The following is a 57,054-nucleotide window of genomic DNA, read 5'->3' on the forward strand; positions in this document are numbered from 1 at the left end:
GTTCACGCGGACGGGCACGCCGAAGTTCGCGCTGTGGGCGCCGACGGCTCAGGACGTCGACCTGCTGGTCTGGCCGTCCGGGAGCACGTCGTCGGCGCCCGTCGTCCGGCAGGCGACGCTGTGGTCCGACGGCCGGTGGACGGTCAAGGGTGCGGCGTCGTGGAAGGGCGCGCCCTACCGGTGGCGGGTCAAGGTCTACGCCCCCAGCGTGGACCAGGTGGTGGTCAACGAGGTGACCGACCCGATGTCCACCGCGCTGACCACGAACTCGACGCACTCGGTGGTGCTGGACCTCGCCGACCCGGCGTACCGGCCCGCGTCCTGGACCCGTGCCCCGCAGCCCGTGGTGAAGCCCGTCGAGCAGACCATCTACGAGCTGCACGTGCGGGACTTCTCGATCGGCGACACGACCGTCCCGGCCGCGCGCCGCGGGACCTATCTCGCGTTCGCCCAGGCCGCGAGCGCGGGCATGACGCACCTGCGGCAGCTCGCCGCCGCCGGCATGACGACCGTCCATCTGCTGCCGACGTTCGACATCGCGACGATCGAGGAGGACCGCCGCCGGCAGGAGACGCCCGACTGCGACCTCGCGTCGTACGCGCCCGACTCCGACGCGCAGCAGGCGTGCGTCGGACAGGTCGCCGACTCCGACGGCTTCAACTGGGGTTACGACCCGCTGCACTGGGGCGTGCCCGAGGGGTCCTACGCGACCGTCGCCACGGGCGGCTCGCGCGTCAGCCAGTTCCGCACCATGGTCGGCTCGCTGCACGGCGCCGGCCTGCAGGTGGTGCTCGACCAGGTGTTCAACCACACCGCCGCGAGCGGCCAGGACGCCAGGTCGGTGCTGGACCGCATCGTGCCCGGCTACTACCACCGCCTCGACGCCGCGGGGAAGGTGACCACGTCCACGTGCTGCCAGAACGTGGCGACCGAGCACCGCGTGGCGCAGAAGCTCATGGTCGACACCGTGGTGCGGTGGGCCCGGGACTACAAGGTCGACGGCTTCCGGTTCGACCTCATGGGGCACCACTCGGTGCGCAACATGAACGAGATCCGCAGGGCGCTGGACGCGCTCACGGTCGCCGAGGACGGCGTCGACGGTCGCAAGGTGTACCTGTACGGCGAGGGCTGGAACTTCGGGGAGGTCGCGGACAACGCCCTGTTCCGCCAGGCCACGCAGGGCCAGCTCGACGGCACCGGCATCGGGGCGTTCTCCGATCGGCTGCGGGACGCGGTGCGCGGGGGAGGGCCGTTCGACGAGGACCCGCGCGTCCAGGGCTTCGGCTCGGGCGCCTACACCGATGCGAACGGCGCACCCGTCAACGGCACGGCCGCCGAGCAGCTGGCGCGTGTGCAGCACCAGGCCGACCTGGTGCGGCTGGGGCTGGCCGGGAACCTGCGGGCCTACCGGTTCCGGACCAGCGACGGCACGCTGCGGCGCGGCGACCAGGTGGACTACAACGGCAGCCCGGCGGGGTACGCGTCGCAGCCGGCCGAGGTGGTCACGTACGTCGACGCGCACGACAACGAGACCCTGTGGGACTCGCTGACGTTCAAGCTGCCGACCGACACCCCGATGGCCGATCGCGTCCGGATGAACACGGTCTCGCTCGCCGCGACCGCGTTCGCCCAGACGCCCACGCTGTGGCACGCCGGGTCTGAGCTGCTGCGGAGCAAGTCGCTGGACCGCAACAGCTACAACTCGGGTGACTGGTTCAACGCGCTCGACCTCTCGGGCAAGGACAACGGCTTCGGCCGCGGGCTTCCGCCCCGCGCCGACAACGAGGCCAAGTGGGACCTCATGCAGCCGCTCCTGGCGGACCCGGCCCTCAAGCCCGGCGCCGCGGACATCGCGGCGGCGGAGGCGGGTGCGCTCGACCTGCTCCGGCTGCGCTCGTCGACCCCGCTGTTCCACCTGGGGACCGCGGCGCTCGTGCAGCAGCGCGTGACGTTCCCCGGCGCGGGCAGCGCCGCGACGCCGGGCGTCGTGGTCATGCAGGTGGACGACCCGGCCGCGACGCCGGGCCGGCGGGACGTGGACCCCGGGCTCCAGCGGGTGGTCGTCGTGCTCAACGCCTCGGACCGGCCGACCACGCAGAAGCTGCCGGGCCTCACGGGGCACCGCCTGGTGCTCTCACCCGTCCAGAAGGCCGGGGCCGACCCGGTCGTGCGGACCACGCGCTGGGTCGCGGCCACCGGCACGGTGACCGTCCCGGCACGCACCGTCGCGGTCCTCGTCGAGAAGACCCCGCGCACCCGGGCGTCCGTGGCGTGGTTCTGAGTCACTGATGCGGACGGCCCCGGGGGTCGGGGCCGTCCGCATCAGCGCGCGGGCGGGGCGCTCTCGGCCCCGGTGGCGTAGCGGCGGGACAGGCGCCACACGTTGAGGCCGTCCTCGCGCCGGAAGCTGAACGTGTCGACCGTGCGCTGGATGAGGAGCAGGCCGCGGCCGCTCTCGGCCGTGTCCGCGGGGGTCGAGCCCGTGAGGTCGATGTCGACGTCCGCGCCGTCGTCGGTCAGCGTCCCCTCGAGCGTGGTCGCGGTCACCTGGAACTCGGCACGCAGCTGCACCACCGAGCGCACGGGCAGCGCGTGCCCCACCACGTTCGTCGCGACCTCGACCACGGCCGTCTCGAACCGGATCCGGTCGCCGCGGGGGATGTCCGGGACGCTGTCCCACAGCCGCTCGAGCGCGGTGTGCAGGTCGTCGAGCACCTCGGGGACCGCGGGGCCGGCCGCGCCCGATCGGGCCCGCACGTCATCCGGCAGCATCGAGGGCCTCCTCGACGGTCGCGTGCGGCCGCAGGACGCGGTCCATCGTCGTCAGCTCGAGGACCGTCAGGACCTGGTCGCCCGCGCGTGCGATGCGCAGGTCACCACCGGCCGTGCGGGCCGAGCGCAGCCCGCCGACGAGCGCGCCGAGGCCCGAGGAGTCCATGAACTCGGTCTGCCCGAGGTCCACCACGACGAGCGTGCGTCCGCCGGCGACGGTCCGTTCCACGAGCGCCTTGAGCTCCCCGGCCGATGCCATGGTCAGGCGCCCCCGCGGCGTGAGCACCGCGCCGTGGTCACCGGCGTGCGCGACGTCGAACTCCATCAGCTACCTCCTTCGATTCCGGCCCGGTACCCGCGGTACCGCAGGGCCTGGACGATGACGCTCAGCACCAGCAGGTCGTAGCCGACCCAGAGCAGGTTGACGGTGGTGCCCACCCACGGTGCCATGCCGAGCGCGGCGCGCACGGTGCCCACGACGGCCGCGATCACGAGGAGCGCGATCGCGAGCAGCTGGGGCCACACCAGACGCCACGACCCGGTGGTGTCCTGGCGGGTCTTGGGCGTCACGGCGAACCGCAGCGGCCGTCCCCACCACACGTTGGCCGCGGCCGTGACGGTCGCGCGGATCCACACCGGGAACAGCGCGAGGCTGTACTGCTGCCCTCGCCAGGTGCGCACGCCGTGCGCCGCCAGGAGGAAGAGCAGCTGGCTGACCACCTGGAACGGGATGAACCGCGCGAAGAACTCGACCGTCCACGCGGTGACCGGCAGCACGCCGAAGCACAGGAAGATCACGGGTGCCGCCAGGTAGACCACCGCGGCGAACCCCGCGAGGTAGGACCACTGCGTCGAGAAGTACATGAGGCGCTGGCCCAGCGAGAGGCCGGGCAGACGCAGCGGGTTCTCCCGCAGCATGCCCTGCAGCGTGCCCTGCGCCCAGCGCAGGCGCTGCGTGATCATCGTGCCGAGGTCGTCGGGCGCGAGACCCTCGGCGAGCCGCTCGTGGTGGTAGACCGTGCGCCACCCGAGCGCGTGCAGGTGCATCGCGGTCGCCATGTCCTCGGTGACCGAGACGGTCTGCACGGGCAGGAGCGCCTGCGCCTCGTGGCCACGGTCCACGTCCACCGCGCGGATCAGCGCCTGCACCGAGCCGATCGCGCCCAGGGGCGACCAGTCGCGGTCGGCCAGGCGAGCGAGGGCGACCTCGTCGACCACGAGCGTGCCGAGCTCGCGGTCCGGCTGGATGGGCAGCGACGCGATCGCGGCCAGGTCGCTCTGCATCGCGGCGACGTCGTCGGCGACCACCGCGGCCGAGACCGCGTCCACGCGGCGCTGGAACGCGTACGTGACCTCGGAGACCGGTTCGCCCGCGTCGAGCCGCTCGAGCGCGGTGTGCGCGGCGTCCTCGACCTGCTCGAGCACGTCCCGCGCCATGCCCCCGGGTGCGGACGCGCGGGCGCGGGCGAGCACGCGGCGCGAGGCGAGCAGCGCCTCGCGGACCGAGCGTTCGGTCTCGCGCACGTACCCCACCAGGCCGAGCTGCATGAGCGCGTCGCGCCGCAGGACCGCGTTCGAGCCGCAGAAGAACGCCGCGTTCCAGCCGTCCTTGCCCTGCTGGATGGGCCCGTAGAACAGCGGCGCCTGGCTGCCGAGCGGGTCCGCGTCGGTGACGTTCGTGAAGTGCTGCGGGGTCTGGACCAGGGTGACCAGGGGGTCGGTGAAGTAGCCGAGCGTGTGGTCCAGGATGCGCGGGTCCGGCACCTGGTCCGCGTCCAGCACCAGCAGGAACTCGCCGTCGGTCGCGAACAGCGCGTTGTTGAGGTTGCCCGCCTTGGCGTGGCGCGGCCGGTCCGTCCAGTCCTCCGTGCGCACCACGTACCCGACGCCCGCGGCCTGCGCGGCCTCGCGCAGGGCCGGCCGTGCACCGTCGTCCAGGACCCACGTGCGGTGCGGGTAGCGGATGTCGCGTGCGGCCACCGCGGTCGCCATGACCAGCTCGACCGGCTCGTCGTACGTGGTGACGAACACGTCCACGGTGAGGTCCGGCGGCGGTGGCGGCGGCGTCGGTCGGGGCTGGGCGCGCCACATCGTCATGCCGAAGAACGCGACGTCGACGAACGAGTACGTCTCGGCCACGACGAGCGGCACGGCGATCCACCACGCGTCCCAGTTGACGGACGCGGCCCAGCGCCAGAGCACGTAGTTGAGCCCGAGCGCGACCGTCAGGAACGCCGCCACCCGGAGCAGCCACAGGCGGCTCATGCGGGTCCTCGCTGTCGCGTCATGTCCCCCTCGACCTCCCTCGTCGCCCCCGTGCCGACGTGGCGACCGTAACGCGCGGGGCGTCGCTCGGCCCGCCGATCCGGCGTCGTCGCCGTAGCCTGCAGGCAGCGGTCGCACCGGCGGCCCGGGAGGTGCAGGGATGGACGGCGCGGTCCGTGACGGCGTGCAGGACGGTGCGCCACGCAGCGCACGGCGGGATGTCGGCGTGGTCGTGGCCTTCGCGCTCGGGTACGCGGTCGCGCTCGAGCTGGGCCTGCAGACGGTCATCGACGGCAGCCAGATCGCGCTCGTGTCACCCGCGGCGGGCGTGTCCGTGCTGTGGCTGCTCGCGCGCGCCCGGCGGCCCCACCCGTGGCTCGACGTCGCGCTGATCGCGGCCATCACCACCACGGCGGGGCTCGTGAGCGGCAGCCCCGCGCTGCGTGCGCTGCTCGGCGGGACCGCGAACGCGCTGCAGGCGCTCGTGTGCGTCGCGATCCTCGCGCGGCGCTGCCCGGAGATCTGGGCGGGCCGCGCGCACCGCCCCATCACCCGCGTCGAGGAGATGTGGTGGCTCGTCACCGCCGCGTCCGTCGCGGCCGCGGTGACGTCGCCCGTGGTCGCGGCGGGGGTCGCGAGCAGCGGGGCGGGGTGGTCCTGGAACCTGGTGCTGCTGTGGTGCGCACGCAACGCGGTCGGCATCCTCACGGTGGTCTGCCTGGGGCTGGTCGTGGGCGACTGGTCGCGCCGGCGACGCGCGCGGGAGGGAGCGGTGGAGGAGCGCGCGGACGTCGCGCCTCCCTCCCACACCGGTGAGCTCGTGGCGGCGGCCGTGCTGACGCCGCTGCTGTACGTGATCTGGTTCATCGGGCTCGACGTGATCGGGCTCGTCTTCCCCCTCATCGCCATGACCGTGTGGGCCGGCGCACGGCAGTCCACGCGGTACGTCGTGCTGCACAACTCGGCCGTCGCCGCGACGGCCGTGACGCTCACGGTGCTGGGCGCCGGGCCGTTCCTCACGCTGTCCACCCCGACCACCCAGGTCGCGGTCGCGCAGCTGTACGTCGGGTTGGTGTCGCTGATCGGCCTGTCCCTGGCGCTCGCGCGCGACGAGCGGCTGCGCCTGGCCCGCGAGTTCGCCGCTGCGCGGGACGACGCGCAGTCCCAGGCCGCGCTCCTGTCGACGATCGTCGAGACGATGGCCGAAGGTGTGCGCGTCGTCGACGCCGACGGGCGCGTCCTGGTGCGCAACCCCGCGGCGACGCGCCTGCTCATGGGCGTCGCAGGCGTGGACGTGCCCGACGAGGCCGACCTCGACGGCCTCCTGCGCCTGGACGGCTCCCCGCTGCCAAGGGCCGAGCTCCCGTTCCGCCGGGCGCTCGCGGGGCACGACGTGCGCGACCTCGACCTGCTGGTGCGCACGCCCGGCGCACCGACACCACGCGTGGTCACGTTCACCACGGCACGCCTGCCCGACACCTCCGGGGGAGGCGTCGTGACGGTCCTGCGGGACGTCACCGCCGAGCGCGACGAGCTGCGCCGCGCGGCCCAGGTGCAGGCGAGCCTGCTGCCCGCACGCCCCCCGGTGGTCCCCGGCTACGAGCTCGCCGCACGGTTCGTGCCCGCGGGCTCGGTCGGCGGCGACTTCTACGACTGGCAGCTGGCCGACGACGGCGTCGTGGTGACGCTCGCGGACGTGATGGGCAAGGGCGTCGGTGCGGCGATCCTCGCGGCGACCATGCGCTCCGTGCTGCACACCGACGCGGGCGAGCCGGCGGACGTGGTGACGTCGGTGGTCTCCGCCGAACGTGCGCTCTCCGCAGACCTGGCCAGCACGGGAGCGTTCGTCACGGCCTTCCGCGCCCACCTGACGCCCGGCACGGGCGTGCTGGCGTACGCCGACGCCGGGCACGGGCTCACGCTCGTGGTGCGCCCGGACGGCACGGGCGTCCGGCTCCCGGCGACCGGCATGCCGCTCGGCGTGGACCCGGACGCCGCACGTACCGCGGGGACCGTGCGCCTGGGGCCGGGGGACCTGCTCCTGACGTTCAGCGACGGCATCCTCGACGCGATCGGCGGCGCGATCTCCGACCTGGACCGCATCCGGGCGGCGGTGCGGGCCACGCGCACCGCGCAGGAGGCGGTGGACGCGGTCGTCGCGCTCGCGGCCCAGGCGGGGCAGCAGCCCGACGACCTCACGGTGGTGGCGCTGCGCCGGACGGGGCGCGCTGCCGCCTGACCGTGCGCGTCAGCGGAAGACGATCGTGCGGTGGCCGTCCAGCAGGACGCGGTGCTCGGCATGCCACCGCACGGCCCGGGCGAGCGCGCGCCGCTCGACGTCCTGCCCCAGCGCGACGAGGTCCTCGACAGCTCGCGTGTGGTCCACGCGCTCGACGTCCTGCTCGATGATCGGGCCCTCGTCCAGGTCGCCCGTGACGTAGTGCGCGGTCGCGCCGATGAGCTTGACGCCACGGTCGTGCGCCTGCGCGTACGGGCGCGCGCCCTTGAACGAGGGCAGGAACGAGTGGTGGATGTTGATGACGCGCCCCGCGAGCCGGCGGCACAGGTCGTCGGACAGGATCTGCATGTACCGGGCGAGCACCACGAGCTCGACGTCGAGCTCCTCGACGAGCGCCAGGAGGCGCGCCTCCGCGTCCGCCTTGGTGGCGGCCGTCACGGGCACGTGGTGGAACGGGATGCCGTAGAACTGCGCGAGCGGCTCGAGCGACGTGTGGTTGGACACGACCGCGACGAGGTCCACGGGCAGGGCCTCGGACCGCTGGCGGAACGCGAGGTCGTTGAGGCAGTGCGCCGCGGTGGAGCCCATGACGAGCGTCCGCACGGGCCGGCCCGCGACGTCGAGCGACCACTGCAGCGCGAAGCGTTCGGCGACGGGCGCGAGCGCGGCAGCGAGCTCGTCGTACGTGGCGCTCGACGTCACCTGGACGCGCATGAAGAACAGCCCGGACAGCGGGTCGCCGAACTGCTGGGACTCGGTGATGTTGCCGCCGTGCTCGGCCAGCAGCCCGGCCACCGCGTGCACGATCCCGGGGCGGTCGGGGCAGGACAGCGTGAGCACCCAGTGGGTGCCGGCGGGCGCGGACGCGGGCGTCACAGTGTGGGACACGAGGCCCGAGAGTAGTCCGACCCGCCGAACGGCTGACACGATGGGTCGCATGACGGCCGACCTCGACATCCGCCAGGTGACCACCGCCGACGCCGGCGAGCTGCTCACGCTGCGTCGTGCCGCCTTCGTCACGGAGGCCCAGCACTACGGCGACCCGAACATCCCGCCGCTCACGCAGACGCTCGACGAGCTGGTCGCGGACCTGCAGCGCGAGGACGTGGTGACGCTCGGCGGGTGGCACGGCCCGCGCCTGGTCGGCTCGATCCGGGTGCTCATCGAGGACAAGAAGGCCACGCTGGGCCGGTTCGCGGTGGCCCCCGACCTGCAGGGTCAGGGCTTCGGCACGCGCCTGCTGCTCGCGATCCTGCCGTACCTGCCGGACGGCATCGAGGAGGTCTGGGTGTTCACGGGCCGCGACTCGGTGCAGAACATCGCGCTGTACGCCAAGCACGGCTACGAGCACCAGCACGACCAGACCGCGGGGGACCTCACGTACGCGTTCCTGCGCAAGTCGCTCGTCGAGACGCCCGACGTGCACGAGGACGACCGCTGACCGACGGTCCCGACCTGACGACCTCGACGTGAGCATCCCCACCGGCACGGTCGAGGTCCCGGGCGCGATCCGCCGCCTGCTGGGCGACGGGCCGCTGCACCCCGTCTGGCAGAACCTCGTCGGCGGACTGACGTTCCACGCCCCGGACCGCGGCCTGTACGCCAAGTGGGCGCCCGCGGGCACCGAGGGCGATCTCGCGGACGAGGCCGAGCGGCTCGCGTGGGTCGCGCGATGGACGCCGGTCCCGCATGTCGTGGAGACGGGCGCGGACGACGAGGGCGGGTGGCTCGTCACGCGCGCGATCGAGGGTCGCAGCGCGGTGCACCCGCAGTGGGTGGCGCACCCCGAGGTCGCGGTCCGCGCGGTCGGCGCGGGGTTGCGCGCGCTGCACGACGCGCTACCCGTGGCGGGGTGCCCCTGGACGTGGTCGGCGCGGGACCGGCTGGCGCGCGTCGCGGACCGGGCCGCAGCCGCGGCGCTGGGCGCGCCGCCGCCCGTCGACCGGCTCGTCGTGTGCCACGGCGACGCGTGCGTGCCCAACACGCTCCTGTCCGACGACGGCACGTGGCTCGCCCACGTGGACCTGGGCAGCCTGGGCGTGGCCGACCGGTGGGCGGACCTGGCCGTCGCCACGTGGAGCACGGTGTGGAACTACGGCCCGGGCCACGAGGAGGCGCTGCTGGACGCGTACGGCATCGCGCCCGACCCGGTCCGCACCGCGTACTACCGGACGCTGTGGTCGCTCGGCTGACCAGCGTCAGTCACCGCGGTAGGCGGCCTCGAGCGCGGCGATGTCCAGCTTGGTCTGCGTGAGCATGACCTGCGTGGCGCGCGCGCTTCCCGCCGGGTCGGCGTCGGCGGCGAGCGTGAGCTCCATGAGCCGGCGCGGGACCACCTGCCAGGACAGCCCGAACCGGTCGGTGAGCCAGCCGCACGCCACCGGCTGTCCGCCGCCCGCCAGCAGCGCGTCCCAGTAGTGGTCCACCTCGGCCTGGTCGGCGCAGTCCACGACGAACGAGAAGGCCGCGTCGAGCTGCAGGTGCGGCCCCGCGGAGATGGCCTCCACGTGTTGCCCGTCGAGCTCGAACCGCACGACGAACGGGGCGCCCTTGGTCACGCCCGGCATGTCCGCGGGGGCGTGCACGACGTCGAGGATGCGCGAGCGCGGGAAGACCGAGACGTAGAACTCGGCGGCCTCGAGCGCGTCGTCGCTGTACCAGAGGAAGGGGTGGACGATGCCCATGGGAGTGCTCTCCTTGCTCGCGGGTCAGCCGGCGAGGATCGTGTCGAGCCGGGCGTAGCCCTGCGTGACCCCGCGTTCCGTGCCGCTGGAGATCATGCCGTCGCGCGCGGCGACCGTGGGGTAGACGCTGTGCGTCTCGAGTCGCGTGCGGCCGTCGCCGAGGTCGACGAAGCGCAGGGTCTCGACCGAGACGACGTCGGGGAAGCCGAGGAACTCGAACGTCTGGATCGCGAGCTCGTCGGGCCGGACGGTGTGGAACGTGCCGCGGAAGCCGTAGGACTCGCCGCCGGGCTCGGTCTGCCGGAAGCTCCAGCGGCCGCCGGACACGAAGTCCCACTCGGTGATGTCCGTCTCGAGGCCGTCGGGGCCCATCCACCGGGCGACGAGCGCGGGGTCGGCGTGCGCGGCGAACACCCGTGCCGGGGGTGCGTCGAGCTCGCGGGTGATGTCGATGTAGGGCAGGCCCTCGGGGGCCTCGATCCGGACGGGGTGGGTCATCGTGGGTCCTCCTGGGCGTCCTCGGCGAGCACGGCGTCGAGGGAGCGGAAGCGCTGCTCGTGGATCAGCCGGTACCGGTCGATCCGCGCCGCGCCGCCTGGCAAGGGGGCGCGGTCAGGCCGCGGGGACGCGGGCCTGCGCCGGCGGTGTCGGCTGGTCGGCGGGCGTCGCCGGACGCGCGCGTCGGGCGAGTGCCGGGTGGCCCAGCGTGACCCCGACGAGGACCACGACGACTCCGAGCGCCTGCTGGAGCGACAGGTGCTCGCCACCCACCAGCAGCCCCAGGGCCAGGCCCGTCACAGGGTTGAGCAGGCCGACCAGACCGACCGTGCCGGCGGGCAGGTGGCGCAGGCCGCCGAACCAGGCGAGGTAGGCGAGCGCGGTCGCGGCCAGGGACAGGAAGGCGAGCCCGCCCCACGCCGACGCGTCGAGCCGCGGCGGTGCGCCCTCGGCCACGAGCGCCGCGACCAGCAGCATGAGGCCACCCGCGACCAGCTGCCACGCGGTCGATGAGACGACGTCCACGTCATCGTCGTGCCAACGCTGCGCGAGCACGTAGCCGACGCTCGACATCAGCATCGCCGTCACCGACGCGGCCAGGCCGCGCGCGTCGAGCGCGCCCGCCCCGGTGAGCACCATCGCGGCGACGCCGACCAGGCCGAGCACGCCGCCGGCGACCGCGGGGAGCGTCGGCCGCTGCGCGAGCAGGGCCCACGCGATGAGCATCATCACCAGAGGAGAGGTCGCCATCACGGTCGCGGCGACGCTGGTGGGCAGCAGCTGTGCGGCGACGTAGACGAGCACGAAGAACGCGCCCATGTTGAGCGTCCCGAGCACGAGCGCACGCCACCACCACGCGCCCCGGGGCAGGCGCCGCGCGACCAGCAGCAGGAGCAGGCCCGCGGGGAGGGCGCGCAGCGCCGATCCCCACAGCGGCGAGTCCGCGGGCAGCAGGTGACGCGTGACGTAGTAGCTCGCGCCCCAGGTGACGGGTGCGAACGCCGTGACCGTCATCCAGCGCAGATTGCCTTCCATGGAAGACAACATATCTTCCAGAGAAGATAATATCGAACCGTGACCACCGACCGTCCCGACCGGCTCGACCTCGTGCAGGCGGCCTGGCGGCGTGAGCGACCCGACCTCGACCCCTCTCCGCAAGGTGTCATCGGGCGCCTGCACCGTGTCGCGGGGCACCTCACCGAGCACCTCGTCGCCGTGTACCGCGAGCACGGGCTGACCGAGGGGGACTTCGACGTGCTCGCCACGTTGCGGCGAGCGGGGCCGCCGTTCGAGCGCACCGCGGGCGACCTGGCCGAGCACACGCTGGTGACGAGCGGCGGCATGACCAAGCGCATCGACCGCCTGCAGGCGGCCGGGCTGGTGACGCGGCGCGCGGCCGACGAGGACGCACGCGTGCGGGTCGTGGCGCTCACCGACGCCGGGCGCGCGCTCGTCGACGCGGCGTTCACCGACCACATCGCCAACGAGCACCGTCTGCTGAGCGTGCTCGACCCGCAGGACGTCGAGGCGTTGCGCGGCATCCTCACGCGCTGGCTCGCGCACCTGGAGGAGCCGCCGACGCGCGCGTGACCCCGCCCGACGTGGTCAGGCCTCGAGCGCGCGGCGCACGTCGTCGGCCACCTGCCCGGGTGTGCGGCCGTCCGTCGTCACCACGGGGCCGCGCGATGCGACGCGGGGCGCCGCCTCGGCCCAGCGGTCGACCTGCGCGAGGCGCCACCGCCGCGCTCCGGGGTCCACGGCGTCCGCCTCGATCCGGGCCCGGAGCACGTCGTCCGACGCGTGCAGCGTCACGTGGCGCACGTCGTGCCCGCGCGCCCGCAGCCCGCCGAGCAGCTCGTCGGCGTGGTCGTCGTCGAGGACCGTCATGGGGATCACCAGCAGGTCGACGCGGCGCGCGTGCCACGAGGCGCTCCGCACCGTGCCGCGGCGCCACACCCGCAGCTCCTGGTAGTCCCGCGTCCCCGTCACCCGGCCGACCGTCCGCGCGAGCCACCAGCCCAGCGCCTCGGGATCGTGCAGCCGCGCACGGGGGACCGTGTCCACCAGGCGCTGCGCACACGTGGTCTTGCCGACGCCGAAGGGACCACCGAGCCACAGGATCACGCTGCGACGCTAGCGGCGGGCCCCTGTCCGGCGGGCTCGGAGCCGTGAGGATCGTGTGCAGGGCGCCGCGGGACGGCTCGCCGCCGCGGTCCGGCTCCTTGCTACTGTGTGCCCCGTCGCGACTGGCGCAACGGGGTGGGTCACCACCGGGGAGCGACGAAGCAGCTGGACCACGGGGTCGGACGCCTGGGCCCTCGGTCGCCTCATCACCGGACCGTCCGCGTGCTTGGGCGCCGATCGCGCCCGCACGGCCACCTGCAACAGGAGCTGCCGCATGAGCGACAACGTGCTGAACCAGAACATCGCCGACCTCGACCCGGAGATCGCCGCCGTCCTCGACGGTGAGCTCGCGCGCCAGCAGGGCACGCTCGAGATGATCGCGAGCGAGAACTTCGTCCCGCTGGCCGTCCTGCAGGCGCAGGGCTCGGTGCTCACCAACAAGTACGCCGAGGGCTACCCGGGCCGCCGCTACTACGGCGGCTGCGAGCAGGTCGACGTCGCGGAGACCATCGCGATCGAGCGCGCCAAGTCGCTGTTCGGCGCGCAGTTCGCCAACGTCCAGCCGCACTCGGGCGCCACCGCCAACGCCGCGGTGCTGCACGCGATCGCCCGCCCGGGCGACACGATCCTGGGCCTCGCGCTCGACCAGGGCGGTCACCTCACGCACGGCATGAAGCTCAACTTCTCGGGCCGGCTGTACGACGTGGTCGCGTACGGCGTCGACGAGGCGACGTCGCTCGTCGACATGGCCGAGGTGCGGCGCCTGGCGCTCGAGCACCGTCCGAAGGTCATCATCGCGGGCTGGTCGGCCTACCCGCGCCGGCTCGACTTCGCGGCCTTCCGTGAGATCGCCGACGAGGTGGGCGCCTACCTGTGGGTCGACATGGCGCACTTCGCGGGCCTCGTGGCCGCGGGCGTGCACCCGTCGCCCGTGCCGCACGCGCACGTCGTGTCCTCGACCGTGCACAAGACCATCGGCGGCCCGCGCTCGGGCTTCATCCTGACCAACGACGCCGACCTGGCCAAGAAGATCAACTCGGCCGTGTTCCCGGGTCAGCAGGGCGGCCCGCTCATGCACGTCATCGCCGCGAAGGCCGTGGCGTTCAAGATCGCGGGCACCCCGGAGTTCCGCGACCGGCAGGAGCGCACGGTGCGCGGTGCGGCGATCATCGCCGAGCGGCTCACGGCCGCCGACGTCGCCGCCGCGGGCATCACGGTCCGCTCGGGCGGCACCGACGTGCACCTGGTCCTGGTGGACCTGCGCGACGCCGCCATCGACGGCAAGCAGGCCGAGGACCTCCTGCACGACTGCGACATCACCGTGAACCGCAACGCGGTGCCGAACGACCCGCGTCCGCCGATGGTGACCTCGGGCCTGCGCATCGGCACGCCCGCGCTCGCGACGCGCGGCTTCGGGGACGCGGAGTTCACGGAGGTCGCGGACATCATCGCGACCGCGCTGGTGCAGGGCGCCGCGGCGGACACCGCGACGCTCAAGGCCCGCGTGGCCGCGCTCACGGCGGCGTTCCCGCTGTACCCCGGCCTGAGCCAGTACTGAGGCGGTCGCCATGACCGCGCAGATCCTCGACGGCACGGCCACCGCGGCGGCCATCAAGGCCGAGCTCACGGCGCGTGTGGCGGCCCTCGCCGCACGCGGTGTCACGCCCGGGCTCGGCACGCTCCTGGTCGGCGACGACCCGGGCAGCCGGTGGTACGTCGCAGGCAAGCACCGTGACTGCGCCGAGGTCGGCATCGCCTCCATCCAGGAGGAGCTGCCGGGCGACGCGACGCAGGAGCAGATCGAGGCCGCCGTGCGGCGCCTCAACGAGAACCCGGCGTGCACGGGCTTCATCGTCCAGCTGCCGCTGCCGAAGGGCATCGACACGCACCGGGTCCTCGAGCTGGTGGACCCGGACAAGGACGCGGACGGCCTGCACCCGACGAACCTGGGCCGCCTGGTCCTGCGCGTCAACGAGCCCGTGACCAGCCCGCTGCCGTGCACACCGCGCGGGATCATCGAGCTGATCGAGCGGCACGGGATCGAGCTCGCGGGGGCCGACGTCGTGGTGGTCGGCCGGGGCGTGACCGTGGGTCGGTCGATCGGCCTGCTGCTCACGCGCCGCGCCGTCAACGCGACCGTGACGCTCACGCACACCGGCACCGACGACCTCGCCGAGCACACGCGCCACGCGGACGTCGTCGTCGCGGCGGCCGGCGTCCCCGGCGTCGTGACGGCGGACATCGTCAAGCCGGGTGCCGTCGTGGTCGACGTGGGCGTCTCGCGCGCGGTGGACCCGGAGACGGGCAAGAGCCGCGTCGTGGGTGACGTCGACCCCGGCGTCCGCGACGTCGCGGCGTGGGTCTCGCCCAACCCGGGTGGGGTCGGGCCGATGACGCGCGCGATGCTGCTGAGCAACGTGGTCGAGGCCGCCGAGCGCCACGCGGGCTGACGGTCGGCAGGGGCGGGCGGGCGCCTGACACGCGCCCGCCCGCCCCCGCTGCCTGCGGGGACGCCGTCCCAGGCCCTAGGCTGCGGGGCGTCCGACCAGACAGCAGGGGGAGCCATGGATCGAGAGCATCGGCCGTCGGCCGAGCCATTGGCGTGGGGGGTCGGCCTGCTCGTGAGCGGGCTCGCCGTGATGTACGCCGCGCTCGCCGCGCTCGCCGTGCTCGGCCCGGAGTGGGGTGAGGGCATCGCCTTGTTCGTCGTGCTCGGCGCGTCGGCCGCCATCGCCGGGCTGTGCCTCACGATCGTGGGGATCGCGCGGCTCGCGATGAACGTCGACCTGGCGGCGCTCGCCGCGCTCGGGGTGCTCGCGCAGGCCGAGCACGAGGCCGGTGCGGAGCGGCGCGCCGAGAGCGAGCGTGCGGCCGAGGCGCTCGAGCGGTTCCGGGCGCGGGCCGCCGAGGTCCCGGGCGGCCAGCCGCGCGACGAGGACTGAGCGCCGACCGGTCACCATCGCCCGCGGGCGGGGTCGGACCTGTCGGTGGCGTAGGGCAGGATCTGCGGGGCCACGACCCGCCACCCTGGAGAGCCCCGCCGTGCTGAGCATCGCCACCGTCAACGTCAACGGCATCCGTGCCGCCTACCGCCGCGGCATGGGCCAGTGGCTCGAGACGCGCGCGCCCGACGTCCTGCTGCTGCAGGAGGTCCGGGCCACGGACGAGATCCTGGCGGACCACCTGAGCCCGGACGCGTGGCACCTGGCGCACGAGGCGAGCCAGACCAAGGGACGCTCGGGCGTGGCGATCGCGTCCCGGCTGCCGATGTCCGCGGTCCGCATCGGGCTGGGCACCGGGGTCCCGGGCGACTCGGGGCGCTGGGTCGAGGCGGACCTCGAGGTCCCCGCGCGGCCCGGTGCACCCGCTCGGACGCTGACGGTCGTCTCGGCGTACGTCCACTCCGGCACGCTCAACACCCCGTCGATGGACGAGAAGTACGCGTTCCTCGACGCCGTCACGGCCCGGCTGCGGCAGATCGTCGACGGTGGCGGGTACGCCGTGGTCGCGGGCGACGTGAACATCGCGCACCGCGAGGCCGACATCAGGAACTGGAAGGGCAACCTCAAGAGCGCGGGGTTCCTGCCGCGCGAGCGCGCGTACCTCGACACGTGGATCGACGAGCTCGGCTGGCACGACGAGGGCCGTGAGCTGGGCGGCGAGGGTCCGGGGCCGTTCACGTGGTGGTCGTGGCGCGGCAAGGCGTTCGACAACGACGCGGGCTGGCGCATCGACTACCAGCTGGCGACACCCGCGCTCGCCGAGGTCGCGGTGAAGGCCGTGGTCGACCGCGCGGACACGTACGCCGAGCGGTTCTCCGACCACGCACCCCTGGTGGTCGAGTACGACCTCTGAGGCTTGACGCGCGGGACACGTTTAAAGTATCAATGTGTCGACACATTGGACAGGGCGTGCAGGGGGATCGGTGGACGCGACGGCGGACGGGGACGGCGGGCTCGTCGTCGACCTCGACCTGACGTCGTCCGTGCCGCCGTTCGAGCAGATCCGGCAGCAGATCGCGGGGTACGTCGCGGCCGGCCGGCTGCGCACGGGCGCGCGGCTGCCGACCATCCGGATGCTCGCGGCCGACCTGGGCGTCGCGCCCGGGACGGTGGCGCGCGCGTACCGCGAGCTCGAGGCCGCAGGGCTGGTCGCGACGCGTCGTCGCACCGGCACGGTGGTCGCGGCGGACGCCGTGCCCGCGGACGACGCCCCGATGCGTGCCGCCCGCAGCTTCGTCGCCCAGGCGCGGGCGTACGGGCTGTCCGACCAGGACGCCCTCGCGCTGGTGCGCGGCGCCCTCCAGACCCACCGGCCGGCCGCCGCGGCGCCCGGCCCGAGCAAGGAGCACTCATGAACGCCCCGGTGTGGCTCGGCGTCCTGTCCGTGGTCGGGCTGACGGTCGTGGGCCTGGTGGGCCTGATCCTGGTGATGGCCGTGCGTGCGACGCAGGGGGACGCACGCACGAGCCCGTACGACGGGCCGGACGGACCCGCGGCGCCGGTGGACTCGGTGCCCGCCGCGCTGGTCGCGGCGCGCGACCGGGTCGGCCGCACCTCGGGCCTGGCCTGGCTGGCGCTCGTGATCGCCGTCGTCCCGGCCGTGCCCGTGCTGGCGCTGGCCGCACGGTCGGCCGGTGGCGTCGCGGCGTGGGCGGCGCCGCTGCTCGTCGTGCTCGCGTTCCTGGCCGTGCACGCGGTCGCCGAGGGCACGTGGCCGCGCCCGAGCGGCACCGCGCGGCGCGCACCGCTCGTGGCGCGCACGGTCGGTCAGGTGGCCGGCTCGTGGCCCCGGCGGGTGCTGTGGGGCTGGGCGATCGGTGTGGTCGCGGTCGCGGCGGCCGGCGCGGCGCTCGCGGACCGGACGGGACGCGGGTTCGTCGTCGAGCACGCCACGGGCACGTCCCGCGCGACCCCGTTCCCGGGTCTGCCCTACGGCGTCGGCGCGCTCGTCGTGGTCGTCGTGGTCCTGCTCGGGACCGAGGTGGTGCTGCGCCAGGTGGCCGCGCGCCCGGCGGTTCCGGACGTGTCGGTGGCCGACGACCTGGACCTGCGCCGCCTCAGCGCGCGGCGCGTGGTCGCGGGTGCGCAGCTCTCTGTCGCCGGCGTGCTCGCCGCGCTGCTGATCCTCGCGGGCAGTGCGATGCGCACCGCGGCGCTGCACTGGGACGGTCCGGACGTGACGGTCGCCCGCGGGTGGTCCGCGGCCGGTGCCGTGCTGGTGGTCGCGGCCTTCGCCGTGGCGCTCACGGCACTCGTCGTCGCGGTGGTCGCGTCGGTCGGTCGCCCCTCCGTGCGGCGTCGCGTCCCCGCGTCGGCGGGGCCCGTGCCCGCATAGGGCCGGGCGGTCAGGGCACGGGCGTGTCGGCCGCACGGTCCGGGTCCGCCGTCGGCTCGTCCGACGTGCCGCGTGCGTCGAGCGGCAGGTCGCGTCGCCGCAGCGCCGAGCAGAGCGCGACGGGCAGCGTGGCCACCGCGCCGATCGCGGCGGCGACCCACAACGTCGTCACCACACCGATCGCGTGCCCGAGCCACCCGCCCAGGAGCCCGCCGATCGGCATCGAGCCCCACACGATGAACCGCACGGATGCGTTCATCCGGCCCAGGAGCGCGGGCGGGCACAGGCGCTGACGGAAGCTCACCTGCGCGACGTTGTAGACGATCACCGCGAAGCTCAGGACGACGCCGCCGACCACGAGCGTCACCTGCGGGTCCACGGGCAGCACCGACGCCAGCGGCGCGACCGCGCCCGCGGGGGCGAGCGTGAGCGCGGACAGCGGGATGATGCGCGCCTCGCCGATCCACGTGCTGAGCCGGCCCGCGGCGAACGCCCCCGCCAGGCCGCCGAGCGCGGACGCGGAGACGACCGTGCCGAACGCGGCGGAGTCGAGCCCGAGCGTGCGGAGTGCGTAGATCACCATCACGGCGCCCGAGACCGCCGCGCCGAGGTTCGAGATCGACGTGGTCGCGACGATCCTGCGCAGCAGCGGCTGGTGCACGACGAACCGCAGGCCCTCGGCGATCTCGCTGCGCAGGGGTCGGCGCTCGTGCGGTGCGGGCGGCTGCTCGACGTGCCGGATGCGACCCACCCCGCACGCCGACAGCACGTAGGTGACCACCGTGACGACGATGACGGCGGGTGCGGCGACGACGCGCAGCAGCGCGCCGCCGATCGCGGGCCCGGCGACGAGCGCGACCGACTGCGTGGCCTGGAGCTTGGCGTTCCCCTCCACGACGTGGTCGAGCCCGACCAGGCCGGGCACGTAGCTCTGGTGCGCGACGTCGAAGAAGACGTTCGCCACGCTGATCGCCGCGGCGACCGCCACGAGCAGCGGGATGCTCGCGCGGTCCGTCGCCGCGGCCACGACCACCACCGCGAGCACCGCGGCGCGCACCAGGTCGGCGACCACCAGGACGCGGCGCTTGCGCATCCGGTCCACCCACGCGCCCGCGGGCAGCCCGATGACCAGGAACGCGGCCGTCTCGGCAGCCGTGAGGACGCCCATCTGCCACTCGGTGGCGCGCAGGTGGTCCACCGCGTAGATCGGCAGGACCAGCGCGGTCAGCTGCGCACCGAGCTGGCCCAGCGCATCGCCGGCCCACAGCCACCGGAAGTCGCGGTGCTGCAGCAGCGAGCGCGGGACGGCGCCGGTCGGGACGGGGGTGCCGGTCACACGCCCAGCATCCCGGCACCGATTGAGAAAAGTCAATCAGTGGCAGGATGGGGCCATGCCGCTGAGCCCGTCCTCCCCGCCGGACGTGCCGGGCGTGCCGGCCGTCTCCGACGACCCGGACGCGGACGCGCGCGCGCTCGCGTCGTCGCTGCGGCTGCGCATCCTGCGGCTGTGCCTCGACGAGTCGCTCACCAACCGGGAGATCGCGAGGCGGCTCGACCGGAACCCGGCCACGGTGCTGCACCACGTCCGCACGCTCGTGGACCGGGGCTTCCTGGTGGCCGGACCCGTGCGACGCGGTGCGCGGGGCTCGCGCGAGGTGCCGTACCGGGCGACCGGACGGTCCTGGCGCATGCCGCCCGCGCCCGGCCGGGCGCGCGTGCTCGTCGACACGTTCCTGCAGGAGGTCGCGCTCGTGCCCGACCTGGACTCCAGCCCGATGGTCCGCCTGGGGCTCCGGCTCGACCGCGCGGCCTACGAGGAGCTGGTCAGGCGGGTGGACGCGCTGGTCCACGAGTACGCCGACCGGGCACCCGACCCGGACGGGACCCCGTACTCGCTGTTCCTCTCGCTGCACGAGGACGTGCAGCGGCGCGCGGCCGACGACGGCTGAGGGCCGGGGCGCACGGCCCCGGCCCTCGACCGGTCGGGCGTCGGTCAGGCGACGAACGCCGGCGGGGTCAGACCCTGCGCCCGGAACGCGGCGTCGACGGCGTCGGCGACCGCGTCCACCGCGTCCGCCTCGACCAGTGCGATGGCCGAGCCGCCGAACCCGCCACCCGTCATCCGGGCGCCGAGCGCGCCCGCGGCACGGGCTGCCTCGACGGCGACGTCGAGCTCGCGGCACGAGACCTCGTAGTCGTCGCGCAGGGACGTGTGCGACGCGTCGAGCAGCGGCCCGACGTCCCGCAGGCGCCCCGCGTCGAGCAGCGCGACGAACTGCTTGACGCGCTCGATCTCCGCGAGCACGTGACGCACGCGGCGGACGCGCACGTCGGCGCCCGGGGAGCCGTCGGCCAGCGTGGCCAGCGCGCGCTCGGCGCCGCCGGGGGCGTCGGTGAGCTCGCGCAGCGTCGGCACGCCGAGCAGCGCCGCGGCCTCCTCGCACGTCGCGCGTCGCGCGGCGTACTGCCCGTCGACGAGCGCGTGCTCGGCGCGCGTGTCGATCACCAGCAGAGCGAGGCCCTCGGCGGCCGGGTCGAACGGCACGTGGCGCACGCTCAGGTCCCGGCAGTCGAGCAGCAGCGCGTGCCCGTCGATCGTGCGCAGCGCGGCGGCCTGGTCCATGCCGCCGGTCGGGGCGCCCGCGATCTCGTTCTCGGCGCGCACGCACGCGGCCGTGAGGGCCTCACGCGACTGACCCAGCCCGTGCACCGCGTCGAGCGCGAGCGCCACCGAGCACTCGAGCGCGGCCGACGACGACAGCCCCGCACCCACGGGCACGCACGAGTCGATCGCGACGTCGAAGCCCGGCACGTCCAGCCCGAGCTCGCGCAGCGACCACGCGACACCCGCGACGTACGCGGTCCAGCCGTCGACCGTGCCGGGTGCCACGCTCGCGAGCTCGAGCGAGACGACGGCGGTCGGGTCCCACGACGAGGCCATGCGGGCCACCTCGTCGACCCGCGGCCGCAGCGCCGCGTACGTGCGGTGCGCGAGCGGGACCGGCAGGCACAGGCCACCGTTGTAGTCCGTGTGCTCGCCGATGAGGTTGACGCGTCCCGGTGCGGACCACACCCCCGAGGGCGGGGTCGCGCCGAACGCCGCGGCGAAGGCCGCTCGTGCGCGGTCCTGTCCCGTCGCCTGGTCCCAGGCGTGGGCCCACGTCGTCATGCGAGCTCCTTCAGCCGGTTCGCGATGCGCTCGGGCGTGGTGTCGGACACCCACGCCGCGACCCCGGACTCGACGCCGGCGAGGTACTTGAGCTTCCCGGGTGCGCGCAGCACGGAGAAGATCTGCAGCGACAGGCGCCAGTCGTCGCGCCCCTGCCGCGCGGGCGCCTGGTGCCAGCCGGAGATGTAGGGGAGCGGGATGGCGGTCTCGTCGTCGACGAAGAACAGGTCCAGCCGGCGCAGCAGCTCGAGGTACGTCGTGGCCAGGTCGGCGCGCTCGTCGTCGGTCAGCGCCGGGAGGTCCGGGACGTCGCGGCGCGGGACCAGGTGCACCTCGACGGGCCAGCGCGCCGCGAACGGCACGTACGCGACCCAGTGCTCGGACTCGAGGACCACGCGCGCGCCGTGCCGGAGCTCGGCCTCGAGCACGTCGCGGCCCAGCAGACGGCCGGTCGCGGCCCGGTGCTCCTGCGCGGTGGCGAGCATCGCCGCGGTGCGCGGTGCCAGGTAGGGCAGCGCGTAGATCTGGCCGTGCGGGTGGTGCAGCGTGACGCCGATCTCCTTGCCGCGGTTCTCGAACGCGAAGACCTGCTCGATGCCCTCGGTCGCGTTGAGCGCCTCCGTCCGGTGCGCCCACGCCTCGATGATCGTGCGCATGCGCTGCGGGCTCACGGTGCGCAGCGACGCGGTCGGGTCGGAGGAGAAGCACACGACCTCGCAGCGGCCCGCGGCCGGGCGGGTCTGCCACAGCTCCTCGCCGTCCTGCAGCGCGACCTCGTCGGTGACGCCCGGCACGCGCATGAGCGAGGGGAAGCGGTTCTCGAACACCACGACGTCGTACGCGTCGGCGGGGATCTCCCCGTCCTGGTACGTGGCGCCGGGCCTGGCGGGGGCCAGGGGGTTGGCGTCAGCGGGCGGCAGGAACGTGCGGTTCATGCGGTGCGCGGCCATCGCGATCCACTCGCCCGTGAGCGGGTCGCGGCGCAGCTCCGGGCCCGCGGGCACGTGGCCGTCCTCGTCGGGCGCGAACCGGTCGGGCAGGGGGCGCGGGTCGTCGAGCCTGCGCGTGGCGGCACCCGAGACGTAGGGCTCGGAGTCGTCGAAGTAGAACAGCTCGCGGCCGTCCGCCAGGTGCGTGGGTGTGATGCGCACGTGGGCGCGGGTGTCGCTCGTCATGCGGGGGTGCTCTCCGTTCGGTGCGGGGTCACGCGGTGGGGTGGGGTCGCGGGGGGTCGCGTTCAGGGGGCCGCCGGCACGGGCACCGTGCGCAGGCGGCCGGCCAGGTGGCGCCGGGCCTCGGGCGGTGCGCCGTCGTCCATCAGCACCAGGTCGACCTCGTCGAGCGAGGCGATCTGGGCCAGGCCCACCACGCCCCACTTGGTGTGGTCGGCCAGGACGGTCGTGGCGGCCGCGCACGCGATGAGGGCGCGGTCGGTGGCGGCCTCGGCCAGGTTGGGCGTGGTCAGGCCCGCGGTGTCGAGGCCGTGCACGCCCAGCAGCGCACGGTCGACGCGCAGGCGGCTGAGCGACGCGTCGGCGACGGGTCCGACGAGCGCGTCGCTGGGCGTGCGGACGCCGCCGGTCAGCACCACCTCGATCTCGCCCGCCCGCACGCCGCGGTGCAGCGCGTCGGCGATCCGCAGGCCGTTGGTCACGACCGTCAGGGGCCGCAGCGCGGCGTCGGCCGCGACGAGCTCCGCGAGCCGGAACGTGGTGGACCCGGCCGAGAGCGCGAGCGCCTGACCGGGCTCGAGCTCGGCGTGCGCGGCGGCGGCGATCGCGGCCTTCTGCGGACCGGCCTGCTCGACCTTGACGTCGAAGCCCGGCTCGTCGGCCGCACGCGTGCCCTCGGGTGCGACGGCGCCGCCGTGCACGCGGCGCACCAGGCCGGCCTGCGCGAGCTCGGCGATGTCGCGGCGCACGGTCATGTCTGAGACCCCGAGCTCGGCGACGAGGTCGGCGACGCGTGCGGCACCGCGCTCCCGCACCGCGGCGAGGATCAGCTCTTGCCTCTGGGTCGCCAACACCCGAACAGCATCCCACTGAACTCAACAATTTCCAACACCCGGGCGACCCGGGCGCGCATCAGCGCGGCGTGAGGTTGAGCGACATCCCGGCCAGGCCGCGGCGGCGCGTGCCCAGCGTGCGCGCGACCTCCCGCAACGCGACCGCCGCCGGCGCGTCCGGTGCGGTCAGCACCACCGGTGAGCCGGTGTCGCCGGCCTCGCGCACGCGCACGTCCAGCGGGACCTGGCCCAGCAGCGGCACGTCACCGCCCGTGAGGTCCGTGAGCCGCTGCGCGACGTGCGCGCCGCCGCCCGAGCCGAACAGCTCGAGGCGCGTGCCGTCGGGCTGCTCGAGCCAGGACATGTTCTCGATCACGCCGACCACCTGCTGCCGCGTCTGCGCGGCGACCGTGCCGGCCCGTTCGGCGACCTCGGCGGCCGCCGCCTGCGGCGTGGTCACGACGAGGATCTGCGAACCGGGCAGCAGCTGCGCGACCGAGATCGCGATGTCCCCGGTGCCGGGCGGCAGGTCCAGCAGCAGCACGTCCAGGTCGCCCCAGAACACGTCCGCCAGGAACTGCTGCAGCGCGCGGTGCAGCATGGGCCCGCGCCAGACCACGGGCTGGCCCTTCGGGACGAACATGCCGATCGAGACCACCTTGACGCCGTGCGCCTCGGGCGGGAGCAGCATGTCGTCGACCTTGGTGGGGGGCCGGTCCACGCCGAGCATCCGGGGGATCGAGAAGCCGTAGATGTCGGCGTCCACGACGCCCACGCGCAGCCCCTCGGCGGCCATCGCGACCGCGAGGTTGGCGGTCACCGACGACTTGCCGACGCCGCCCTTGCCCGACGCGATCGCGAACACCTTGGTCAGTGACCCGGGCTGCGCGAACGGGATCGAGGGCTCGGCGTCCGTGCCGCGCAGCAGGCGGCGCAGGTCGGCGCGCTGCTCGGCGGACATCACACCGAGCGCCACGGCGACGTCCGTGACCCCGTCCACCTGCGTGACCGCCGCGGTGACGTCCCGCGTGAGCGTGTCCTTGAGCGGGCAGCCGGGCGTCGTCAGGTCGAGCCCGACGACGACGCGCGTGCCGTCCACCTCGACCGACCGGACCATCCCGAGCTCGGTGATCGGCCGGTGGATCTCCGGGTCCTGCACGGTCGCGAGGGCCGTCAGGACGGCGGCTGTCAGGGCGTCGTCGGGCGGGGTGGTCTGCTCGGGCACGACGCCCATGCTAGGTCGCCCCGGGCGGGCCACCGACGGCCGTCCGGCCCGGGCGGGCGATCGTCGGGCCGGCCGACGTGGGGCCGGCCGCGGCGGACGGGTCAGACGCGGCGACGTTCGGGCTTGCGCTCGGCCCGCGCCGGTTTGCCGTCCGGGCGCTCGGCGCCGGGCTCGGCCGGCTCGTCGGCGTCCGCCTGCTCGGCCTGCTCGGCGAGCAGCTCCTCGAGCAGGTTGCGCAGCTCGGAGCGCACGAAGTCGCGGGTCGCCACCTCGTTGAGCGCGATGCGCACCGAGGCCATCTCGCGCGCCAGGAACTCGGTGTCCGCCAGGTTGCGCTCGGCGCGCTGCCGGTCCTGCTCGGCCTGCACGCGGTCCCGGTCGGTCTGCCGGTTCTGCGCGAGCAGGATGAGGGGAGCGGCGTAGGACGCCTGGAGCGACAGCATGAGCGTGAGCGCCGTGAACCCGTTCGCGGCCTTGTCGAACCGCAGGTCCTCGGGGCCGAACGCGTTCCACCCGAGCCAGACGATGCAGAAGATCGTCAGCCAGAAGATGAACGACGGCGTGCCCAGGAACCGCGCGATGCTCTCCGAGACGCGGCCCGCGGCGTCCTGGTCCGCCTGCGGACGCGGCAGGAAGGACCGCCGCGACTCGCGCGGCTGGTCGAGGCGCTCAGCCACGGCGCACCCCGGCCTGCGGCGGCCGGCTCAGCCCCGCCCGTTCGTCGTGCCGCTCGTCGTCCTGCTCGCGCCAGTCCTCGGGCAGCAGGTGGTCGAGCACGTCGTCCACGGACACCGCGCCCAGCAGGCGCTTGTCCGCGTCCACCACCGGCAGCGCGAGCAGGTTGTACGTGGCCAGCTGACGCGTCACGGACAGCAGCGGCGCGTCCACCTCGATGGGCTCGATGTCGGTGTCCGCGATCGAGCCGATCGACTCGTGCGGCGGCTCGCGCAGCATGCGCTGCAGGTGCACCACGCCGATGAACCGGCCCGTGGGCGTCTCGAGCGGGGGCCGCGCGATGAACACCATCGACGCGAGCGCGGGCGTGAGGTCCTGCCGGCGCACGTGCGCGAGCGCCGCGGCGATCGGCGTCTCCGGGCCCAGGATCACGGGCTCGGTGGTCATCAGGCCACCCGCGGTGTTGTCCTCGTACGCCAGCAGGCGCCGCACGTCCTTGGCCTCGTCGGGCTCCATCAGCCCGAGCAGCTCGGCGGCCTGCTCCTGCGGCAGCTCGCCCAGCAGGTCGGCCGCGTCGTCGGGCTCCATGGCCTCGAGCACGTCCGCCGCGCGGCCCAGCTCGAGCCCCTGCAGGATCGCGACCTGGTCGTCCTCCGGCAGCTCCTCGAGCACGTCGGCGAGGCGCTCGTTGTCGAGCGCCGTGGCGACCTCGAGGCGACGCGTCGTGCCCAGGTCGTGCAGGACGTCCGCGAGGTCCGCCGGCTTGAGGTCCTCGTACTGCGCCAGCAGCAGCTCGGCCGCCTGCTGCCCGGCGGCGCGCGCCAGGCCCGTGACCTCGGACATCGCGACCAGCTGTGTCTCGCCGCGGCGCCGCAGCAGACCCCGGTGCCCGGGGACGACGCGTCGCACGAACAGCTTGGTGACCACCCAGTCCCCGCCGCGCTGCAGCTCGATCGCCAGGTCCTCGATGGTGGCGCTGCCGCTGCCGTCCGCCAGGTCCACGGTGCGGTCCAGCAGCTCGCTCACGGCGAGCGTCTCGAACGCGCGCTGCTCGAAGCGGCGCATGTTCACCAGCCCGGTCGAGATGACCTGGCCGGGGTCCATCGCGGTCACGCGTGTCAGCGGCAGGAAGACGCGCCTGCGCCCGGGCACCTCGACCACGAGGCCCACGGCGCGCGGTGCGCCCTTGGGGCGCACGAGCACGACGACGTCGCGCACCCGCCCCACCTGGTCGCCCAAGGGGTCGAAGACCGTGGTCCCGGCCAGGCGCGCGACGAACACCCGGGTGCCGACGCTGCTCACGCGGTCAGCCTAGACGCCGGGGGCTGCGCCGCACGCGCCGCGTCCGGGCCCGCGCGCCCGCGTCACCCGGACGAGCGGGCCGGGCGTGGCGGTCCGGGACGAAAAGGGGAGAGGATCGGGGGCATGGCGTACACCGGTCAGCCCCGCGTCCCGCGCACCCCCACCCCGCCCCAGGGCGAGCAGGTGGCCCGCTACGACACCTACGTGCAGGCGCAGAAGGCGGTGGACCACCTGGCGGACAAGGCGTTCCCCGTGCAGATGGTCACCATCGTCGGGACCGACCTGCAGATGGTCGAGCGCGTCACGGGCCGCCTGTCCTACCCGCGCGCCGCGCTCGGGGGGTTCGTCTCGGGCGCGTGGTTCGGCCTGTTCGTCGGGCTGCTGCTGTCGCTGTTCTCGACCGAGGAGTCCAGCCCGTTGCTGCCCGCGATCCTCATCGGCGGCGCGTTCGGCCTGCTGTTCTCGGTGCTGACGTACTCGCTGTCGCGCGGGCGCCGGGACTTCACGTCGGCGAGCCAGATCGTCGCGTCCTCGTACGCCGTGCTGTGCCACGCGGAGAAGGCGCACCAGGCACGTCAGCTGCTCGCCGAGGTCGGGGGCGTGACGAGCGGCTGGCCGACGAAGCCCGCGGTCCCGGAGGTCGCACCGCAGGCGCCGACGGGTGTGCGCCCGCCCGCCGACGCGGACGCGCCGCCCGCGCAGGACGCCTGAGACGACCGTCGCGCGGTCAGCCGCGCAGCAGCCCCGCCATCCAGGCCTCGACCGCGTCGGGGTCGCGCGGCAGCGCCGCCGAGAGGTTCTCGTTGCCGTCGGCGGTCATCAGCACGTCGTCCTCGATGCGCACGCCGATGCCGCGGTACTCGGCCGGCACGCGCAGGTCGTCGGACTTGAAGTACAGGCCGGGCTCGATGGTGAACACCATGCCGGGCTCGAGCACGCCGTCCAGGTAGAGCTCGGCGCGTGCCTGCGCGCAGTCGTGCACGTCGATGCCCAGGTGGTGGCTGGTGCCGTGCACCATCCAGCGCCGGTGGTGCTGGTTCTCGGGCAGCAGCGACTCGGCCGCGGTCACGGGCAGCAGACCCCACTGCGCGAGGCGGTCCGCGATGACCTCCATCGCGGCGGCGTGCACGTCGCGGAACCGCGCACCCGGCACCGCGGCCGCGAACGCGGCGTCCGCGGCGTCGAGCACCGCCTGGTAGACGCGGCGCTGCACCTCGGTGAACGTGCCGTCCACCGGGAGCGTGCGCGTGATGTCGGCGGTGTAGAGCGAGTCGACCTCGACACCCGCGTCGAGCAGCAGCAGCTCGCCCGCGCGCACCTGGCCGTCGTTGTCGATCCAGTGCAGCGTGGTCGCGTGGTCACCCGCGGCGGCGATCGTCTCGTAGCCCACCGCGTTGCCCTCCTGACGGGCGTGCCCGACGAACGTGCCCTCGACCACACGCTCGCCGCGCACGTGCGCGCGGGCCGCGGGCAGCGCGCGGACCACCTTCTCGAAGCCCTCGACCGTCGTCGCGACCGCGAGCCGCATCTGCTCGATCTCGTACGCGTCCTTGACGAGCCGCAGCTCGGACAGCGCCTCGACCAGGTGCTCGTCGCGGTCCGCCTGCTGCGCCCCGCGCGCGGCCTCCTGCGCGCGGATCTCCTCGACGACCGCCTCGACCCCGGGGTCGACGTCCGGCACCACGAGCACCTGCACGCCGCCGTCGCCCACGTCCTTGGCGACCGCGTCCCGCAGGTCGTCGACGTGCGCGGTCGCGATGCCCGTGACGGTCTCGAGGTCCTCGAGGGTCGGGCGCGCACCCACCCAGAACTCGCCGTAGCGGGAGTCGGAGAAGAACTCGCTCGAGTCGCGGCCCGCCAGCGGGCGCATGTACAGCACCGCGTGGTGGCCGCTGCCGTCGTCGCCCGCGCCGTCCTCGACCGGGTGCAGCACCAGGACCGCGTCGGGCTCCTGCTCGACGCCGAGCCCCGTGAGGTGCGCGAACGCCGAGTGCGGCCGGAACCGGTAGTCGGTGTCGTTCGAGCGCACCTTGAACGTCCCGGCGGGGATCACCAGACGGCGCCCGCGCAGCCGCGCGGACAGCGCGCTGCGGCGAGCGGCCGTGAACTCGGCCGCGGCGCTGCGCGTGGCCTGCGACGGGGGACGCTCGGCCCAGCCCGACGTGACGAACTCGAGGAACGCGGCCGACCCGGGCCGCTGCGAGCGGTTCGATCCGCGGTCCTCGACCGGCTGGTCCTCGTGCCACGTGCCGTCGGTGCGGTCCAGGTTCGCGTCGTCCATCCCGCCATCTTCGCACCCGGCAGGCACACGCCGGCCGCCGAAGGCCCCGTCGGGGACGTCGCCGCGGGCGGCTAACGTTCGGGGGTGCGCATCGACCTGCACGCCCACTCCGCGGCGTCCGACGGGACCCAGAGCCCAGCCGATCTCGTCGCGTCCGCCGCGCGCGCGGGCCTCGACGTCGTGGCACTCACGGACCACGACACGACCGCCGGGTGGGCGCAGGCCGCGTCCGCGGCGCGCCGTGCCGGGATCGCGCTCGTGCGGGGCACCGAGGTGTCCGCACGCTGGCGTGGCGTGAGCGTCCACCTCCTGTCCTACCTCCAGGACCCCGAGCATCCCGCGCTGGTGGCCGAGCTCGACCGCACGCGTGAGGCTAGGCTGGGCCGCGCGCGGCGCATGGTCGAGCTGCTGGCCGCCGACCACCCCGTGACCTGGGACGACGTGCTGGAGCAGGCGGGTGACGCGGTGACGGTCGGCCGCCCGCACATCGCCGACGCGCTCGTCGCGCGCGGCGTGGTGCCGGACCGCGACGCCGCGTTCGTCGACCTGCTGCGGGCCGACGGCCGCTACCACGTGCCGCACTACGCACCCGACGCGGCCGACGCGATCCGCGCGATCCTGGCGGCCGGCGGGGTGCCGGTGTTCGCGCACCCGGGTGCCGACGCGCGCGGTCGCATCGTCCCCGACGAGACGTTCGACGAGCTCGCCGACGCGGGCTTGGCGGGTCTCGAGGTGCACCACCGCGACCACGACGACGCGCAGCGGGCGCGGCTCACGGGCCTCGCGCACCGGCTCGGTCTGCTGGTCACGGGCGGCTCCGACCACCACGGTGCCGGGAAGGCCAACCGGCTGGGGGAGAATCTCACCGACCCGGCCGTCCTGGCCGAGATCGAGGCACGGGCGACGAGCGAGGTGATCCGGTGAGCGAGATCCTCGACGCGCGCCTGCTCGCGTCCGTGTTCATCACGCTGTTCGTCATCATGGACCCGCCCGGCACGGTCCCGATCTTCCTGGGCCTGACCGGCTCGATGACGCGCAAGCAGCGCAACAAGGCCGCGTGGCAGGCGGTCGCGGTCGCGCTCGGCGTCATCGTCTCGTTCGCGCTGTTCGGGCAGTCGATCCTGTCCTACATGCACATCTCGCTCGCGGCGCTGCAGGCGTCGGGCGGTCTGCTGCTGCTGCTCGTGGCGATGGAGCTGCTGACCGGCAAGATGGAGGAGGCCCAGGCCTCCGCGAACGACAAGGTCAACGTCGCGCTCGTGCCCCTGGGCACGCCGCTGCTCGCGGGGCCCGGTGCGATCGTCGCGACGATGGTGTTCGTCAAGCAGTCCGACGGGTCGGCAGCGGACTGGGTGGCCATTGCGCTCGCGGTCGTGGCGGTGCACGTGTGCCTGTGGCTGGCCATGCGGTTCGCCAACGTCATCCACCGCGTGCTCAAGGACTCGGGCGTCATCCTGGTCACGCGCATCGCGGGTCTGCTGCTCGCGGCGATCGCGGTCCAGCTGATCGCCGACGCCGTGACGGCGTTCGTGCAGGCCGCCTGACGCCACCGACGACGAGGGCCCGCACCCGGGTGGGTGCGGGCCCTCGTGGCGTCAGGACTGGTCGGCCGCCGGCGCGTCGGCCACGGGGCGGCCACCGCGCGTGCGCCGACGGCTGCGCCGCGGTGCGTCGCCGTCGGCAGCGGGGGCCGAGCCCTGGGCCGCCGGCGTCGTCGTGCCCGCCGTGGCCTCGTTCGGCGCGCCACCCTCACCGCGACCCCGGCCACGACCGCCCCGGCGGCGGCGCGAGCGGCCCTCGCCCGAGGCCTCGCCCTCACCGCTCGCGGCGGGACGACGGGCCTGCGCCGCACCCGCGCCGCGGCCACCGGCCGTGCGCTCGCCCGACCGGCGCTCGTCGCGCCGTCCGGCGTCCCGACCGCCCGCCGCGCCGCCCTGGCGCGCGCGCTTGCCGGTCTCACCGAGGTCCTCGAGCACCTCGGCCGCGAGGCCCTCGCGGGTCTGCTGCGACTTCGGCAGCCGACCCTTGACGCCCTGCGGGATGTCGAGGTCGGTGTAGACGTGCGGCGAGCTCGAGTACGTCTCCACCGGCTCCGGGATGCCCAGGCCGAGCGACTTGTCGATCAGGCCCCAGCGCGGCAGGTCGTCCCAGTCGACGAACGTGACCGCGGTGCCCTTGTTGCCCGCGCGGCCCGTCCGGCCCGTGCGGTGCAGGTAGGTCTTCTCGTCCTCGGGGCACTGGTAGTTGATGACGTGCGTGACGTCCTCGACGTCGATGCCGCGCGCCGCGACGTCGGTCGCGACGAGCACGTCCACCTTGCCGTGCCGGAACGCCCGCAGCGCCTGCTCACGCGCGCCCTGGCCGAGGTCGCCGTGCAGCGCGCCCGCCGCGAACCCGCGCTCGACGAGCTCGTCGGCGACCTTCGCGGCCGTGCGCTTGGTGCGTGCGAACACGATCGTCAGGCCGCGGCCCTGCGCCTGCAGGATGCGGGCCAGCAGCTCGACCTTGTCGAGCGCGTGCGCGCGGTAGGCGACCTGCTTGATGTTCTTGACGGTCTGGCGGCCGTCGTCGTCCGGGTCCGCCGCGCGGATGTGCGTGGGCTGCGTCATGTAGCGACGCGCCATCGCGACGACCGCACCGGGCATCGTGGCGGAGAACAGCATGGTGTGGCGCGAGGCGGGCGTGGCCGCGAGCAGCGTCTCGACGTCCGGCAGGAAGCCGAGGTCGAGCATCTCGTCGGCCTCGTCGAGCACGACGGTGCGCACGTGCGACAGGTCGAGGTGACGCTGCTTGAGCATGTCGATCATGCGGCCGGGCGTGCCGACGACCACGTCGACGCCCGCGTTCAGCGCGTCGATCTGGGGCTCGTACGCGCGTCCGCCGTACACCTGGACGACGCGCACCGAGCGGCGGGCCGACGCGGTGGCCAGGTCGCCCGCGACCTGCACCGCGAGCTCACGCGTGGGGACCACGACGAGCGCCTGGGGCTTGCCGGGCGCGCGCAGCTGGTCGTAGCCCTCCTCGTCGCGCGCGACGATGCGGTGCAGCAGCGGGACGCCGAAGCCGAGCGTCTTGCCGGTGCCCGTCTTGGCCTGGCCGATGATGTCGTGCCCCGACAGCGCGACGGGCAGGGTCATGGCCTGGATGGGGAACGGGTGGGAGATGCCCGCGTCGGCGAGCGCCTGGACGATCTCCGGGCGGACGTCGAAGTCGGCGAAGGACGCGTCCACGGCCTGCACCGACGCGGCGGTGCTGACCATCGGGCGGGTCATGGGGGTCGCGAGCGCGGAGGCCGCCTCGCTGGACTCGTCTGCGGGCGTGAGGTTCTCGGTGGTGGTCACATCGACTCTTCGGTGCAGGGTGGCGCGCGGCCCGGGCCGCGCGTCGCTCCACACGGCCGGACGGTGCCGGACGGGGACGAGCGCGTGCCGGGCGACGGACGTCGCCACATGATGGCCGGCAGCCGATCGCGGGTTTCGACTCGCGGGCGACGCCCCTGTGCGGGGCTGCGCGAGATGGTCGTGGCCGACCGGGCAACCGATGTACGTCCCCAGGGTAACGGACCGACCCGTCGGCGGGGCTCGGACGCGCGCTCTACGATCGTCGGATGACCACCGACGCGCACCGACCGACCGACGACCGTCCGGCAGGCGCCGACGACGCGCTCGAGCTGCTCGGGCTGGTCGCCCAGCTGGAGCACATCGCGTTCGTGCGGCTCGCGGCGGACTCGGCGATCGCGCCCGACGTCGAGCAGCGCCTCGCGCTGTCCCGGTTCGCGGCGGCCGCGGTCGAGCGGCGCGACCGGGTGATCGCCCGGATCGTCGAGCTCGGCGGGGACGCCGCTCGGCTGCTGGGCGAGTTCGACGACGTGCTGGAGGAGTTCGACGCCCGCACGCAGCCGAGCACGTGGTGGGAGCGGCTGCTCAAGGCCTACGTCGGCTACGGCGTGGCCGACGACTTCTGCCGGCTCGCGGCGCTCGCGCTCGACGACCGGTCCCGCCAGGTGGTGCTCGAGGTGCTCGAGGACGCGTCGCACGCCGAGCTGGCCGTCGCCGAGCTCGACGCCGCCGGCTCGCAGGACGACGTGCTGTCCTCGCGGCTCGCGCTGTGGGGCCGTCGCCTGGTGGGGGAGGCGCTCTCGGTGGTGCAGCGGATCATCGCGCAGCGGCCCGGCCTGGCACGGCTCGCGCACGAGGGCCAGCTCGCGCAGCACGCGGACGACGTGGCCGGTCAGGCCGCGGAGCCCGCGCAGGGAGCCGCGCCCGACGCCCGTCCGGTGGGGAACGCGCCCGCGAAGATCTTCGGTGAGCTCACCGCGCAGCACACGCGGCGCATGAGCCGGCTGGGCCTGACGGCCTGACCGGCCGACGACCCGGGCGGCGGGGCCGCGCGTGACGCGGCCCCGCCGGCGTCAGATGGTGCCGAAGCCCACGCGCGCCTTGGCCTCGGCGCCGATCTCGACGTACCCGATGGTGGGCGTCGGCACGATGACGCGCCGGCCCTTCGAGTCGACCAGCTCGAGCGCGGGCTTGCCCGCGAGCGCGGCGACGACGGCCGCGGACACCTCGTCCGCGCTCTGGTCGCTCTCCACCAGGATCTCCCGCGCCACGTTCTGCACGCCGATCGTGATCTCCACGCCCGTCTCCTTCGTCGTCCGTCGCCCCGCGGTGACCCGCGTGGGGGCGGGCCAGCGGCCCGCTCTCGTCGGCGACGATCCTAGGTCGCGCACCCGGCCGTACCGCGCCGCGTCCGCGACGAGCGAAACCGCGGCTCAGCCGCCGTACGCGAAGTCGTCGCGGATCAGGCCCTGCACACCCGCCCACGCGAGCCGCGTGACCAGGTCCGCGACGTGCTCGCTGTCGAGCGTGTCCGCATGCCGGTAGCGGTGCGTGGCCGCGCCCTGCGCGAGCGAGATGAGCGAGACGGCGATGACGTGGCAGTCCTGCACGGGCAGGCCCGTGACGGGGCCGAGGACCGCCGCGATCCGGTGCGCGGCCTGCGACGACGCGCTCTCCACACGCGCGCGCACGTCCTCGTCGTGCGTCACGTCGGACTCGAACAGCAGCGCGGACGACTCGCCCGCGAGCTCGACGAACGACAGGTAGGCCCGCACGATCGCGGCGATCACCGCACGCCCGTCGCCGGGGTGCACGGGTCCCTGCTCGATGGGCGCCACGGCCTGGTCGACCGCGGCGAGCAGGTCCGCCCCGCGCTGGTCCACGACCGCCAGGTACAGGTCCAGCTTGGAGGGGAAGTGGCGGTACAGGACGGGCTTGGAGACCAGCGCGCGCTCGGCGATGTCGTCCATCGAGACGTGGTGGAAGCCCTCGCTCGCGAACAGGTCCTGCGCGATCCGCAGCACCTGAGCGCGCCGCTCGTCACGCGCCATGCGCTGGCTGCGCGGACGGGGCGTCTCGTCGTCCGGGACCTCCACCATGCCGCGAATGGTAGCCACGGCATGTTTCGGCGGTGGAGCATGGGGTGGTGAGCCTCGACGACGTCAGCCGGACGAGCGAACCCGTGCGGGGTCGCCGGCGGTGGACGACGCGTCCGCGACGTGCCGTGGGCGTCCTGACGGCGCTCGTCGCGTTCGCCGCGGGTGGCGGCCTCGGCGCGGCGGTGACGGCCGACCGCGGTGGCTCCGCACCGGCCGCCGCGGCGACGGGTGAGGCGCGCTCCCTGACGGATGCGCTGCGGGGCTCGCGCGGTGCCGCGCGCGCGGGCCACGTGCCGGACTCGCTGGCGCCGGGCACCGCGGCACCGACGACGGGCGCGGGCGCCGACGGGGTCCCGCCGACACCGACGACCGCACCGCCCGCGGGTGACGCTGCCGACCCCGACCTGACCGAGGCCGACCTCGCGTCAGGGCTGCTCGCGGCCGGTGTGCCCGAGTCCGCGTCGGGCGACCTGGTCGTGGTGCCCGGGAGCGACCCCGGCCCCGGCGTAGGGGACGTGCTGACCGTGCGCGTCGAGGTCGAGGAGGGTCTCGCGGTCGACCCGGAGGCGTTCGCCGCGTTCGTCATGACGACGCTCAACGACCCGCGTGGCTGGGGTGGCGACGGCTCGCTGTCGTTCGCGCGGACCGACCGGCCCGCGGACCTGCGCGTGGTCCTGGCCTCGCCCACGCTGGTCGACCGGATGTGCGCGCCGCTGCAGACGCGCGGCCAGGTCTCGTGCGGGCGCGGCGGGCACGCGACGCTCAACTTCCGGCGCTGGGTCGAGGCGGTCGAGGACTACGGCACCGACCGGGACTCCTACCGCCGGTACCTGGTGAACCACGAGGTGGGGCACCTGCTCGGGCATCCGCACGCGACGTGCCCGGGGTCGGGCCGGCGCGCCCCGGTGATGCAGCAGCAGTCGTACGGCGTCGGGGCGTGCACGCCCAACCCCTGGCCGTTCCCGGGACGCGACGGCTGAGCGACCGGGTACCCGCCGCTCGCAGCGGACCCCGGGGTGCACGCGGGTGTGGGCACGTCGTGATGGGATCTGCGCGTGACCACGACACCCGCGCTGCGCCGCCCTGCGCTCGCGGACGCACCCCTGGACGGACCCGGCGCGCTCGTCGCGCTCGACCCCGTGCAGCAGGAGGCGGTCGCCTGGGCACGCGCGGTGGGGGCGACGGCGCGCAGCGGCGCGCCGACCGCGAGCCCCGCGCTGCTGGTGCTCGGTGCACCGGGATCGGGTCGCACCACGGTCGCGCTCGAGGCGGCGGCCGCGGCCGTGCAGGCGGGCCTGGACCCCACGGGCCTCCTGGTCCTGGCGGCGTCCCGGCGCGGTGCGGCGGACCTGCGGGACAGGCTCGCCGCGCGGCTCCCGCTGACGTCCGGCCGCCCGCTGGTCCAGACGCCCGCGGCCGCGGCGTTCGCGGTGCTGCGGACGCGAGCCGTCGCGCTCGGTGAACCGGTCCCCACGCTCGTCTCCGGGCCCGAGCAGGACCTGCTGCTGGCCGAGCTGCTGGCGGGTCACGCGGCGGGCGACGGCGCGCGCGTGGACTGGCCCGAGCGCGTGCGCGCCGAGGCGCTGGGCGTGCGCGCGTTCCGCGACGAGCTGCGCGACCTGCTGATGCGCGCGGCCGAGCGCGGCCTGACGCCGGCCGACCTGGCGGACCTCGGGGACCGGCACGGTCGGCCCGAGTGGTCGGCCGCGGCGCGCGTGTACGCGGAGTACCTCGACGTGCTCGATCTGCGCGCCGGGACGCCCGACGCCGGGCTGCGGCTCGACCCGGCCGTGGTCGTCTCGGAGGCGGTGCGCGTCCTCGAGCAGTGGGAGGCCGAGCTGCCCGGGACGCCCGCACCCCGGTGGCGGCTCGTCGTGGTCGACGACCACCAGGAGAGCACGTCCGCGACCGCCCGCCTGCTGTCGGTGCTGGCCGCACGCGGTGCGCGCACGCTGCTCACCGCGGATCCGGACGCTGCCGTCCAGACGTTCCGCGGCGCGGAGCCCGCGCTCGTCGCCCGCGCGTCCGACCCACCCGGACCGGACGGCGCGCTCGGGGCCACGCGGCTGGTGCTGCCGGCGGTGTGGCGGCACGGTGCGCACGTCCGGGCGGCGGTCGCGCGGGTGACCGAGCGGATCGGCACGGTGGGCGCGGCCGCGCACCGGCGCGCGCCCTCGGCCGCCACCGGCGGGCGCGGACAGACCGGTGCGGACCGGGTCCGCGTCGCGGTGCTGCCGAGCGGCGCTCAGGAGGCGGCGTTCGTGGCGCGTGAGCTGCGCCGCGCATACCTCGAGGACCACGTGCCGTGGCACCGCATGGCCGTGGTGGCGCGCGCCGGGTCGCACGTGACCGCGCTGCGCCGCGCGCTCGGCTCGGCGCAGGTCCCGGTGACCGTGCTGGGCAGCGACGTGCCGCTGCGCGACGAGCCGGCCGTGCGCCCGCTGCTCGACGCGATGGCGGTCGCGGTGGGCGCCGCCGAGCTGGACGCGGCGGTCGCGGCCCGCCTGGCGTGCTCGCCGCTCGGCGGCCTGGACCCCGTGGGCCTGCGACGGGTGCGCCGCGCGCTGCGGGCCGAGGAGCTCGCGGGGGGCGGTGGGCGCACCAGCGACGCACTGCTGGTGGAGGCGCTCGACGAGCCGGGCCGCGCCGCGACGCTCGCGCCCGCGGTCGCCTCCGCCGTGGACCGTCTCGCGCGCGTGGTCGCGGCCGGGCGCACCGCCGCGGCCCGTCCGGGGGCGGATGCGCAGGGTGTGCTGTGGGCCCTGTGGGACGCGGCCGGTCTCGCGGAGCCGTGGCGACGCGCGGCGCTCGTCGGCGGGGCCGCGGGCGAGCGGGCCGACCGGGACCTGGACGCGGTGCTCGCGCTGTTCCGGGCGGCGGAGACGTTCGTCGACCGCATGCCCCGGACCGCCCCGGCGGTGTTCGTCGAGTGGCTGCGCTCGCAGGACCTGCCGGCGGACTCGTTGGCCGCGCAGGCCCGCCGGGACGCGGTCGCGGTGCTCACCCCCGCCGGCGCGGCGGGCGGCGAGTGGGACGTGGTCGCGGTTGCGGGCGTGCAGGAGGGCGTGTGGCCGGACCTGCGTCTGCGTGACTCGCTGCTCGGCGCCCAGACGCTCGTCGAGGTCGTCTCGGGTCGGCGGTCCGCCACGGCGGGTGACGACGCGGCGCAGGCCCGCGCCGCGGTGCTGTCCGACGAGCTGCGCTCGTTCGCGGTCGCGCTGTCCCGCGCACGCCGGCTCGTGGTGGTGACGGCGGTCGCGGACGCCGACCACCAGCCGTCGCCGTTCGTCGACCTGGTCGAACCGCCGGTGGGTGAGCGAGACCAGCGGCTCACGCACGTGGAGCCCGCGCTGGACCTGCGCGGGCTGGTCGCCCAGCTCCGCGCGGAGCTCGAGGGTGCCGCCGCGCGGGGAGCCGCGCCCGACGCGGGGGCCCTGCGCGCGCTCGGTGAGCTCGCGGCGCTCGGGATCCCGGGGGCCGATCCCGCGACGTGGCACGGCCTCGTCGACGTCAGCACGGACGCGCCGCTGTACGGGCCGGGCGAGCTGGTGCCGGTCTCGCCGTCGAAGCTCGAGACCGCCCACCGGTGCGCGTTGCGCTGGGCGCTCGAGGCGGCGGGCGGGACGTCGGGGTCGAGCGGGGGGCAGTCGCTCGGCACGCTCGTGCACGCGATCGCGCAGGAGCACCCGCACGGGACGCATGCCGAGCTGGCCGCCGCGCTCGACGCGCGCTGGGCCGAGCTGGGACTGGGCACGGGCTGGCCGGCGCGAGCGACGCGGGCCCGTGCGGACGAGATGGTCCGCCGGCTCGCGGACTACCTCGCGGGAGCGGGGGAGGCGTTGCTGGTCGAGGGCGAGTTCCGGCTCCGCACGGACCGCGCCCTGGTCCGCGGCGCCGTGGACCGGATCGAGCGCGACCTCGAGCACCCCGACCAGGTGCGCGTCGTCGACCTCAAGACGGGTGCGAGCCCGCCCAGCAAGGAGCAGGCGCTGACGAACCCGCAGCTCGGCGCGTACCAGCTCGCGGTCGACGGCGGGGCGTTCGCGGACCTGCCCCCCGGAACCACGAGCGCGGGTGCGCAGCTGGTCTACCTGGGTACGGGTGCGTCCGCGGCGGTCCGCGACCAGCCGCGCCTGGGCGGCGCCGAGGGCGAGCGGACGTGGGCGGCCGAGCTCGTGGACGACGTCGCGGACCGGATGGCGGCCTCGGCGTTCACCGCCACGGCCAACGACCAGTGCGACCGCTGCCCGGTCCGGCGCTCGTGCCCGGTGCGGGCCGAGGGCGGGCAGGTGGTCGCATGAGCACGGATCTCTTCGCCGCGGAGGCGCAGGCCACGGCGCCGGCCGGCGAGCCCATCGGCGCGCTGCAGATCGCAGCGCTCGTGGGCAACCCCGCGCCCACACCCGAGCAGCTGCGCATCATCGAGGCGCCGCTCGGCCCGGCGCTCGTCGTCGCGGGTGCCGGATCGGGCAAGACCGAGACGATGGCGGGGCGGGTGGTCTGGCTCATCGCCAACGGCGTCGTGGCGCCGCAGGAGGTGCTGGGCCTCACGTTCACCCGCAAGGCCGCGGGTGAGCTGGCCGAGCGCGTCCGGCTGCGGCTGCGACGCCTGGTGCGTGCCGCGGCCGAGGCGGGCGTGGTGCTGCCGGGCCGGGCGCACCTGGAGGATGACGTGCTCGGCGGGCGCCCCACGGTCTCGACGTACAACGCGTACGCGGCGTCGCTGGTGCGCGACCATGCGCTGCGGCTGGGCATCGACCCCACCGCGCGGCTGCTGGGTGAGGCCGCGCAGTGGCAGCTCGCGAGCGAGGTCGTCGAGCAGTGGCAGGAGGACCTGGGCACGCAGGCGGCGGTCTCGACCGTGGTGGAGGCGGTCCTGGCGCTGTCGGGTGCGCTCGACGAGCACCTGCTCGAGCCCGACCAGGCGGCCGAGGGCATCCGGCGGATCCTGGCGGACGTGGCGGCCACGCCGCCCGGCACGCCGCCGCGCGGGCCGTACGCCGAGGTCAAGAAGGCGATGCGCGGCCTCGAGGAGCGCGCACGGCTGCTCGACGTGGTCGCCGCCTACCGGGCGCGCAAGCGCGCGAGCGACGCGATCGACTTCGGCGACCAGGTCGCGCTCGCGGCGCGGCTGGCGCGTGAGGTGCCCGACGTCGCCGCTGCCGAGCGCGCACGCTTCGCGGTGGTGCTGCTCGACGAGTACCAGGACACGTCGTACGCGCAGCTCACGCTGCTCTCGGCGCTGTTCGGCGACGGCCACCCCGTCATCGCGGTCGGGGACCCGCACCAGTCGATCTACGGCTGGCGGGGGGCCAGCGCGGGCGGGCTCGAACGGTTCCCGACGACGTTCCGGCGGGCCGCGGCGGACGGCGGCGGTCCGGCGGACGTGCTCGCGCTCAGCACGTCGTGGCGCAACGACCACGCGGTGCTCGACGCCGCGAACCACGTGGCGGGTCCGCTGCGCGCGGGTGCGCGGCGCGTCGACGTGCCGCAGCTGGTCGCGAGCCCCGCGGCCGGACCCGGCACGGTGCAGGCGGCGATGGCGCTCACGGTGCAGGACGAGGCGGAGCTCGTCGCCGAGCACGTCGCGGCGCACTGGCGCCCGCAGGGGCCGTCCGGCCCGCGCGTGACGGCCGCCGTGCTGTGCCGCAAGCGCTCGCAGTTCGGCCCGGTGCGCGCCGCGCTGCGCGCGCGTGGGCTGCCCGTCGAGGTCGTCGGCCTCGGCGGCCTGCTGTCGACGCCCGAGGTGGTGGACGTCGTCGCCGCGCTGCAGGCGGCGTACGACCCGTTGCGTGGGGACGCGCTGATGCGGCTCCTCACGGGCGCGCGCACGCGGCTGGGCGCGGCGGACCTGCACGCGCTCGCCGCGTGGGCCTCGGAGCTCGCGGGCCGGCGCAGCGGGCGGACCACGCCCGAGGGGGTCCAGATCGACGCGATCGACGAGCGCAGCCTGGTGGACGCGCTCGACGACCCGCCGCGCCCGGGCTGGCGCAGCCACGACGGCCGCGCGCTCGGCGACGTGGGCCGCGCACGGCTCCAGGAGCTCGCGGGCCTGCTGCGCACGCTGCGTGCGCACTCCTACCTGGCGGTGCCGGACCTCGTGGTGGAGGCCGAGCGCCTGCTGGGCCTCGACATCGAGCTCGCGGCCCGGCCCGGCGTCGGGGTCGGCCGCGCCCGCGCGCACCTCGACGCGTTCCGTGACGTCGCGGTGGAGTTCGCGCGCGGGGTGGACGCGCCGACGCTCGGCGGCTTCCTGTCCTGGCTCGAGGCGGCCGACGCGCGCGAGAACGGCCTCGAGCTGCCGGTCACCGAGCCGGACCCGGACGCCGTGCAGGTCATCACGATCCACGCCGCCAAGGGCCTGGAGTGGGACGTGGTGGCGGTCGCGGGACTCGTCGACGGCGTGCTGCCCGCGACCCCGACGCAGGGCAAGGACGGCCCCAAGGACAACGCGTGGCTGGTCGGGCTCGGCTCCTTCCCGTACCCGCTGCGCGGCGACCGCGACGACCTGCCGGAGTTCGCGTACGCGGGTGCCGAGGGTGCCAAGGACCTCGAGGAGCGGCGCAAGGCGTTCGTGCGCGCGGCCGGCGAGCACCAGGTGGCCGAGGAGCGCCGGCTCGCCTACGTCGCGCTGACCCGCGCGCGGCACCGGCTCCTGCTGACCGGGGCGTGGTGGGGCGACGGCAAGACCGTGCGCAAGGTGTCCACGTTCCTCACCGAGCTCGCCGAGGCCGGTCTCGTCTCGGTCGACGACTGGGTCGCCGAGCCGCCCCCGGGCGAGGAGAACCCCGCGGCGGGCGTCGCGGTCACGGCCACGTGGCCGCGCGACCCGTTCGCGACCGAGGCCGGCGCCGGCCGGCGGCCCGCGGTCGAGGCGGCGGCGGCGTGGGTCCGCGAGGCGGCCCGTTCGGCGCGCGGCGGCCGCGCGGACGCGGGCGGGCAGGCCCGGTCGCCGTGGGAGCGGCTCGCGCACCGCCTGCTCGACGAGCAGCGCCTGGCGCGCGAGGGTGCGGCGAGCGTGGACCTGCCGGCCCACCTGTCCGCATCGGCCGTGGTGCGCCTGGGTGCGGACCCGGGCGAGTTCGCGCGGGGGCTGCGGCGTCCGGTCCCGCACGAGCCGTCGGGTGCCGCGCGGCTGGGCACGCGGTTCCACGCGTGGGTCGAGGGCTACTACGGCGCGGCGTCGCTCGTGGACCTGGACGCGCTGCCGGGCGCCGACGACGACGGCTTCACCCAGGGTCCGCTGGACGCCGACGAGGCACGGCTGCGCGAGGCGTTCCTGGCCTCGCCGTGGGCGGACCGCCGTCCGCTCGTCGTCGAGGCGGACGTGGAGACCCCGGTCGCGGGGTACGTGCTGCGCTCGCGGATCGACGCGGTGTTCCCGGCGCTGCCCGGCGAGCTCGGCGTCCCCGTCGACGCCGACGGGGGTCACGGCGTCGTCGTCGTGGACTGGAAGACGGGGGCGCCGCCGCACGACGAGCACGCGGAGGCCGCGCGTGAGCTGCAGCTCGCGGTCTACCGGCTCGCGTGGTCCCGGTGGACGGGGCTCCCGCTCGAGCGCGTCGGCGCGGTGTTCCACCACGTCGGGGCGAACCGCACGCTCCGGCCCGCGCGGCTGCTGGGCGCCGACGAGATCGAGGCGCTCCTGCGCCGGGTCACCGACGACGCGTGAGCGGTGCGCTCACGCGTAGGAGGAGGCGATCGCGACCGGCGCGGTCGGCAGCTCGGCGTCCACCGGGGTGCGCGTGTGCTCGTCCAGGTCCTCGAGCATGCTGACCGCGTCGTCCACGACGTCCGCGTTGCCCGTGCGGACGCCGTAGAGGAGCCAGCGCGCGAGGGCGAGCTCGCCGGCCAGGAGCGCGCGATCGGTCAGGTGCGGGTCGATCAGCTCGGTGCGCCGCAGCTGGTAGGCCTCCATGATCGAGTCCGCGGCGTCGGGCGTCGCGGCCACCAGGAGCCACGACAGGTCGTCGGCCGGGTCGGCGACGCTCGCGTCGCCCCAGTGCAGGATGCCGCTCACGTCGCCGTCGTGGACCAGGATGCGCTCGTTCGTCAGGTCGCCGTGCACCACGGTCGGGCGGAACCGCCACAGCGCGACGTCCTCGAGCCGCTCCTCCCACCGGCGCAGCAGCGTGGGCGGGACCTTGCCGGTGCGGGCGGCCTCGTCGACCTCGGCCTGGCGGCGCACGCGGTAGGCCTCGGCGTCGTACACGGGCAGGCCCGCGTTCTCCACCACGGACGTCGGCAGCTCGTGCACCGACGCGATCGCGCGGCCGATGGCGGCGCACAGCCCGGGCCCGGGCGCGAGCTCGGCGACGTCGAGCGCGGTGCCCGGGATCTCGGCGTGCACCGCGGCGCGGCCGCCCTCGGGCAGGTGCGCGAAGCCGACCGGACGCGGCACCGCGAAGGGAAGCGCGCCGTCCTCGCTCGCGCGGCCGAGCCCGTCGAGCAGCTCGACCTCGGCCTCGAGCGCGGCACCGGCGGCGGGGTGCACGGGCGCGCGGACCACCCAGCGGCGCCGTGCGGCGTCCACCACGACCGCGATGTCGTAGTCGGTGCCCGGGTGGGCCGGCCGCCGGACGTCGTAGGCGTCCAGGCCGGGCACGGCCACGGTGGCCAACGCGGCGAGAGCGAGCGGGGATCGAGGCACGGGCCCCAGCGTAGGCGCGCGACCGTGCGCCGGGCGCTCAGGGTCGCGGCGTGTCCGTCCGATTCGTCCGACCTGTGCGGGCTCGTCGGTCCTCGCGGCGATGGGCGACCGCAGCGCTGGGTACCCTCGCGCGGTGAGGTCCGACGAGCTGCCGCTGTCCCGCTCGGTCGTCGACCGCGCCGCCCACCTGCGTGACGACGAGGGGCTGGCGCGCGCGCTCGAGGCCACGAGCACGCGCGCGCTGCTGGTCCGGGGCGGCGAGGTCCTGGTGGGGCCGGACGACGCGCTCGTGCTGCTCCCCGTCGACGCCGCGGCCACCGTCGGCCCGACGACGACCGCGGACGACGACCAGGCGTGGGTCCTGCTCGGTGCGGAGCCCGCGGGCGACGGCGACGTCGTGCACGTGGCGCGCCGGCTCGGTGCGCGCACGCCACCTCCGGCCACGGGCGTGCCGTCCGACACGCTCGTCCACCGGCCCAGCCCGGCGCCGGACGTCGACGCGGAGCCGCCCGCGGTCGCGCCGTCCGGTGCGCGCTGGGCACCGCTGCGCACGGTCGGCGCGGTGCTCGCCCCGCGGGACGCGGGGCTGGCGACCACCGCGGTCGCGCTCGACGCCTGGCACGAGCGCCACCCGCGGTGCCCGCGGTGCGGCGGTCCGACCCGCGTGACGCACGCAGGCTGGGTGCGACGCTGCACGGTCGACGACTCCGAGCACTACCCGCGCACGGACCCCGCGGTGATCATGGCCGTGGTGGACGGCGACGACCGCCTCCTGCTGGGGCACGGCGCGCAGTGGGCCGCGGGCAGGTACTCGACGCTCGCGGGCTTCGTCGAGCCGGGCGAGTCGCTCGAGCACGCGGTGCGCCGCGAGGTCGCCGAGGAGGTCGGCGTGCTCGTCGGCGAGGTGGTCTACCGCGGCAGCCAGCCGTGGCCGTTCCCGGCCTCGCTCATGGTCGGGTTCTGGGCCCGCGCGCTCAGCACCGAGCTGCACGCGGACGGTGCCGAGGTCACGCACGCGCGGTGGGTCTCGCGCGACGAGCTGCGCACGGCGCTGGTCGCGGGGGACGTGGTCGCGCCCGGGCGCGCGTCGATCGCGCGGGCGCTGATCGAGGACTGGTTCGGGGGTCCGTTGCCCGAGCCCGCGGACCCCGCGCTCGCCTGGGCCTGAGACCCCGCGGCTCAGCTGAGGCGCTGGCGCACCTCGACGAGCGACGGGTTGGTCGCCGCCGAGCCGTCGGGGAAGATCACCGTCGGCACGGTGCGGTTGCCCCCGTTGAGCGACGCGACGAGCTCACCCGCGTCGGGCTCGTCCTCGATGTCGACCTCGGTGTAGCCGATGCCCGCCGAGTCGAGCTGCGTCTTGAGCCGACGGCAGTAGCCGCACCAGGTGGTCGAGTACATCGTGATCGTGCCGGGTGCGGGCAGCCTCTGCGTGCTCATCGTTCCTCGCCGTCGGTCGGGTGCGTACGGGGTGGCCAACGTCTGCCGGTCGCGGACGATTCCCTGTGGGTGGCCGCGCGAGCGCGTGGGTGGGGGCTGCGAGACTGTGCGGCGATGTCTCCCGACGACCTGCTGGCCGCGCTCGACCCCGAGCAGCGTGCCGTCGCGACCGCGCTGCGCGGTCCGGTGTGCGTGCTCGCGGGGGCCGGCACGGGCAAGACGCGCGCGCTCACGCACCGCATCGCCTACGGCATCCGCACGGGCGTGTACCGCCCGGACCACGTGCTCGCCGTGACGTTCACGGCGCGCGCGGCGGGGGAGATGCGCACGCGGCTGCGCACGCTCGGGGCCGGTGGCGTCCAGGCGCGGACCTTCCACGCGGCGGCGCTGCGCCAGCTCTCGTACTTCTGGCCCAAGGTCGTGGGCGGCGCACCGCCCCGCATCGCCGAGGCGAAGGCACAGCTGGTCGCGGAGGCGGCTCGTCGGGTGGGGCTGCCCTCGGACCGCACGGGCGTGCGCGACCTCGCAGCCGAGGTGGAGTGGGCCAAGGTGAGCCTGGTGGTGCCCGACGAGTACGCGCTCGCGGCCGCCGCCGTGGACCGCGTGGTCCCGGGCGGTCATGACGCGTCGGCCGTCGCGCGGCTCATGACGGCCTACGAGCAGGTCAAGGACGAGCGCGGCGTCATCGACTTCGAGGACGTGCTCCTGCTGCTCGCGGCGATGCTCGCCGAGCGTGCGGACGTGGGTGACCAGGTGCGCGGCCAGTACCGCCACTTCGTCGTCGACGAGTACCAGGACGTCAGCCCGCTGCAGCAGTACCTGCTGGACCAGTGGCTGGGCGGCCGGCGCGAGCTGTGCGTGGTCGGCGACCCCAGCCAGACCATCTACTCGTTCGCGGGTGCGACGCCGCACCACCTGCTGTCCTTCACGCGCGTGCACCCCGAGGCGCAGGTGGTGCGCCTGGTGCGCGACTACCGCTCGACCCCCCAGGTGGTCGAGCTCGCCAACCGGGTGATCGTCGCGGGCGCCACGGAGCGGGGCGGGAGCGCGCCGCTCGAGCTGCGTGCGCAGCGTCCGGACGGGCCGCAGGTGCGCTGGGCGGCGTACGCCGACGACGAGGCGGAGGCCGCCGGGGTCGCGGCTGCGGCGGCTCGGCTCGTGGCGGACGGCGTGCCCGCGCGTGAGATCGCGGTGCTGTACCGCACGAACGCGCAGAGCGAGGCGTTCGAGGAGGCGCTGTCGGCAGCGGGCGTCCCGTACCAGGTGCGGGGTGGCGAGCGGTTCTTCGCGCGCCGCGACGTCCGGGAGGCCATCGTCTACCTGCGCGGTGGCGCGCGTGCCGCGGACGTGGACGTGCCGCTGCCCGAGGCCGCGCGCGACCTGCTGCGCAACGCGGGCTGGACCGACCAGGCGCCCGCGACGCGGGGCGCCGCACGTGAGCGGTGGGAGGCGCTGACGGCGCTGGCCCGGCTCGCGGACGAGGTGGACGCGCGCGTGCGCGACGAGGGCCGCACCGCGACGGTCGCGGACCTGGTCACGGAGCTCGACGAGCGCGCCGCCGCGCAGCACGCGCCCGCGGTCGACGGGGTCACGCTCGCGTCCCTGCACGCGGCCAAGGGCCTCGAGTGGGACGCGGTGTTCCTGACGGGACTGAGCGAGGGGCTGCTGCCCACCGCGCTCGCGGAGACGCCCGACGCGATCGCCGAGGAACGGCGCCTGCTGTACGTGGGCGTGACCCGGGCGCGCGAGCACCTGCAGCTGTCGTACGCACGCTCGCGCCTGCCGGGCGGGCGGCCCAACCGCCGCGCCTCGCGCTTCCTCGAGGGGCTCTGGCCCGGCTCGTCGCCGCGCGCCGCAGCGCGCCGTCAGGACGCGGAGGAGGACCCGCGCACCACGCTGACCACCGCCGTGCTGCTGCGCTGGCGTGAGCAGCGCGCGGCGGAGCTGGGCGTCGCGCCCGGCCGCGTGCTGGCGACGCACGTGCTCCACGCGGTCGCGCAGCGCCGGCCCGGCACGCGCGCGGAGCTCGCCCAGGTGCCCGGCATCGGCGCCCAGACGCTCGCGCGCCTGGGGGACGACATCGTGGCCGCGGTGCTCGACGCGACGGGCGCCCCGGCCCGCCCCGGCCCCCGCTGACCCGGACGATCCGGACAGTCCGGCGCGCGCCGCAGAGCTTCTCGAAGTTCTTTCGTTTATTCGGTTGTGGCCCGCTCGCGGCCGCGCCTAAGGTGATCCCCGTCCTGGTACGCAGGCTTGCGCTGAAGAAGCGCGGGCCGACCCGAGGAAGGAGGTGGGCAGAGGTGAACATCAACACGATCGATCGGTCGAGCGCCATGCTCCCGTCGCACCGCGTCGCGCCCACGTCCTTCCTGTCCGAGGGGCGTGCTGTGTCCGGTGCCGGCTTCGGCGCCCACGCCACGTGGCTGGGCGGAGCTCTGCGTCTTCGTGGGATGAGCTCCCCGGTCACCAAGCCCACCGACCGGGCTCCGATGGTCTAGACCCGCACAGGGTCACAGGCCGCGGAGTCCCCTACGGGTCCGCGGCCTTCTTCGTCTCTCCGGTTCCTTCGGGGGATGAGCGGCACGTGGTTCCGGCACACCACCGCTCACCAGCAAGGACATCCAGGAGGACATCGTGCGGCTCACGACGCTGCTCGAGACCGTCAACGAGGGCGGGTCGCGCGCTTGGAGCGCCAGCAGCACCGCGACGACCAGCGACGACCGTCGGACGTTCGACCAGATGGTCGCCGACCTCATCCCGTGCCGGACCAACGACCCCGAGCTCTGGTTCGCCGAGCAGACCGCCCAGGTGGAGCAGGCCAAGGCCATGTGCCGTGAGTGCCCGCTCCGCGAGGGCTGCCTCGCCGGCGCGATCGAGCGTGAGGAGCCGTGGGGCGTCTGGGGTGGTGAGGTCTTCGTCGGGGGCGTGGTCGTCCCCATGAAGCGTGGTCGCGGTCGCCCGCGCAAGAACCCCGCGGCGTAGGTCACGCACCCGGTCGTACGGTCCCCGCCGGACCGTACGACCGGGCTGACCCGCCGCTCGACGCCGACAGGGCGGTGCACCCGCACGCCGGGTGCACCGCCCATCGTCGTTCCCGGGGCACGGCGTCAGGCAGGCGCACCTCGAGGGTCACCCCGCGCAGGGGGCGCGGTGACCCCGGCCCAGCCGGGTGGGTGCGGACGTCGTCGAGGAACGTCAGCGCGGCTGCGGCGGCCAGACCGGCGGCCACCGACGCGACGACCACCGGCTCGGGTGACGCGGCCGGCGGTGCCGCGAGGGCCGCCGCGGTCGCGGGCCAGCCCGGGTCCGCATCCGCACGGTGCAGGTCCAGGCACCGCGCGCACGGCCCGTCGCCGCCCACGACGAGCGGCCCGACGAGCACGTCCGCCTCCCGCAGCACGATCGGCAGGTGCGGGGTCCCGGCCGCGAGCAGCCCCACGCCGAGGCCCGGGTCGAGTGCGCCGTCGGCCACGACGAGCAGCAGGTCGAGCCCGCGCCCGGTCGGGCCGCCCGCCGTGGGTGCCGGGCCGAGCGCCCCGCCCGGCACCTCCGCACCGGGCACCGCATCCGCGACGACGCGCGCGGCCGCCCGGCACCTGGGCATCCCGACGTCCGCCCACCCGTACCCCGCGGGCCCGACGTCGCTCGACCGCACCGGGCGGTCGTCCTCCAGGCGGAGGCGACCCACGCCCGCGCACGCGAGCGCGAGCGCGACGCCCAGGCCGGTGCGACCGAGGCCGACGACGCCGACGCAGCGATCCCGGCGCGCCGCGACGACGTCCGCCCCGGTGCCCGCGGGCAGGGTCAACGTCAGCACCGCGGCGTCGGCGGCGGCCGGCCCGGACGGTTCCCGGGGCGGCGGGTCCGGCAGCAGCAGACGCGCCTCGTCGAGCTGCTGGATGAGGGCCGCCAGCCGCGTCGGGGAGAGCCGCTCGTCGGCCGCGAGCAGACCCAGGGGCGCGGCGGGCGGGTGCGCGAGCAGGGCCGCCACCTCGTCGTCGAGGAGGTCGGTGACCCGGACGGCCCAGCGCGGGTCGGTGCCGATCTGCACCTCGCCCGGGCCGCGCGGCAGGATCCTCAGGCCGGTGCGCAACGTGGCTGCCACGAGCCGACACCCTGCCACCGGGTCGGCGCCGCGGAGTGCGTCGTCCACAGCCCCGGACACGACGCAGGGGCGCCGTCCTTCGTCGGACGGCGCCCCTGCGTCGAGGTGCTGCGGGTGCTCAGGCCTTGCCGAGGATGCGGTTGAGCTTGGTGCCGCACACGGGGCAGATGGCCTTGGCCATCTTGCGGCCCGACTCGGAGACGACGACGTCGCCCTCGGCCTCGCGCTTCTCCTTGCACTTCACGCAGTAGAACTCGCCTGCATACGTCTCGGCCATGGGTCCTCCTTGGGCTGTCCGGGACACCGCACGGTCGTTCTTCCCGTCGGTGGCCGGGCAGTGCTGTGACCTGCCCGAGCGCCACCACAGTAGTGGCGATGGCCGCACGACGAGGCAGGTCCGCGCCCGGCGTGCCGCCGCGGGGGCCGGTGACCGCGAGCGACGTCGCCCGCGTGGTCGGCCCGCGCGTGGGCGGCGCGCGCTACCGTGCGGCGTGTGCACAGCGCCCAGGACGTGACGCCGGTGGAGGTCCGCCGGTCGCGCAAGCGCGTGCGGACGGTCACGGCGTGGCGCGAGGGCGGCACCACCGTGGTGGCGATCCCCGCGCGGTTCACGCGTGCGCAGGAGGCGGAGTGGGTGCAGCGCATGCTCGTGCGGCTCGCGACGCAGGAGCGGCGCCGCCGCCCGTCCGACGACGAGCTCGCGCGGCGCGCGGCCGAGCTGTCGCAGCGCTACCTGGGCGCTCGCGCGGTCCCGACGAGCGTGCGCTGGGCGTCCAACCAGGGCCGGCGCTGGGGATCGTGCACGCCGTCGGACGGCACCATCCGCATCTCCGACCGCGTGCGCGGCATGCCGCGGTGGGTGCTCGACTACGTGCTGCTGCACGAGCTCACGCACCTGCTGCACGCGGGTCACGGGCCGGAGTTCTGGGCGGAGCTCGACGCGTACCCGCGCACCGCGCGCGCGCGGGGGTTCCTGGAGGGTTACGCCTACCGCGAGGAACGGCACCCCGGCGCCGGCGCGCCGCCGGGTGCCGACGCGGACGCCGACGAGGACACGGACCTGTTCGACGACGAGGCCGACGAGCCGTTCGGCCGTCCCTGACGGAGCCGGGCTTGGTCGTCGGCCGTCAGGGGGCGGTCGGCGGGTCCTCGCCCAGGATCTCGGCCAGTGCGCGGTCCAGGTCCGCCGACTCGCCCGCGGCCTGCGCGCGACGCGCCGCATAGCCCGCGGGGTCGTCGAGGTCCTCGGCGGTCGGCATCAGGTCGGGGTGGTCCCACACGGCGTCGCGTGCGGCGACGCCGCCCTCGCTCGCGATCCGGGCCCACAGCGCAGCCGCGTCGCGCAGCCGTCGTGGCCGCAGCTCGAGCCCGACGAGGTTGGCGAACGTCTGCTCGGCGGGGCCTCCCGCGGCGCGCCGGCGGCGGATCATCTCCCGCAGCGCGACCGCGTGCGGCAGGTGGGGGAGCGCGGCGGTCGCGCTGACCTCGTCGACCCAGCCCTCCACGAGCGCGAGCGCGGTCTCGAGGCGCGCCAGCGCGGCCTGCTGCTCGGGTGTGGTCTGCGGCGAGAAGACACCGCCCGAGAGCGCGCGCTGGAGCTCCTGGGCGTCGGTCGGGTCGATCGAGCCGACGGCCTCCTCGAGCTGGTCGACGTCGATCTCGATGCCGCGTGCATAGGCCTCGACCGCGGCGAGCAGGTGCGAGCGCAGCCATGGCACGTGCGTGAACAGACGCGTCGCGGCCGCCTCGCGCAGCGCGAGGAACAGACGGACCTCCTCGGCGGGCGCGTCGAGCCCCTCGGCGAACGCGTCGAGGTTCGCGGCGACCAGCGCGGGTGCGGGCACGTCGAGCAGCGGCAGGCCGATGTCGGTGGTGCCGAACACGTCGCGCGAGAGCGTGCCGGCCGCCTGGCCCACCTGCAGCCCGAAGACGGCCGAGCCGAGGCGCCGCAGCAGCTGACCCGGCTCGAGCCCCCCGGGCAGACCACCGGGCGGCAGGCCCAGCGCGGGGTCGTCGCCGATCCGGCCGCCGAGCGCATCCACGAGCGCCGAGGACAGCGACGACGCGACCGGCTCGGTCAGCGTGCGCCACGTCGGCAGCGTCGCCTCGACCCACTCGGCGCGGCTCCACGCGCGTGCGGGTGCCGCCGACGGCGGCAGCTCCGTCGCGGCGTCGAGCCACAGCTCGGCCACCGACAGCGCATCGAGCACCTGGCGCGACTGCGCGGGCGTGAGCGACGGGTCGCCGCCCTGCGCGGCCTGCTGGCGTGCGAGGTCGTGCGCCATCTGCCAGTTCACGGGCTGGTCGTCGCCGCTCGCGAACAGCTGCTGCACCTGGGCCAGGACCTGCTGCATCGCCGCCGGGTCGGTGGGCAGCGACCCCGCGGCGCCGAGCGCCTCCGGGTCGATGCCGCGGGCACGCATCTCCGCGATCGCCTGGTCGGCCTGGTCACCCAGCAGCGCGCGGAGCATCTGCTCCCACGGCGGGAGGGCGGGATCCGGTGCGGAGCTGTCCGGTGCCACGGTGGCCTCCTGGGGCTGGGACGATGGGCCGGGAGCGCCCACGGTAACCAGACGATGCGGGAGGACGGCATGGCGGGTCGGCAGGTTCGCTCAGGGCGCAGCGCGCCGGGACCCGCCGCGGACGGCTCGTCGCACGACGTGGTGGTGGTGGGGGACGGGCCCGTCGCGGAGGCCGTCACCGCGGCATGGGGTCCGCGTGCCCGGTCGCTGGCCGAGGTGCCCGCGCAGGACCCGGAGGGCGCGCTGACGGGTGCGTCGGTCGTCGTGCTCGTCGCGCACCCGGGCCGGATCGACGCGGTCGCCGACCACCGGGGCCCGCAGGGGCACGCCGCGGCGGTGGCGCATGCGCAGCGCACGCTGTCCGCGGCGCGTGCGGTCCGTGCGGCGCACGTCGTCGTCGTGTCGTCGGCGGTGGTGCACGGCGCGCACCCGGACCGGCCGACCGTCCACGACGACGCCGCGCTGCTCGCCGGCCGGGACGCGGTCCGGGACGGCCTGGTCGGGCACCTGCTCGCGGTCGAGGCCGTCGTGGCCCGGCACGCACGCCGCCGCGCGCCGCTGCTCACGGTCCTGCGCCCCGCCGCGGTCGCGGGTGGTGGCGTCGACTCGTTCGTCACGCGGCACTTCGAGGCGCCGCGTCTGCTGACGGTCCGCGGCGTCGAGCGGCCGTGGCAGCTGGTGCACGTCGAGGACGTCGCCGCGGCCACGGTGTTCGTCGTCGAGCACGGCCTGACCGGGCCGCTCACCGTGGGGCCGCCCGACGTGCTGACCCCCGCGCAGGTGAGCGCGGCGGCCGGGCTGCGCACGGTCGACCTGCCGGCCGCGACCGCGTTCGGGGCCGCCGAACGGCTGCACCGCGTGGGCGTGCTGCCCGCACCGTCGGTCGAGCTGTCCTACGTGGTGTACCCGTGGACCGTGGCCGCCGACGGCCTGACCGCCGCGGGGTTCGTCCCCGAGCGGTCCTCGGCGCAGACCCTCGACGCGTTGCTCGAGGGTGTGCGCGGTCGGCTCGCGGTGGGCGGCCGGCGCGTGGGTGCGCGCGACGTCGCGGCGCTCGGTGCCGCGGGAGCCGCGGTCGCGCTGCTGGGCACGGCGGCGATCTGGCGCCAGGCGCGCAGGCGCTGACGCGGGGCACATGCGCGTGCGGCATGATGCCGACGTGCCTCCGATCGACGCGCCGAACCCCGACCCGGCCCACGAGCCGCCGCCCGCACCGGGTGCCCCGAACGGTCCCGGGCCGGTGCCCGACGCGGCGGTCGAGCGCCCGAGCCGGCGTGCGGTGACGTTCTCCGTGGCCATGCTCACCAGCTCGGTGCTCCTGGCGGTGTGCGCGATCCTGCCCGCGCCGTACGCGGTGAGCAGCCCCGGGCCGACCGAGGACGTCCTCGGCTCGATCGGCGACCAGCGGCTCATCACCGTGACGGGTGCGACGACCTACCCGTCGACGGGCGAGCTGCGCATGACGACGGTCTCGGCGACGGGTGGTCCGGGCTATCCCTCCTCGACGCTCGGCGTGATCCGCGGGTGGGTGTCGCCGTGGGCGGTCGTCCAGCCGCGCGAGATCCTGTTCCCGGACCCCGGCGAGACGCAGGACCAGATCAACGACGAGAACTCGGCGCAGATGGTCTCCTCGCAGGAGAACGCGCAGGTCGCGGCGCTCGCGGAGCTGGACTACGAGATCCCCGCGACGCTCGTCGTGGTCGGCACGGTCGAGGGCACCGGTGCGGACGGCGTGGTCCACGAGGGCGACGTCCTCACGGCGATCGACGGCACGGACCTGCCCGACTACCAGACGCTGGTCCGCACCATGGCGGACGTGACGCCCGGTGCCGAGGTGACCGTCACCGTGCGGCGCGAGGGTCGCGAGCGTGAGCTGGTGGTGCCCACCACCAGGAGCGACGCGGGTGCGGCCCAGATGGGCGTGTACATCGACCCGGACTTCCAGATGCCCGTGGACGTCGCGATCGACGCGGGTGACATCGGCGGGCCCAGCGCGGGGACCATGTTCGCGCTGGGGATCATGGACCTGCTGACGCCGCAGGACGAGGCCGCGGGTCAGGTGATCGCCGGGACCGGCACGATCGACGTGGTCGGGACGGTGGGGCCGATCGGCGGGATCCGCCAGAAGCTCGCGGGCGCGCACCGCGACGGCGCCGACTGGTTCCTGGCGCCCGCGGCGAACTGCGGCGAGGTGGTGGGCCACGTCCCGGACGGCCTGCGGGTGGTGCGGATCGCGACGCTGCACGAGGCGTACGAGGCGGTCGTCGCCATCGGCAAGGGCGAGGCCGACGACCTGCCCACCTGCACCGCGTCCTGACGCCCGGGGCCCCGGCGCGCGGGCGCGCTCAGTCGAGCGTCGCGCGCAGCGCCGCGACGAGCCCGGGCACCACGTCGGCACCCTGACCCACCGCGTCGTCCGAGTCGTGCGCACGCGTGCGGACCACCGACCACGTCGCACCCTCGCGCAGCACGCCGACGGCGAGCCGCACGTCCTCGCGCTGGGGGTGCGCGAGCAGCCACGGCAGCGCGGCCTCGGCGTCCTGCGGCATCGCGGCCTCGGCCGCGGGCGGCAGCACGATGCGCTCCGCCGTGACCGCGACGCCGTCCACCGCGGGCGGCCAGGACAGCCCGGCCAGGAGCGACTCGAGGTCGGGCGCGGCCGGCAGCCCTTCCTGCTCGATCGACGTGAGGTGCCACGCGCTCGCACGTGCGGCGGCGAGCGTCGCGGGCTCGAGCTGGTCGGCCAGGCCCGGCTCGGCCGCGAGCGCCGCCTGCGTGCGGACCAGCGCGAACACCCGCACGGGCGCGTCCCAGCCCGCGGCCGCGACGTGGTGCTCGATCTCGCGGACCGCGTCGGCGAGCGCGGCCTGGGGCGCGGTGGGCTCGGAGGGGCTGCCCGGGAGAGTCGGGGTGGGGGGCGTCGCGTCGGTCACCGTCCCATGCTCGCACCCGACGAGCGCGTCCCACGCCCGCTCGACCGTCGCACCGGTGTGGGAACCTGGGGCGGGCCGCGCGCGTTGGCCCCAGCACCACCACCTGCAGTTCCGACGACGACGAGGGACACCACCGCCGTGAGCTTCGCCAGCAGTTCCCGACCACAGCCCGCGCGCCCGGCCCCCGGCCGCCGCCGTCGCGGCGCGCTCGCACCGACGCTCGTCGTGCTGGGCGCGATCGTCGTGCTGGTCCTGATCCTCGCGCAGGTGTGGACCGAGGTGCTCTGGTACGACCAGCTCGGCTTCGTCGAGGTGCTGCGGACCGAGTGGGGCACGCGCGCCGCGCTGTTCGCCGCCGGCTTCCTCGTGATGGGTGGCGCGGTCGCGCTCAACATGCGGTACGCCTACCGCTCGCGTCCGGTCTACGCGCCGTCGACGCCCGAGCAGGCCAGCCTGGACCAGTACCGCGAGGCCATCGAGCCGCTGCGCAAGCTCGTCATGATCGCGGGTCCGGCCCTGATCGGCGTGTTCGCCGGCGGTGCCGCCTCGCAGCAGTGGGAGACCGTGCAGCTGTGGATGCATGCGCAGCACGTCGGCACCGACGACCCGCAGTACGGCATCGACCTCGGGTTCTACCTGTTCACGCTGCCCGGGCTGCGGTTCGTGGTCGGCTTCCTGGTGGCGGTGACCGCGCTCACCGCGGTCGCGACGCTCGCGACGCACTACCTGTACGGCGGCCTGCGCATCGGCGGCGGCAGCGACACGCCCCGCACCACGCGTGCCGCGCGCGTGCAGCTCAGCGTGCTCGGCGCGCTCATGATGGTGCTCGTCGCGGTGAACTACTGGCTGGACCGGTACTCGATCCTCACCAAGACGGCCGAGAAGTTCGACGGCGCGTCCTACACGGACGTCAACGCGGTCATCCCCGCCAAGGCGATCCTGGCCGGCATCGCGGTGTTCGTCGCGGTCACGTTCGTGGTGACCGCGGTGCGCGGCAACTGGCGGCTCCCGCTCATCGGGCTGGGCCTGATGGTCGTCGCCGCGATCACGGTGGGCGGCATCTACCCCGCGATCGTGCAGCGCTTCCAGGTCCAGCCGAACCAGCAGGACGCCGAGTCGGAGTACATTCAGCGCAACATCGAGGCGACGTCCGTGGCGTACGGCATCGACGACGTGCAGGTGGACCGCTACAACGCGCGGTCCTCGGCGCAGCCGCAGGCGCTGCGCGACGACGCCGAGACGGCGGCCTCGATCCGTCTGCTGGACCCGCAGATCGTCAGCCCGTCGTTCAAGCAGCTCGAGCAGGGCACGACGTTCTACGACTTCCCGGACACGCTGTCCGTGGACCGCTACACGATCGACGGCACGAGCCAGGACACCGTCATCGCGGCGCGCGAGCTCAACCTCAGCGGACTCGAGGCCTCGCAGCGCAACTGGACGAACGACGTCACCGTCTACACGCACGGGTACGGCGTGGTGGCCGCGTACGGCAACACGACGACGTCGAACGGTCAGCCCTCGTTCTGGGAGAAGGGCATCCCGTCGACCGGCGAGCTGGGCGACTACGAGCCGCGCCTGTACTTCAGCCCGGAGTCGCCCGCGTACTCGATCGTGGGCGGACCCGAGGACACGGCCTGGGAGCTCGACTACCCGACGAACGGCAGCGGCGGCTCGGTCAACACCCGGTTCCCCACGCAGGAGGTCTCGGCCGGCCCGAGCATCGGCAACGCCTGGAACAAGCTGCTGTACGCGGTCAAGATGGGCTCGGAGCAGATCCTCTTCTCCGACCGCGTCAACGCCGACTCGCAGATCCTGTACGACCGTGACCCCCGCGAGCGCGTGGAGAAGGTGGCGCCGTACCTGACGCTCGACGGACGGGTCTACCCCGCGGTCGTCGACGGCCGCGTGAAGTGGATCGTGGACGGCTACACCACCAGCAACCAGTACCCGTACGCGGCGCAGGTCACGCTCGACTCGGCCACCGCGGACGCGCTCACGCAGAGCTCGGACACCATCGAGACGCTGCAGCCCAAGACCGCCAACTACATCCGCAACTCGGTCAAGGCGACGGTCGACGCCTACGACGGCAGCGTCACGCTGTACGCGTGGGACGACTCCGACCCCGTGCTGCGGGCCTGGTCCGAGATCTTCCCGTCGTCGCTGCGCCCCCTGAGCGAGATCGACGGCGAGCTGATGAGCCACCTGCGCTACCCCGAGGACCTGTTCAAGGTGCAGCGTGAGCTGCTCACGCGGTACCACGTGACCGACCCCGCGCAGTTCTTCACCGGGACGGACTTCTGGGCGGTCCCGGACGACCCGAACGCCGCCGGTGACATCGCGCAGCCGCCGTACTACATGACGCTGCGCATGCCGGACCAGGAGGAGGCCGCGTTCTCGTTGACCTCGACGTTCATCCCGTTCGGTGCCGAGGCGCGTCAGGTCATGCGCGGCTACATGGCGGTGGACGCGGACGCGGGCTCGCAGGACGGGGCCAAGGCCGAGGGCTACGGCAAGATCCGGATCCTCGAGCTGCCGCGCGAGGGTTCGGTTCCCGGGCCCGGCCAGGTGGTCAACACCATCAAGACGGACGACATCGTCGCCCCCGAGTTCAGCCTGCTGACCAAGGGTGGGGCCAAGCCCGTCCAGGCCAACCTGCTGGCCCTGCCGGTGGGTGACGGGATGCTCTACGTGCAGCCCGTCTACCTGCAGGCCGAGACCGGGACCACGTTCCCGCTGCTGCAGCGCGTCGTCGCGGTGTTCGGCGACGACATCGCGATCGCACCCACGCTCGACGCCGCGCTCGACCTGGTGTTCTCGGGCGACTCGGGCGTGGTCCCGGATCCCGACGCCGAGCCCGACCCGGGTGCTGAGCCCGACCCGGGCACGGAGCCGGACGACCCGGGCGACGCGGATGCGCGGGCCGCTCTGGCGGATGCGCTCGACCGTGCGCGCCAGGCGATCGAGGACGGGCAGAAGGCGCTCGCCGACGGGGACTTCACTGCCTACGGCGAGGCGCAGGACCGGCTCGACAAGGCGATCCAGGACGCGTTGGACGCGGAGGCCCGGCTCGAGGGTGCCGCAGCGCCGGCCGACCCCGAGCCCGGGGCGACGTCGACGCCGGACGCCGAGTCCTGACACCGATGTCCCGCGCCGGCTCCTGACCCGGCGGCTCCCGGCCCCGTCCACCCACGGTGGGCGGGGCCGAGCCGTGCCCGGGACCTTCGTCGTCCTGGGTGCGCTAATGGGAACTGCTATCGTTATCGAGCGCGGTGCAGGGTGCGCCGCGCGGAGAGTGGGTAGGTCCAGCATGCGTGCGCGTCAGATCGTCGTCCCCGGGCTCGCGCTCGTCCTGGTCGCCTCGCTCGGCGCGTGCTCGTCGGGCGACGCGGAC

General features: G+C 75.2%; 52 protein-coding genes and 1 riboswitch (2 of these 53 only partly in view). Of the genes, 27 read left to right on the plus strand and 25 right to left on the minus strand.

The genetic code is table 11. The features are described 5' to 3' along the window. Positions 1–2,281: the 3' end of a pullulanase-type alpha-1,6-glucosidase gene (gene pulA / locus CELGI_RS04760; protein ID WP_013882974.1), read on the plus strand. It extends 3,491 nt beyond the left edge of the window; 2,281 of the gene's 5,772 nt are visible here — the last part of the coding sequence; its start codon lies beyond the left edge, outside the window; its stop codon occupies positions 2,279–2,281. Positions 2,282–2,322: 41 nt separating this feature from the next. On the opposite strand, the gene CELGI_RS04765 is transcribed toward pulA, so the two are convergent. The 3 genes from CELGI_RS04765 to CELGI_RS04775 are packed head-to-tail and all read right to left on the minus strand — an operon-like array spanning position 2,323 to position 5,037. Further along, positions 2,323–2,772 carry an ATP-binding protein gene (locus CELGI_RS04765; protein WP_013882975.1) on the minus strand — a complete coding sequence of 150 codons (450 nt, stop codon included), beginning with the start codon at positions 2,770–2,772 and terminating at the stop codon, positions 2,323–2,325. Beyond that, complete coding sequence (locus tag CELGI_RS04770) at positions 2,759–3,097, minus strand: STAS domain-containing protein (protein WP_013882976.1); 339 nt, start codon at positions 3,095–3,097, stop codon at positions 2,759–2,761. Before CELGI_RS04770 ends, CELGI_RS04765 begins: the two co-directional genes overlap by 14 nt. Beyond that, entirely contained in the window at positions 3,097–5,037 is a 1,941-nt protein-coding gene (locus CELGI_RS04775) for a glycosyltransferase (RefSeq protein WP_013882977.1), read from the minus strand. The genes CELGI_RS04770 and CELGI_RS04775 overlap by 1 nt, the downstream gene beginning before the upstream one ends. A gap of 160 nt (positions 5,038–5,197) precedes the next feature. Between CELGI_RS04775 and CELGI_RS16315 the strand changes: the two genes are divergently transcribed. Beyond that, complete coding sequence (locus tag CELGI_RS16315; protein WP_013882978.1) at positions 5,198–7,276, plus strand: SpoIIE family protein phosphatase; 2,079 nt, start codon at positions 5,198–5,200, stop codon at positions 7,274–7,276. Positions 7,277–7,285: 9 nt separating this feature from the next. Here CELGI_RS16315 and purU read toward each other — a convergent pair whose 3' ends face one another. Then, positions 7,286–8,164, minus strand: coding sequence for a formyltetrahydrofolate deformylase (gene purU / locus CELGI_RS04785; RefSeq protein WP_013882979.1), 879 nt, complete (start codon positions 8,162–8,164; stop codon positions 7,286–7,288). Positions 8,165–8,204: 40 nt separating this feature from the next. Between purU and CELGI_RS04790 the strand changes: the two genes are divergently transcribed. Together CELGI_RS04790 and CELGI_RS04795 are read left to right on the plus strand one after the other, a co-directional pair. Next, positions 8,205–8,717, plus strand: coding sequence for a GNAT family N-acetyltransferase (locus CELGI_RS04790; protein ID WP_013882980.1), 513 nt, complete (start codon positions 8,205–8,207; stop codon positions 8,715–8,717). A 28-nt stretch (positions 8,718–8,745) separates the two neighbouring features. After that, positions 8,746–9,468, plus strand: coding sequence for an aminoglycoside 3'-phosphotransferase (locus tag CELGI_RS04795; protein ID WP_013882981.1), 723 nt, complete (start codon positions 8,746–8,748; stop codon positions 9,466–9,468). A 6-nt stretch (positions 9,469–9,474) separates the two neighbouring features. Here the strand turns inward: CELGI_RS04795 and CELGI_RS04800 are convergent, their stop codons facing one another. From CELGI_RS04800 to CELGI_RS04810, 3 genes are all read right to left on the minus strand, one after another. Further along, complete coding sequence (locus CELGI_RS04800) at positions 9,475–9,960, minus strand: VOC family protein (protein WP_013882982.1); 486 nt, start codon at positions 9,958–9,960, stop codon at positions 9,475–9,477. Between the two features lie 24 nt (positions 9,961–9,984). Then, a complete protein-coding gene (locus CELGI_RS04805; protein ID WP_013882983.1) occupies positions 9,985–10,458 on the minus strand; it encodes an SRPBCC family protein in 474 nt (157 codons plus the stop codon). Positions 10,459–10,572: 114 nt separating this feature from the next. Continuing rightward, positions 10,573–11,493 carry a DMT family transporter gene (locus CELGI_RS04810; RefSeq protein ID WP_013882984.1) on the minus strand — a complete coding sequence of 307 codons (921 nt, stop codon included), beginning with the start codon at positions 11,491–11,493 and terminating at the stop codon, positions 10,573–10,575. A gap of 39 nt (positions 11,494–11,532) precedes the next feature. Here CELGI_RS04810 and CELGI_RS04815 point away from each other — a divergent pair, with 39 nt between their 5' ends. Beyond that, complete coding sequence (locus CELGI_RS04815) at positions 11,533–12,048, plus strand: MarR family winged helix-turn-helix transcriptional regulator (RefSeq protein ID WP_013882985.1); 516 nt, start codon at positions 11,533–11,535, stop codon at positions 12,046–12,048. Positions 12,049–12,063: 15 nt separating this feature from the next. On the opposite strand, the gene CELGI_RS04820 is transcribed toward CELGI_RS04815, so the two are convergent. Further along, on the minus strand, positions 12,064–12,582 hold the full coding sequence (locus CELGI_RS04820; protein ID WP_013882986.1) for an AAA family ATPase: 519 nt from the start codon (positions 12,580–12,582) through the stop codon (positions 12,064–12,066). A gap of 108 nt (positions 12,583–12,690) precedes the next feature. Beyond that, positions 12,691–12,781: riboswitch (ZMP/ZTP riboswitch) on the plus strand. A 75-nt stretch (positions 12,782–12,856) separates the two neighbouring features. On the opposite strand from CELGI_RS04820, the gene glyA reads away from it, so the two are divergent. The 6 genes from glyA (at position 12,857) to CELGI_RS04850 (ending at position 17,919) form a co-directional block, all read left to right on the plus strand. Next, positions 12,857–14,140 (plus strand): serine hydroxymethyltransferase, encoded by a 1,284-nt coding sequence (glyA, locus tag CELGI_RS04825; protein WP_013882987.1) that lies wholly within the window; start codon positions 12,857–12,859, stop codon positions 14,138–14,140. A gap of 10 nt (positions 14,141–14,150) precedes the next feature. Further along, positions 14,151–15,032, plus strand: a complete 882-nt coding sequence (locus tag CELGI_RS04830; protein ID WP_013882988.1) for a bifunctional methylenetetrahydrofolate dehydrogenase/methenyltetrahydrofolate cyclohydrolase — start codon at positions 14,151–14,153, stop codon at positions 15,030–15,032. Positions 15,033–15,146: 114 nt separating this feature from the next. Beyond that, a complete protein-coding gene (locus CELGI_RS04835) occupies positions 15,147–15,524 on the plus strand; it encodes a hypothetical protein (RefSeq protein WP_013882989.1) in 378 nt (125 codons plus the stop codon). Between the two features lie 100 nt (positions 15,525–15,624). Then, complete coding sequence (locus CELGI_RS04840; protein WP_013882990.1) at positions 15,625–16,437, plus strand: exodeoxyribonuclease III; 813 nt, start codon at positions 15,625–15,627, stop codon at positions 16,435–16,437. 70 nt (positions 16,438–16,507) lie between these two features. After that, positions 16,508–16,939 (plus strand): GntR family transcriptional regulator, encoded by a 432-nt coding sequence (locus CELGI_RS04845; RefSeq protein WP_013882991.1) that lies wholly within the window; start codon positions 16,508–16,510, stop codon positions 16,937–16,939. Further along, complete coding sequence (locus CELGI_RS04850) at positions 16,936–17,919, plus strand: hypothetical protein (protein ID WP_013882992.1); 984 nt, start codon at positions 16,936–16,938, stop codon at positions 17,917–17,919. Before CELGI_RS04845 ends, CELGI_RS04850 begins: the two co-directional genes overlap by 4 nt. Positions 17,920–17,929: 10 nt before the next feature. Here CELGI_RS04850 and CELGI_RS04855 read toward each other — a convergent pair whose 3' ends face one another. Beyond that, positions 17,930–19,255: an MFS transporter gene (locus CELGI_RS04855; RefSeq protein ID WP_013882993.1), complete on the minus strand. Its 1,326-nt coding sequence runs from the start codon at positions 19,253–19,255 to the stop codon at positions 17,930–17,932. Between the two features lie 55 nt (positions 19,256–19,310). Between CELGI_RS04855 and CELGI_RS04860 the strand changes: the two genes are divergently transcribed. After that, positions 19,311–19,868 (plus strand): winged helix-turn-helix domain-containing protein, encoded by a 558-nt coding sequence (locus CELGI_RS04860; protein ID WP_013882994.1) that lies wholly within the window; start codon positions 19,311–19,313, stop codon positions 19,866–19,868. Positions 19,869–19,912: 44 nt separating this feature from the next. Here CELGI_RS04860 and galK read toward each other — a convergent pair whose 3' ends face one another. The 6 genes from galK to CELGI_RS04890 all read right to left on the minus strand — a co-directional run bounded on the left by galK (position 19,913) and on the right by CELGI_RS04890 (position 26,295). Beyond that, on the minus strand, positions 19,913–21,088 hold the full coding sequence (galK, locus tag CELGI_RS04865; protein ID WP_013882995.1) for a galactokinase: 1,176 nt from the start codon (positions 21,086–21,088) through the stop codon (positions 19,913–19,915). Beyond that, the gene (gene galT, locus CELGI_RS04870) at positions 21,085–22,263 is read right to left on the minus strand and encodes a galactose-1-phosphate uridylyltransferase (RefSeq protein WP_013882996.1); all 1,179 of its coding nucleotides are present in this window, start codon (positions 22,261–22,263) and stop codon (positions 21,085–21,087) included. The genes galK and galT overlap by 4 nt, the downstream gene beginning before the upstream one ends. Positions 22,264–22,325: 62 nt before the next feature. Next, entirely contained in the window at positions 22,326–23,114 is a 789-nt protein-coding gene (locus CELGI_RS04875) for a DeoR/GlpR family DNA-binding transcription regulator (RefSeq protein WP_013882997.1), read from the minus strand. Positions 23,115–23,172: 58 nt separating this feature from the next. After that, positions 23,173–24,327, minus strand: coding sequence for an Mrp/NBP35 family ATP-binding protein (locus CELGI_RS04880; RefSeq protein WP_013882998.1), 1,155 nt, complete (start codon positions 24,325–24,327; stop codon positions 23,173–23,175). 92 nt (positions 24,328–24,419) lie between these two features. Next, positions 24,420–24,995 carry a DUF1003 domain-containing protein gene (locus CELGI_RS04885; RefSeq protein ID WP_013882999.1) on the minus strand — a complete coding sequence of 192 codons (576 nt, stop codon included), beginning with the start codon at positions 24,993–24,995 and terminating at the stop codon, positions 24,420–24,422. Then, on the minus strand, positions 24,988–26,295 hold the full coding sequence (locus CELGI_RS04890; protein WP_013883000.1) for a magnesium transporter MgtE N-terminal domain-containing protein: 1,308 nt from the start codon (positions 26,293–26,295) through the stop codon (positions 24,988–24,990). Before CELGI_RS04890 ends, CELGI_RS04885 begins: the two co-directional genes overlap by 8 nt. Before the next feature lie 123 nt (positions 26,296–26,418). Between CELGI_RS04890 and CELGI_RS04895 the strand changes: the two genes are divergently transcribed. After that, complete coding sequence (locus CELGI_RS04895) at positions 26,419–27,006, plus strand: general stress protein (protein WP_013883001.1); 588 nt, start codon at positions 26,419–26,421, stop codon at positions 27,004–27,006. Between the two features lie 16 nt (positions 27,007–27,022). Here the strand turns inward: CELGI_RS04895 and CELGI_RS04900 are convergent, their stop codons facing one another. Then, entirely contained in the window at positions 27,023–28,576 is a 1,554-nt protein-coding gene (locus CELGI_RS04900; RefSeq protein ID WP_013883002.1) for an aminopeptidase P family protein, read from the minus strand. 84 nt (positions 28,577–28,660) lie between these two features. Between CELGI_RS04900 and CELGI_RS04905 the strand changes: the two genes are divergently transcribed. Together CELGI_RS04905 and CELGI_RS04910 are read left to right on the plus strand one after the other, a co-directional pair. Beyond that, entirely contained in the window at positions 28,661–29,500 is an 840-nt protein-coding gene (locus CELGI_RS04905) for a PHP domain-containing protein (protein WP_013883003.1), read from the plus strand. Further along, a complete protein-coding gene (locus tag CELGI_RS04910) occupies positions 29,497–30,120 on the plus strand; it encodes a MarC family protein (protein ID WP_013883004.1) in 624 nt (207 codons plus the stop codon). The genes CELGI_RS04905 and CELGI_RS04910 overlap by 4 nt, the downstream gene beginning before the upstream one ends. 51 nt (positions 30,121–30,171) lie before the next feature. Here the strand turns inward: CELGI_RS04910 and CELGI_RS04915 are convergent, their stop codons facing one another. Beyond that, positions 30,172–31,917 (minus strand): DEAD/DEAH box helicase, encoded by a 1,746-nt coding sequence (locus tag CELGI_RS04915; RefSeq protein ID WP_013883005.1) that lies wholly within the window; start codon positions 31,915–31,917, stop codon positions 30,172–30,174. Positions 31,918–32,183: 266 nt separating this feature from the next. On the opposite strand from CELGI_RS04915, the gene CELGI_RS04920 reads away from it, so the two are divergent. Then, entirely contained in the window at positions 32,184–32,936 is a 753-nt protein-coding gene (locus CELGI_RS04920; protein WP_013883006.1) for a ferritin-like fold-containing protein, read from the plus strand. A gap of 51 nt (positions 32,937–32,987) precedes the next feature. Here CELGI_RS04920 and CELGI_RS04925 read toward each other — a convergent pair whose 3' ends face one another. Both CELGI_RS04925 and CELGI_RS04930 read right to left on the minus strand, forming a co-directional pair. Beyond that, the gene (locus CELGI_RS04925; RefSeq protein WP_013883007.1) at positions 32,988–33,212 is read right to left on the minus strand and encodes a DUF3107 domain-containing protein; all 225 of its coding nucleotides are present in this window, start codon (positions 33,210–33,212) and stop codon (positions 32,988–32,990) included. 135 nt (positions 33,213–33,347) lie between these two features. Then, positions 33,348–34,013, minus strand: coding sequence for a TetR/AcrR family transcriptional regulator (locus CELGI_RS04930; RefSeq protein ID WP_013883008.1), 666 nt, complete (start codon positions 34,011–34,013; stop codon positions 33,348–33,350). A gap of 47 nt (positions 34,014–34,060) precedes the next feature. Here CELGI_RS04930 and CELGI_RS04935 point away from each other — a divergent pair, with 47 nt between their 5' ends. The 3 genes from CELGI_RS04935 (at position 34,061) to CELGI_RS04945 (ending at position 41,685) form a co-directional block, all read left to right on the plus strand. Further along, the gene (locus CELGI_RS04935; RefSeq protein ID WP_245528175.1) at positions 34,061–34,993 is read left to right on the plus strand and encodes a DUF3152 domain-containing protein; all 933 of its coding nucleotides are present in this window, start codon (positions 34,061–34,063) and stop codon (positions 34,991–34,993) included. Between the two features lie 75 nt (positions 34,994–35,068). Beyond that, complete coding sequence (locus tag CELGI_RS04940; protein ID WP_013883010.1) at positions 35,069–38,314, plus strand: ATP-dependent helicase; 3,246 nt, start codon at positions 35,069–35,071, stop codon at positions 38,312–38,314. Beyond that, the gene (locus CELGI_RS04945) at positions 38,311–41,685 is read left to right on the plus strand and encodes an ATP-dependent DNA helicase (protein WP_013883011.1); all 3,375 of its coding nucleotides are present in this window, start codon (positions 38,311–38,313) and stop codon (positions 41,683–41,685) included. Before CELGI_RS04940 ends, CELGI_RS04945 begins: the two co-directional genes overlap by 4 nt. A 9-nt stretch (positions 41,686–41,694) precedes the next feature. On the opposite strand, the gene CELGI_RS04950 is transcribed toward CELGI_RS04945, so the two are convergent. Beyond that, positions 41,695–42,663 carry a phosphotransferase gene (locus tag CELGI_RS04950; RefSeq protein WP_041574105.1) on the minus strand — a complete coding sequence of 323 codons (969 nt, stop codon included), beginning with the start codon at positions 42,661–42,663 and terminating at the stop codon, positions 41,695–41,697. Positions 42,664–42,796: 133 nt separating this feature from the next. On the opposite strand from CELGI_RS04950, the gene nudC reads away from it, so the two are divergent. Next, positions 42,797–43,831 (plus strand): NAD(+) diphosphatase, encoded by a 1,035-nt coding sequence (gene nudC / locus CELGI_RS04955; protein ID WP_041574422.1) that lies wholly within the window; start codon positions 42,797–42,799, stop codon positions 43,829–43,831. An 11-nt stretch (positions 43,832–43,842) separates the two neighbouring features. Here the strand turns inward: nudC and CELGI_RS04960 are convergent, their stop codons facing one another. Next, positions 43,843–44,103, minus strand: a complete 261-nt coding sequence (locus CELGI_RS04960; protein ID WP_013883014.1) for a mycoredoxin — start codon at positions 44,101–44,103, stop codon at positions 43,843–43,845. 114 nt (positions 44,104–44,217) lie between these two features. On the opposite strand from CELGI_RS04960, the gene CELGI_RS04965 reads away from it, so the two are divergent. Then, complete coding sequence (locus CELGI_RS04965; RefSeq protein ID WP_013883015.1) at positions 44,218–46,239, plus strand: ATP-dependent helicase; 2,022 nt, start codon at positions 44,218–44,220, stop codon at positions 46,237–46,239. A gap of 498 nt (positions 46,240–46,737) precedes the next feature. Beyond that, positions 46,738–47,085: a WhiB family transcriptional regulator gene (locus tag CELGI_RS04975; RefSeq protein WP_013883017.1), complete on the plus strand. Its 348-nt coding sequence runs from the start codon at positions 46,738–46,740 to the stop codon at positions 47,083–47,085. A gap of 1 nt (position 47,086) precedes the next feature. Here the strand turns inward: CELGI_RS04975 and CELGI_RS04980 are convergent, their stop codons facing one another. Together CELGI_RS04980 and CELGI_RS17300 are read right to left on the minus strand one after the other, a co-directional pair. After that, positions 47,087–48,208 (minus strand): ThiF family adenylyltransferase, encoded by a 1,122-nt coding sequence (locus CELGI_RS04980; RefSeq protein ID WP_013883018.1) that lies wholly within the window; start codon positions 48,206–48,208, stop codon positions 47,087–47,089. A gap of 118 nt (positions 48,209–48,326) precedes the next feature. After that, positions 48,327–48,485, minus strand: coding sequence for a DUF5679 domain-containing protein (locus CELGI_RS17300; protein WP_013883019.1), 159 nt, complete (start codon positions 48,483–48,485; stop codon positions 48,327–48,329). A 216-nt stretch (positions 48,486–48,701) separates the two neighbouring features. Here CELGI_RS17300 and CELGI_RS04985 point away from each other — a divergent pair, with 216 nt between their 5' ends. Then, a complete protein-coding gene (locus tag CELGI_RS04985; RefSeq protein WP_041574106.1) occupies positions 48,702–49,310 on the plus strand; it encodes a M48 metallopeptidase family protein in 609 nt (202 codons plus the stop codon). A 25-nt stretch (positions 49,311–49,335) separates the two neighbouring features. On the opposite strand, the gene CELGI_RS04990 is transcribed toward CELGI_RS04985, so the two are convergent. Further along, positions 49,336–50,730 carry a zinc-dependent metalloprotease gene (locus tag CELGI_RS04990; protein ID WP_013883021.1) on the minus strand — a complete coding sequence of 465 codons (1,395 nt, stop codon included), beginning with the start codon at positions 50,728–50,730 and terminating at the stop codon, positions 49,336–49,338. Positions 50,731–50,799: 69 nt separating this feature from the next. Between CELGI_RS04990 and CELGI_RS04995 the strand changes: the two genes are divergently transcribed. Continuing rightward, positions 50,800–51,855: a Rossmann-fold NAD(P)-binding domain-containing protein gene (locus CELGI_RS04995; protein ID WP_013883022.1), complete on the plus strand. Its 1,056-nt coding sequence runs from the start codon at positions 50,800–50,802 to the stop codon at positions 51,853–51,855. Positions 51,856–51,889: 34 nt separating this feature from the next. Next, the gene (locus CELGI_RS05000; RefSeq protein WP_245528176.1) at positions 51,890–53,047 is read left to right on the plus strand and encodes a YlbL family protein; all 1,158 of its coding nucleotides are present in this window, start codon (positions 51,890–51,892) and stop codon (positions 53,045–53,047) included. A 28-nt stretch (positions 53,048–53,075) separates the two neighbouring features. On the opposite strand, the gene CELGI_RS05005 is transcribed toward CELGI_RS05000, so the two are convergent. Further along, positions 53,076–53,663, minus strand: coding sequence for a PPA1309 family protein (locus CELGI_RS05005; protein ID WP_013883024.1), 588 nt, complete (start codon positions 53,661–53,663; stop codon positions 53,076–53,078). Between the two features lie 138 nt (positions 53,664–53,801). On the opposite strand from CELGI_RS05005, the gene CELGI_RS05010 reads away from it, so the two are divergent. Both CELGI_RS05010 and CELGI_RS05015 read left to right on the plus strand, forming a co-directional pair. Further along, positions 53,802–56,798: a UPF0182 family membrane protein gene (locus CELGI_RS05010; protein WP_013883025.1), complete on the plus strand. Its 2,997-nt coding sequence runs from the start codon at positions 53,802–53,804 to the stop codon at positions 56,796–56,798. A gap of 172 nt (positions 56,799–56,970) precedes the next feature. Beyond that, positions 56,971–57,054: the 5' end (the start) of a metal ABC transporter solute-binding protein, Zn/Mn family gene (locus tag CELGI_RS05015; RefSeq protein WP_013883026.1), read on the plus strand. 822 nt of this gene lie beyond the right edge of the window; 84 of the gene's 906 nt are visible here — the first part of the coding sequence; its start codon is at positions 56,971–56,973; the stop codon falls past the right edge of the window.

This window comes from Cellulomonas gilvus ATCC 13127 (genome assembly GCF_000218545.1).
In the GTDB taxonomy this organism is placed as follows: Bacteria; Actinomycetota; Actinomycetes; order Actinomycetales; family Cellulomonadaceae; genus Cellulomonas; species Cellulomonas gilvus.

Excerpts from the sequence above, each read along its gene's own strand:
- CELGI_RS04895 (WP_013883001.1), top strand. The coding sequence starts at position 26,419 with ATGGCGTACACCGGTCAGCCCCGCGTCCCGCGCACCCCCACCCCGCCC.
- CELGI_RS04765 (WP_013882975.1), bottom strand. The coding sequence starts at position 2,772 with ATGCTGCCGGATGACGTGCGGGCCCGATCGGGCGCGGCCGGCCCCGCG.
- CELGI_RS04860 (WP_013882994.1), top strand. The coding sequence starts at position 19,311 with ATGCCGCTGAGCCCGTCCTCCCCGCCGGACGTGCCGGGCGTGCCGGCC.
- CELGI_RS04920 (WP_013883006.1), top strand. The coding sequence starts at position 32,184 with ATGACCACCGACGCGCACCGACCGACCGACGACCGTCCGGCAGGCGCC.
- galT (WP_013882996.1), bottom strand. The coding sequence starts at position 22,263 with ATGACGAGCGACACCCGCGCCCACGTGCGCATCACACCCACGCACCTG.
- glyA (WP_013882987.1), top strand. The coding sequence starts at position 12,857 with ATGAGCGACAACGTGCTGAACCAGAACATCGCCGACCTCGACCCGGAG.
- CELGI_RS17300 (WP_013883019.1), bottom strand. The coding sequence starts at position 48,485 with ATGGCCGAGACGTATGCAGGCGAGTTCTACTGCGTGAAGTGCAAGGAG.
- CELGI_RS04945 (WP_013883011.1), top strand. The coding sequence starts at position 38,311 with ATGAGCACGGATCTCTTCGCCGCGGAGGCGCAGGCCACGGCGCCGGCC.
- CELGI_RS04900 (WP_013883002.1), bottom strand. The coding sequence starts at position 28,576 with ATGGACGACGCGAACCTGGACCGCACCGACGGCACGTGGCACGAGGAC.
- CELGI_RS04790 (WP_013882980.1), top strand. The coding sequence starts at position 8,205 with ATGGGTCGCATGACGGCCGACCTCGACATCCGCCAGGTGACCACCGCC.
- CELGI_RS04800 (WP_013882982.1), bottom strand. The coding sequence starts at position 9,960 with ATGGGCATCGTCCACCCCTTCCTCTGGTACAGCGACGACGCGCTCGAG.
- CELGI_RS04995 (WP_013883022.1), top strand. The coding sequence starts at position 50,800 with ATGGCGGGTCGGCAGGTTCGCTCAGGGCGCAGCGCGCCGGGACCCGCC.
- CELGI_RS04835 (WP_013882989.1), top strand. The coding sequence starts at position 15,147 with ATGGATCGAGAGCATCGGCCGTCGGCCGAGCCATTGGCGTGGGGGGTC.
- CELGI_RS16315 (WP_013882978.1), top strand. The coding sequence starts at position 5,198 with ATGGACGGCGCGGTCCGTGACGGCGTGCAGGACGGTGCGCCACGCAGC.
- CELGI_RS04850 (WP_013882992.1), top strand. The coding sequence starts at position 16,936 with ATGAACGCCCCGGTGTGGCTCGGCGTCCTGTCCGTGGTCGGGCTGACG.
- CELGI_RS04960 (WP_013883014.1), bottom strand. The coding sequence starts at position 44,103 with ATGAGCACGCAGAGGCTGCCCGCACCCGGCACGATCACGATGTACTCG.
- CELGI_RS04770 (WP_013882976.1), bottom strand. The coding sequence starts at position 3,097 with ATGGAGTTCGACGTCGCGCACGCCGGTGACCACGGCGCGGTGCTCACG.
- CELGI_RS04775 (WP_013882977.1), bottom strand. The coding sequence starts at position 5,037 with ATGAGCCGCCTGTGGCTGCTCCGGGTGGCGGCGTTCCTGACGGTCGCG.
- CELGI_RS04965 (WP_013883015.1), top strand. The coding sequence starts at position 44,218 with ATGTCTCCCGACGACCTGCTGGCCGCGCTCGACCCCGAGCAGCGTGCC.
- CELGI_RS04930 (WP_013883008.1), bottom strand. The coding sequence starts at position 34,013 with ATGGTGGAGGTCCCGGACGACGAGACGCCCCGTCCGCGCAGCCAGCGC.
- CELGI_RS04805 (WP_013882983.1), bottom strand. The coding sequence starts at position 10,458 with ATGACCCACCCCGTCCGGATCGAGGCCCCCGAGGGCCTGCCCTACATC.
- CELGI_RS04810 (WP_013882984.1), bottom strand. The coding sequence starts at position 11,493 with ATGGAAGGCAATCTGCGCTGGATGACGGTCACGGCGTTCGCACCCGTC.
- CELGI_RS04830 (WP_013882988.1), top strand. The coding sequence starts at position 14,151 with ATGACCGCGCAGATCCTCGACGGCACGGCCACCGCGGCGGCCATCAAG.
- galK (WP_013882995.1), bottom strand. The coding sequence starts at position 21,088 with ATGACGACGTGGGCCCACGCCTGGGACCAGGCGACGGGACAGGACCGC.
- CELGI_RS04880 (WP_013882998.1), bottom strand. The coding sequence starts at position 24,327 with ATGGGCGTCGTGCCCGAGCAGACCACCCCGCCCGACGACGCCCTGACA.